The organism is Rhodococcus sp. 06-1460-1B (genome assembly GCF_002258475.1).
GTDB lineage: Bacteria > Actinomycetota > Actinomycetes > Mycobacteriales > Mycobacteriaceae > Rhodococcoides > Rhodococcoides fascians.
The window spans coordinates 55,946-113,616 of the sequence record NZ_NOYS01000019.1 but is presented as its reverse complement, the minus strand read 5'-3'; the positions used below and the strand labels follow the sequence as shown (position 1 = coordinate 113,616).

General features: G+C 66.2%; 43 protein-coding genes (2 of these 43 running past the window's edge). 19 read left to right on the top strand and 24 right to left on the bottom strand.

Annotation, left to right across the window (positions count from 1 at the left end; genetic code table 11):
• Nucleotides 1–331 carry the 5' portion of an arsenate reductase/protein-tyrosine-phosphatase family protein gene (locus CH268_RS08645; protein ID WP_027495619.1) on the bottom strand. It extends 179 nt beyond the left edge of the window, so only the first 331 of its 510 coding nucleotides appear in the window; its start codon is at nucleotides 329–331; the stop codon falls past the left edge of the window.
• A gap of 164 nt (nucleotides 332–495) precedes the next feature.
• Between CH268_RS08645 and CH268_RS08640 the strand changes: the two genes are divergently transcribed.
• Complete coding sequence (locus CH268_RS08640) at nucleotides 496–1,878, top strand: Hsp70 family protein (protein WP_094663360.1); 1,383 nt, start codon at nucleotides 496–498, stop codon at nucleotides 1,876–1,878.
• A 10-nt stretch (nucleotides 1,879–1,888) separates the two neighbouring features.
• On the opposite strand, the gene CH268_RS08635 is transcribed toward CH268_RS08640, so the two are convergent.
• Complete coding sequence (locus CH268_RS08635; protein ID WP_094663802.1) at nucleotides 1,889–2,827, bottom strand: endonuclease/exonuclease/phosphatase family protein; 939 nt, start codon at nucleotides 2,825–2,827, stop codon at nucleotides 1,889–1,891.
• A 358-nt stretch (nucleotides 2,828–3,185) separates the two neighbouring features.
• On the opposite strand from CH268_RS08635, the gene CH268_RS08630 reads away from it, so the two are divergent.
• Nucleotides 3,186–4,190 carry a DUF1839 family protein gene (locus CH268_RS08630; protein WP_094663358.1) on the top strand — a complete coding sequence of 335 codons (1,005 nt, stop codon included), beginning with the start codon at nucleotides 3,186–3,188 and terminating at the stop codon, nucleotides 4,188–4,190.
• Nucleotides 4,187–6,604, top strand: coding sequence for a glycosyl hydrolase 2 galactose-binding domain-containing protein (locus CH268_RS08625; RefSeq protein WP_094663356.1), 2,418 nt, complete (start codon nucleotides 4,187–4,189; stop codon nucleotides 6,602–6,604). The genes CH268_RS08630 and CH268_RS08625 overlap by 4 nt, the downstream gene beginning before the upstream one ends.
• Nucleotides 6,605–6,632: 28 nt before the next feature.
• On the opposite strand, the gene CH268_RS08620 is transcribed toward CH268_RS08625, so the two are convergent.
• From CH268_RS08620 to CH268_RS08590, 7 genes are all read right to left on the bottom strand, one after another.
• Complete coding sequence (locus tag CH268_RS08620) at nucleotides 6,633–7,595, bottom strand: glycosyltransferase family 2 protein (protein WP_094663354.1); 963 nt, start codon at nucleotides 7,593–7,595, stop codon at nucleotides 6,633–6,635.
• Nucleotides 7,592–8,443, bottom strand: a complete 852-nt coding sequence (locus CH268_RS08615; protein ID WP_032372043.1) for a glycosyltransferase family 2 protein — start codon at nucleotides 8,441–8,443, stop codon at nucleotides 7,592–7,594. The genes CH268_RS08620 and CH268_RS08615 overlap by 4 nt, the downstream gene beginning before the upstream one ends.
• Before the next feature lie 238 nt (nucleotides 8,444–8,681).
• Nucleotides 8,682–10,256, bottom strand: coding sequence for a lipopolysaccharide biosynthesis protein (locus CH268_RS08610; protein ID WP_052061501.1), 1,575 nt, complete (start codon nucleotides 10,254–10,256; stop codon nucleotides 8,682–8,684).
• The gene (locus CH268_RS08605; protein ID WP_094663352.1) at nucleotides 10,253–12,061 is read right to left on the bottom strand and encodes an alpha/beta hydrolase; all 1,809 of its coding nucleotides are present in this window, start codon (nucleotides 12,059–12,061) and stop codon (nucleotides 10,253–10,255) included. Before CH268_RS08605 ends, CH268_RS08610 begins: the two co-directional genes overlap by 4 nt.
• 46 nt (nucleotides 12,062–12,107) lie before the next feature.
• On the bottom strand, nucleotides 12,108–13,046 hold the full coding sequence (locus tag CH268_RS08600; RefSeq protein WP_094663350.1) for an amino acid--[acyl-carrier-protein] ligase: 939 nt from the start codon (nucleotides 13,044–13,046) through the stop codon (nucleotides 12,108–12,110).
• Nucleotides 13,043–14,200, bottom strand: a complete 1,158-nt coding sequence (locus CH268_RS08595; RefSeq protein ID WP_027495628.1) for an acyl-CoA dehydrogenase family protein — start codon at nucleotides 14,198–14,200, stop codon at nucleotides 13,043–13,045. Before CH268_RS08595 ends, CH268_RS08600 begins: the two co-directional genes overlap by 4 nt.
• 5 nt (nucleotides 14,201–14,205) lie before the next feature.
• Nucleotides 14,206–14,463 (bottom strand): acyl carrier protein, encoded by a 258-nt coding sequence (locus CH268_RS08590; protein WP_094663348.1) that lies wholly within the window; start codon nucleotides 14,461–14,463, stop codon nucleotides 14,206–14,208.
• A 277-nt stretch (nucleotides 14,464–14,740) separates the two neighbouring features.
• Between CH268_RS08590 and CH268_RS08585 the strand changes: the two genes are divergently transcribed.
• Nucleotides 14,741–16,081 carry a hypothetical protein gene (locus CH268_RS08585; protein WP_141215104.1) on the top strand — a complete coding sequence of 447 codons (1,341 nt, stop codon included), beginning with the start codon at nucleotides 14,741–14,743 and terminating at the stop codon, nucleotides 16,079–16,081.
• 99 nt (nucleotides 16,082–16,180) lie between these two features.
• A complete protein-coding gene (locus CH268_RS08580) occupies nucleotides 16,181–18,046 on the top strand; it encodes an Hsp70 family protein (RefSeq protein ID WP_094663800.1) in 1,866 nt (621 codons plus the stop codon).
• Nucleotides 18,047–18,052: 6 nt separating this feature from the next.
• Here CH268_RS08580 and CH268_RS08575 read toward each other — a convergent pair whose 3' ends face one another.
• The gene (locus CH268_RS08575) at nucleotides 18,053–18,577 is read right to left on the bottom strand and encodes an Lrp/AsnC family transcriptional regulator (protein ID WP_176457883.1); all 525 of its coding nucleotides are present in this window, start codon (nucleotides 18,575–18,577) and stop codon (nucleotides 18,053–18,055) included.
• Nucleotides 18,578–18,689: 112 nt separating this feature from the next.
• On the opposite strand from CH268_RS08575, the gene ald reads away from it, so the two are divergent.
• A complete protein-coding gene (ald, locus tag CH268_RS08570; RefSeq protein WP_094663344.1) occupies nucleotides 18,690–19,772 on the top strand; it encodes an alanine dehydrogenase in 1,083 nt (360 codons plus the stop codon).
• A 75-nt stretch (nucleotides 19,773–19,847) separates the two neighbouring features.
• Here ald and CH268_RS08565 read toward each other — a convergent pair whose 3' ends face one another.
• Together CH268_RS08565 and CH268_RS08560 are read right to left on the bottom strand one after the other, a co-directional pair.
• Nucleotides 19,848–21,137: a YibE/F family protein gene (locus CH268_RS08565; RefSeq protein WP_094663342.1), complete on the bottom strand. Its 1,290-nt coding sequence runs from the start codon at nucleotides 21,135–21,137 to the stop codon at nucleotides 19,848–19,850.
• Nucleotides 21,138–21,439: 302 nt separating this feature from the next.
• Nucleotides 21,440–22,690 carry a pyridoxal phosphate-dependent aminotransferase gene (locus CH268_RS08560; RefSeq protein WP_027495635.1) on the bottom strand — a complete coding sequence of 417 codons (1,251 nt, stop codon included), beginning with the start codon at nucleotides 22,688–22,690 and terminating at the stop codon, nucleotides 21,440–21,442.
• A 105-nt stretch (nucleotides 22,691–22,795) separates the two neighbouring features.
• Here CH268_RS08560 and CH268_RS08555 point away from each other — a divergent pair, with 105 nt between their 5' ends.
• Complete coding sequence (locus CH268_RS08555; protein WP_094663340.1) at nucleotides 22,796–23,500, top strand: SOS response-associated peptidase; 705 nt, start codon at nucleotides 22,796–22,798, stop codon at nucleotides 23,498–23,500.
• Here the strand turns inward: CH268_RS08555 and CH268_RS08550 are convergent.
• Nucleotides 23,497–23,733, bottom strand: coding sequence for a DUF3263 domain-containing protein (locus CH268_RS08550; RefSeq protein WP_094663338.1), 237 nt, complete (start codon nucleotides 23,731–23,733; stop codon nucleotides 23,497–23,499). The two genes, CH268_RS08555 and CH268_RS08550, sit on opposite strands and share 4 nt — an antisense overlap.
• Nucleotides 23,734–23,833: 100 nt before the next feature.
• Here CH268_RS08550 and CH268_RS08545 point away from each other — a divergent pair, with 100 nt between their 5' ends.
• On the top strand, nucleotides 23,834–25,747 hold the full coding sequence (locus tag CH268_RS08545; RefSeq protein ID WP_094663796.1) for a dipeptidyl-peptidase 5: 1,914 nt from the start codon (nucleotides 23,834–23,836) through the stop codon (nucleotides 25,745–25,747).
• On the opposite strand, the gene CH268_RS08540 is transcribed toward CH268_RS08545, so the two are convergent.
• Both CH268_RS08540 and CH268_RS08535 read right to left on the bottom strand, forming a co-directional pair.
• The gene (locus tag CH268_RS08540) at nucleotides 25,740–26,009 is read right to left on the bottom strand and encodes a hypothetical protein (RefSeq protein ID WP_027495639.1); all 270 of its coding nucleotides are present in this window, start codon (nucleotides 26,007–26,009) and stop codon (nucleotides 25,740–25,742) included. The genes CH268_RS08545 and CH268_RS08540 overlap by 8 nt on opposite strands.
• 167 nt (nucleotides 26,010–26,176) lie before the next feature.
• Nucleotides 26,177–29,581 (bottom strand): heterodisulfide reductase-related iron-sulfur binding cluster, encoded by a 3,405-nt coding sequence (locus CH268_RS08535; RefSeq protein WP_094663336.1) that lies wholly within the window; start codon nucleotides 29,579–29,581, stop codon nucleotides 26,177–26,179.
• Nucleotides 29,582–30,120: 539 nt separating this feature from the next.
• Between CH268_RS08535 and CH268_RS08530 the strand changes: the two genes are divergently transcribed.
• Nucleotides 30,121–30,777 carry a hypothetical protein gene (locus CH268_RS08530; protein WP_032375162.1) on the top strand — a complete coding sequence of 219 codons (657 nt, stop codon included), beginning with the start codon at nucleotides 30,121–30,123 and terminating at the stop codon, nucleotides 30,775–30,777.
• A 61-nt stretch (nucleotides 30,778–30,838) separates the two neighbouring features.
• On the opposite strand, the gene CH268_RS08525 is transcribed toward CH268_RS08530, so the two are convergent.
• Nucleotides 30,839–32,182 (bottom strand): hypothetical protein, encoded by a 1,344-nt coding sequence (locus CH268_RS08525; protein ID WP_094663334.1) that lies wholly within the window; start codon nucleotides 32,180–32,182, stop codon nucleotides 30,839–30,841.
• A gap of 159 nt (nucleotides 32,183–32,341) precedes the next feature.
• Between CH268_RS08525 and CH268_RS08520 the strand changes: the two genes are divergently transcribed.
• From CH268_RS08520 to CH268_RS08500, 6 genes are all read left to right on the top strand, one after another.
• Nucleotides 32,342–33,508, top strand: coding sequence for a glycosyltransferase family 4 protein (locus CH268_RS08520; RefSeq protein WP_176457882.1), 1,167 nt, complete (start codon nucleotides 32,342–32,344; stop codon nucleotides 33,506–33,508).
• A gap of 99 nt (nucleotides 33,509–33,607) precedes the next feature.
• Complete coding sequence (locus CH268_RS08515) at nucleotides 33,608–34,117, top strand: glycosyltransferase family 2 protein (protein WP_176457881.1); 510 nt, start codon at nucleotides 33,608–33,610, stop codon at nucleotides 34,115–34,117.
• Nucleotides 34,057–34,761, top strand: a complete 705-nt coding sequence (locus CH268_RS08510; RefSeq protein ID WP_141215102.1) for a glycosyltransferase family 2 protein — start codon at nucleotides 34,057–34,059, stop codon at nucleotides 34,759–34,761. The genes CH268_RS08515 and CH268_RS08510 overlap by 61 nt, the downstream gene beginning before the upstream one ends.
• The gene (locus CH268_RS08505) at nucleotides 34,758–36,983 is read left to right on the top strand and encodes a hypothetical protein (protein WP_057473580.1); all 2,226 of its coding nucleotides are present in this window, start codon (nucleotides 34,758–34,760) and stop codon (nucleotides 36,981–36,983) included. The genes CH268_RS08510 and CH268_RS08505 overlap by 4 nt, the downstream gene beginning before the upstream one ends.
• Entirely contained in the window at nucleotides 36,980–37,207 is a 228-nt protein-coding gene (locus CH268_RS27815) for a hypothetical protein (protein WP_027495644.1), read from the top strand. The genes CH268_RS08505 and CH268_RS27815 overlap by 4 nt, the downstream gene beginning before the upstream one ends.
• A complete protein-coding gene (locus CH268_RS08500; RefSeq protein ID WP_176457880.1) occupies nucleotides 37,204–38,097 on the top strand; it encodes a glycoside hydrolase family 16 protein in 894 nt (297 codons plus the stop codon). The genes CH268_RS27815 and CH268_RS08500 overlap by 4 nt, the downstream gene beginning before the upstream one ends.
• Before the next feature lie 12 nt (nucleotides 38,098–38,109).
• Here CH268_RS08500 and CH268_RS08495 read toward each other — a convergent pair whose 3' ends face one another.
• The 6 genes from CH268_RS08495 to CH268_RS08470 all read right to left on the bottom strand — a co-directional run bounded on the left by CH268_RS08495 (nucleotide 38,110) and on the right by CH268_RS08470 (nucleotide 47,836).
• Nucleotides 38,110–39,162 carry a S1 family peptidase gene (locus tag CH268_RS08495; protein WP_176457879.1) on the bottom strand — a complete coding sequence of 351 codons (1,053 nt, stop codon included), beginning with the start codon at nucleotides 39,160–39,162 and terminating at the stop codon, nucleotides 38,110–38,112.
• 139 nt (nucleotides 39,163–39,301) lie between these two features.
• Nucleotides 39,302–40,600 (bottom strand): S1 family peptidase, encoded by a 1,299-nt coding sequence (locus tag CH268_RS08490; protein ID WP_176457878.1) that lies wholly within the window; start codon nucleotides 40,598–40,600, stop codon nucleotides 39,302–39,304.
• 75 nt (nucleotides 40,601–40,675) lie between these two features.
• The gene (locus CH268_RS08485; RefSeq protein WP_094663322.1) at nucleotides 40,676–42,331 is read right to left on the bottom strand and encodes an Hsp70 family protein; all 1,656 of its coding nucleotides are present in this window, start codon (nucleotides 42,329–42,331) and stop codon (nucleotides 40,676–40,678) included.
• Nucleotides 42,328–43,491, bottom strand: a complete 1,164-nt coding sequence (locus CH268_RS08480; RefSeq protein ID WP_094663320.1) for a hypothetical protein — start codon at nucleotides 43,489–43,491, stop codon at nucleotides 42,328–42,330. Before CH268_RS08480 ends, CH268_RS08485 begins: the two co-directional genes overlap by 4 nt.
• 121 nt (nucleotides 43,492–43,612) lie before the next feature.
• Nucleotides 43,613–46,084, bottom strand: coding sequence for a helix-turn-helix transcriptional regulator (locus CH268_RS08475; protein ID WP_255182324.1), 2,472 nt, complete (start codon nucleotides 46,082–46,084; stop codon nucleotides 43,613–43,615).
• A gap of 6 nt (nucleotides 46,085–46,090) precedes the next feature.
• Nucleotides 46,091–47,836 carry an Hsp70 family protein gene (locus tag CH268_RS08470; protein WP_094663318.1) on the bottom strand — a complete coding sequence of 582 codons (1,746 nt, stop codon included), beginning with the start codon at nucleotides 47,834–47,836 and terminating at the stop codon, nucleotides 46,091–46,093.
• A 256-nt stretch (nucleotides 47,837–48,092) separates the two neighbouring features.
• Here CH268_RS08470 and CH268_RS08465 point away from each other — a divergent pair, with 256 nt between their 5' ends.
• The 3 genes from CH268_RS08465 to CH268_RS08455 all read left to right on the top strand — a co-directional run bounded on the left by CH268_RS08465 (nucleotide 48,093) and on the right by CH268_RS08455 (nucleotide 54,160).
• Nucleotides 48,093–50,681, top strand: a complete 2,589-nt coding sequence (locus tag CH268_RS08465) for an IniB N-terminal domain-containing protein (RefSeq protein WP_094663790.1) — start codon at nucleotides 48,093–48,095, stop codon at nucleotides 50,679–50,681.
• A 213-nt stretch (nucleotides 50,682–50,894) separates the two neighbouring features.
• The gene (locus CH268_RS08460; protein ID WP_255182323.1) at nucleotides 50,895–52,703 is read left to right on the top strand and encodes a dynamin family protein; all 1,809 of its coding nucleotides are present in this window, start codon (nucleotides 50,895–50,897) and stop codon (nucleotides 52,701–52,703) included.
• Entirely contained in the window at nucleotides 52,700–54,160 is a 1,461-nt protein-coding gene (locus tag CH268_RS08455; RefSeq protein ID WP_094663314.1) for a dynamin family protein, read from the top strand. Before CH268_RS08460 ends, CH268_RS08455 begins: the two co-directional genes overlap by 4 nt.
• On the opposite strand, the gene CH268_RS08450 is transcribed toward CH268_RS08455, so the two are convergent.
• On the bottom strand, nucleotides 54,149–54,709 hold the full coding sequence (locus tag CH268_RS08450; RefSeq protein ID WP_141215100.1) for a hypothetical protein: 561 nt from the start codon (nucleotides 54,707–54,709) through the stop codon (nucleotides 54,149–54,151). The two genes, CH268_RS08455 and CH268_RS08450, sit on opposite strands and share 12 nt — an antisense overlap.
• 40 nt (nucleotides 54,710–54,749) lie before the next feature.
• Nucleotides 54,750–56,930 (bottom strand): maltose alpha-D-glucosyltransferase, encoded by a 2,181-nt coding sequence (treS, locus tag CH268_RS08445; protein WP_094663310.1) that lies wholly within the window; start codon nucleotides 56,928–56,930, stop codon nucleotides 54,750–54,752.
• A gap of 297 nt (nucleotides 56,931–57,227) precedes the next feature.
• Between treS and CH268_RS08440 the strand changes: the two genes are divergently transcribed.
• On the top strand, nucleotides 57,228–57,671 hold the 5' portion of the coding sequence (locus CH268_RS08440) for a Pro-kumamolisin, activation domain family protein (RefSeq protein WP_094663308.1). Its footprint extends 57 nt past the window's final position; 444 of the gene's 501 nt are visible here — the first part of the coding sequence; its start codon is at nucleotides 57,228–57,230; its stop codon lies off the right edge, out of view.

Below are 57,671 nucleotides of genomic sequence, written 5' to 3'. Positions count from 1 at the left end.
TCGACGCCTCGAGCAAGGTGAAGGTGCGACGCATGTGCCTCGGCGACAGCGCGAGCACGGCGTCGCGATGCGACGCGGTCATCGTCAGAACGAGTTCGGCGTCGGCGGTGATCGCCGGAGTGAGGCGTCGAGCCACGAAGCCCTCGGGATCGCCGCCGAGTTGCGACAACACCAACGCGGCCGTCGGGTCCATCGCGTGCCCGGTCAGTCCCTGTGTCCCGGCGCTGCCGGCGGTCAGCTCGAATCCACCCTCACGGGCGAAGGCGACCGCAAGGCGCTCGGCAGTCGGAGATCGGCAGATGTTGCCGGTGCAGACGAACAGAACTCGCATGCCGCAACTGTAGTGGTGTGGATGGGTGCCCCAGGGGGCACCTGAACGCACCACTGCGGCGCAGCCGCACCGACGCGCTACAGTGATCAATTGGGGGGATCGAGACTGGTTCGTGACATGAAGTCTCGGCGTGTGTTGACGGGGAAATCGACAAGAGGCAGGTAATGACCGAAGTTCTCGGTGTGTCGGTGGGGGCCAGCGCGGTGCGCATGGCTCGACCCGACCTGCGCCCTCAGGATTCGGGACGCCTCGACTTCCACCACGACACCGTCGACGCCTACTGGGACCGGGCCGAGGAACTGGCCGCCGAGTCCATCGGCGTGGTGCTCTCGCAACCGGGCAACGGCGGCCCAGTGCAGGCAACTGGCGTGGCGTATCGCGACCAGCAGCAGTTCGGTGAGATCCAGCAAGCCATGGCCGGTCAGCGGCTGTACAACTATCGACTCGTTCCCGAAGCTCGGGCTGCGCTGCAGTACCTCGAAGCGTCGGGCGAGCTGGGGCATTTCGGCACCATCGCGTTGTACGACCTGGGCAGTTCGGGTCTGACGATCAGCGTGATCGACCGCGGTACAGGCCAAGTTCTGCTGGCAGAACGCACCATCGACATCAGCGGCGACGACTTCGATCGCCTGATCGCCGACAACCAGTTGGCCAAGCAGGGCGTCGACATTGCCGACAACCAAGAACTGAGCGCGTTCACCGCGCGGTGCCGGGTCGCCAAGGAACAATTGTCGACCAGCGGCGCTGTATGTCTTCCGGGCGACGGCGGTGTCATCCTGATCTCCCGCGAGGCATTCGAGTCACTGGTGACCGTCCCGATCGAGTACTCCGCTCGCCTGGTTCGAGACGTCATCGGGCGTTCTCCCAAACATGTCGACGCGCTGTTCCTGATCGGCGGCGGCGCCCGAATACCGCTGGTCGGAGCCATACTCGATGCTTGGGTCGGGTTACCCGTCGTCACTCCGGCAGACCCCGAATCGGTTGCGGCCCGAGGAGCGGCACTGCTCGCCACACCGGTCGTCGAGGCACCGCACCAGCCGGTTCCCCAGTCCAATCCCCACTCGAATCCGCAGTCGGGCGGGCGGCAGTCCGCGGCCGACCCGGCGTCGCTGACCGGTGCACCCGATTGGTTGACTCCGGAACCCCACTCCGACAAGCCTGCGGATTCGAAGCGCAAGGTGCGCGGTGCCGTGCTGGTCGCGGGTGGTCTCGTCGCGGTCGCCGCCCTCGGCCTGTCCCTCGGATACGGGGGTGGGTCGCCGGCCCCGACCAGTGCACCGGCAGATTCACCGGTGCCGATCACCGCAGGTCCCACGACGACCCGGGTCACCCCGACGCCGACGACGCCACCGCCGACCACAACACCGCCGCCTACGTCCGAGCCCGTTCAGGCTCCGGCTCAGACGTATTCCGAGCCCGAGTACGTGCCGCCCGCGGCACCGGCTCCTGCGCCTGCCCCGGCACCGCTGATTCCCGGTCTGCCGCAGATCCAGCTCCCACAGATTCAGCTGCCGCCGCCTCCGGTCATTCAGCTTCCGCGCTTCTAGCCGGGGACGGTCACGGCAACTGCACCGTTGCGAGCACCGCCAGATGATCGCTCTCCGGGATCGGTAACGGCTGCACCGACCGCGCGCGGACGCTGTCACTGGTCACGACGTGGTCCAACCGTGCCAACGGACGTTCGGACGGGAAGGTGCGGAACAGTCCTGCCCCCGCAGTGTCGGCCGCGTCGGAGAACGGAGCCGATGCCAACCTGCGGAATTGCCGGTGATCGTTGGTGGCATTGAAGTCGCCGGCGACGATGGCAGTGTTGTCGTAGGTATCCATGATGGCCCGCATCCTCGCCAGGTCTGCGTCCCACTGGGTGGTGTGGCGCGGCGTCGCGGGAGACATCGAGTGGAACGAGACGAGGGTCAGCGTCGTGCCGTCGACGACGGTGTTCGCCTGCACCGGAACGAAGCCGAAGTCGTTCAGCCGGGTGCCGTCGGTCAAGGGTGTTCGGCTCCACAATCCGGTGCCGTCGGCCACGGGCAGTGCGGCGGTGAAGGAGAACGGCAGCAGGTCGTCCAGACCGGCACCCCTCAGGTCGATCACTTCCTCGGGCGTGAGTTCCTGGACGGCGAGCACGTCGACGTCGTGATCACGGACCGCGTCGACGATTGCGCCGGCATCGGCGTCCCCGTGCGCCACGTTGACCGTCAACACGGACAGGTCCGGTCCGGAGTTGTCCGGTCCGTCGGCCAGGAACATCGGCACCTGGACGCCCACGACGGCGACGGTGACTACGGCTGCGACCGCCGATCCGATACGTGAGCGGGCGGCGGCGAAGATCAGGAGCACCGCGACGGTGGCGACTCCGAGGTACGGAGTTCCGACCACCAAAGCAACGAAAGTGATCTCGGTCACGCCGACCTGTCGGACGGCAAACATTCCGAGAGCTACGGCGACGAGACACCACCCCACGACCAGCGCTGCGCTGCGAACGAAACGGCGCATCGCGCTCGTGCCTCCTCGTGTCCGCCCGAGATGGGCATGAATGTTGCAGGTGTTGTCTACACTCGGCATGTGCCCAGCTCAGAGCGGATATGCAAGTGTCGACACGAACAAGCTGCGCATCAGCATTACCGCCGCGGAACCAACTGTTCGTTGTGTGATTGCCCGCGTTTTCGGGTTCCTGTCGTTCAGACGCTCAAACGGTGGATCAGTAAGTAGTAAGTGCGTCGAAAACAATCCTACCGCCGGATCGGAAGCGTAGAACAAACCGATTCGCTACGATGAGTGGCCTGGATGCAGGCAATATGGACAAATGCGGCTCGGGGACCGTCCGACATTGTTCCGGTAGGAGAGGCGCGTCATGTCGAACGATGCAGTGCTGGAGAGGCTCGGTACCGGCCTCCGGGTTCTCGAACTCGACCCCATCAGCTACCGACCTCATCCCATCCACAACCACGACCGCATCTGGACCGAGACCAATTGCTACGTCGATCTGTGGATCGAGGTACTGCACTCACTCGGTGCCGATCCCACCCCGGCGCTCGCGTTCGTGCTCAGCGCCGGCTGTGACGGACGGCAGTGGGACTTCGTGAAAATTCTGCCCGAGGATCTGCGCGCGCTCTACGGCATCGGCGTGGCCGAGATGAACGTATGGCGACCCGTTCTCGAGCACGTCGTCGAAGGGCTGCTCGACGGCACCCACGTCACGGTGGAGGTCGACGGCTTCTGGCTTCCCGACACCGCAGGCACCAGCTACCGGAATCAGCACACCAAGACCACCATCGTGCCGAATCTCGTCAACCGAGACGACAAGGTGATGGGCTACTTCCACAACCGGGGTTACTTCGAGCTGACCGGGGCGGACTTCGACGGGGTGTTCAATCTCGCGCCCGAGCCTCACGCCGAGGTGTTGCTGCCGTACGTCGAACAGGTTCGAGTCGACGCGGCAGTGCTCGACGCGGGGGTCGGTGACCGCGACCTCGACGTCGCCCGGGCACATCTGTCCAGAAGGGCACCGGGCAATCCCGTCGATGCCCTCGCTCGGCGCATCGTGGCCGACATCCCGCTCGTCCAGACGTCCGGGCCCGACGCCTTTCATCTGTGGTCGTTCGGATTGCTCCGGCAATTCGGTGCCACCGCGGAGCTTGCCGCCAACTACGTGCAGTACCTCGACAGCCGCGGGATACGTGGAGCCGGCGACGCGGCGCAGCATTTCCTCGACGCAGCGTCCGGCGCGAAGGCCGTGCAGTTCCGGATGGCGCGAGCAGCGCGTGGCCGCGCCGTGGTGCTCGACGAACCGCTGAACGACATGAGCAAGAACTGGGCGGCAGCGATGGATATCGTCGTGGGTGCATTGAGCGCGTGATCGATCTGCTCGACGGCGTGCCGTGGCGGCTGGCCCGAACCGACGCCGGATCCATCCTCGACCCCGCTCATCTGCCTGCCGACCTCGAGTGGCTCGACGCCGTCGTGCCCGGCACGGTGGCGAGCGCGCTCGGTGACACCGATTGTGCTCCGGACGAACACGATTGGTGGTACGCGACCACCGTCCCGACCGGCCAATACCCCGAGGTGCGGCTGACCTTCGACGGAATTGCGACTCGGGCCCAGATCTGGGTGGACGGTGTACATCGGCGAACGGTCACGTCCATGTTCGTGCCCGAGACTGTCGATCTGACCGGTTGCGGGCCGACCGTCACCATTGCAGTTCATATCGAATCCCTTGCCGCACATCTGAAGACCCGACGGCCACGTGGTCGGTGGCGGTCCTCGATGATCGCTGCGCAGGGTCTGCGGCACGAGCGTACGACGATGCTGGGCCGGGCACCGGTGTACGGGCCCGTGCCTGTTCCGGTGGGTCCGTGGCGGCCGGTGTCGATGGTGCCGATGTCGAGCCCCCGTGGCGTCGGTCTGTCGACGACGGTCCGCGGCACCGACGGTATCGTCGCGGTCCACGCCGAGCTGGATTCCCCGTCGTCGACACGAATCCTGATCGGGGACAGCGTGTTCGAGCTCGGAACGGTCGACCGTATCGATACGACTCTGACGCTGCCGGACGTCGAGCTGTGGTGGCCGCACACGCACGGACAGCCCAGGACCTACCGCGTGGCGTTGGATGTGAACGGGGTGGAATACCCGTTGGGCGACATCGGCTTTCGCTCCGTCGTACTCGATCGTTCCGGAGGCGGCGCGCAGTTGGTGGTCAACGGTAGCCCGATCTTCTGTCGCGGTGGTACGTGGACTCCACTCGATCCGGTGCGACTGTGGTCGTCGGAGCAGGACCTGCGTGCAGCGTTGGTGCAGCTGCAGTCGGCGGGCGTGAACATGGTGCGCGTGGTCGGCACGATGGTGTACGAGCAGGCCGAATTCTGGTCTCTGTGCGCGGAACTCGGCATCATGGGGTGGCAGGACGTCATGCTGGGAACCGTCGACCCGCCCACCGACGAGGTGTACACGGCGGCGGTCGCCCGAGAGCTGCACGCGTTCGCGGACATCGTCTGCGCCAATCCGGCACTGATGGTCGTCAGCGGCGGAAGCGAAACGCAGCAGCAACCGACGATGCTGGGTCTCGCGGCCGAGGATCAGCGAATGGACATGCTGGACACCATCGTTCCTGATTTCCTCGCCGATCGTCTGCCGGACGTCGCATACGTGACGTCGTCTCCGTCCAGTTCGACCGGCGAATTGCACACCCACGTGGGCGACGGTATCGCCCATTACTTCGGGGTGGGCGGCTACCTGCGGCCACTGTCCGATATTCGTACCGCGGGTGTGCGATTCGCTGCGGAATGCCTGGCCTTCTCCGTTCCTCCCGAACGTGCGCAGGTCGACAGGTTCTTCGGGTCTGCTGCGGTGGCAGGGCACCACCCCGAGTGGAAATCCGCGGTCCCCCGCGATCGCGGTTCGTCGTGGGATTTCGAGGACGTCCGCGATCACTACGTACGCACTGTCTTCGGTGTCGACCCGCACCTGATTCGGCGTGACGACGCCGAGCTCTACCTGGACTACGGCAGGGCGGTGATCGTCGAGGCTTTCGAGGAAGCGTTCGGTCGGTGGCGGCGGGCGTCTTCCGGATGTGCGGGAGCGCTCGTGTTGACGTTACGAGACACCGTGCCCGGTGCCGGGTGGGGCATCACCGACGCCACCGGTGCACCGAAGGCACCGTTCTACGCGCTCGCGAGGGCCGGCGCACCGACCGCAGTGCTGTTGTGCGACAACGGTCTCGACGGCTATTCGGTGGAGCTCGTCAACGACGGCCCGGCCAGATCGGGCACACTGCGCGTGGCACTGCACACCGCGCGCGGCGTGCAACAGTTCGAGCGGGCGGTATCGGTCGACTCGAACGGCTCGACCGAACTGACGGTGGACTCCATCGTGAGGTCGTTCACCGATGCAAACCACGCCTACCGTTTCGGGAGTCGGACGTACTCGGCGATCACAGTGGTGTTCGCGGGCGACGACGGAGTCGAGATAGCCCGGAACACCGTGCTCGTCGGCGCGCAGAGTCGGCAGAACACCGTGGGGCTGAGCGCGAGTGTCGTCGATACCGGAGCCGGGACGTGGGAGCTCACAGTGTCCTCGGAGTGGGCCGCGCAGTACGTCTGCGTCGATGTCGACGGCTTCGACGCGTCCGATTCGTGGTTCCATCTCGCGCCGAACGAACCGCGCACCATCACACTCGTCAACCGAGGCACCGGGAAGCCCAGGGGACACGTTCGTGCCCTGAATTCCGTCGAACGGGCGTCGGTGGCACCGAGGGTCGTGAGTGGAAGTTCGTAGTGGGCTACGAAGTTTCGTGCACGTGCCGCTAGCGGCTCACGCTGAATTTGCCTCGGACATAACCGACTCCCGCAGCACCGACGCTGGCCACCACAGCCATTGCGCCCCACGCCCGCGCGGGGTTGCCGCGAGCAGCCGCGCTCGTCTCACGGCCGACGGCACGCGGGAGAACCTTGGCGGTGTACGCACGCTCGGACGACAGTGCGTCGCCCGCACCGATCAGTCGGGCGATCGCTGCCTTGGACACGCCCTCGGCGTAGCTGCGGGTGATGAGGTAGCGGGGTCGCGTCCGATCGGCACTGACGGTGTGATCGACGACGATCGAGGGATCGAACACGATCTGCGCGTCGGGATGCGTCTGGCGCAGGCGAATACACAGTTCCGTCTCCTCGCACCCGAGCGGAACGCGTCCGATCCGGCCGATTCCGGAGACGAAGCCGCCGAGTTCGACGACCGGCGCGCGGCGGAAAGACATGTTCGCGCCCATGAGATTACGGACCTGAGCGGTTTCCGTCGGCTGCCCGCGGTAGGTGCACCCGACGACCCAATCGAGTTCGCCGGGTTCACCCACTACCTCGGCCGGTAAGAAGGCCGGACGCTTGTCCGGCCATACCGGGTATGCAGAGCCCCCAACGGCGTACACGGCATCATCCGAGTAATGGGACAGAATGGCGTCGAGCCATTCGGTCGTACGTGGGGACGCGTCGTCGTCCAAGAAGACGACGATGTCACCCGTGGCGAGGTCCAGAGAGGTGTTCCGTGCCCCCGACAGTCCTCGTGGGTGGCTGTTCTCGACCACGTTCACGGTGTCGCTCAGCGGCAGGAATTCCGCGCGAGCGCGCTCGGACAGCTGCTGATTGTGGTCGACGACGAGAATCAACTCGTCGGCAGCGACGCTCTGATCGAGAACGGCACGGACGGCAGTGCACAGTTCGGACCATCGAGCCAGCGTGTACGCGCAGATGACGACCGAGGAAGTCGGCAGACTCACGCCGTTCTCTCGCGGAGCTCGATGACCTCGCCGAACGACTCCATGACCTCGAACTCGAGGTCCATGTCGGTGCGGGCATCGATCGACTCACGCGACGGGCGAGCGATGTGCTTGCGGGAGATTCTGCGGGCACGCATGCGCTCGGTCATCAAGGTGCGCAGCACCCTGAAGCCGTCGGAGAAGGTGCGTAGGTTGCTCTGGCCGTAGATGCGCGCCAGCTCGACACTCGGCACTTCTTCGATCCGTACGGACGCCTCGGCGAAGCGGCAGTTGATGATGGTCTCGATCTCGAATCCGTCACCCCACAGCATCATTCCCTCGCTGCCCGGCTGATCGACCACGGGTAGATCCAGGACCGGCACCAGGTCTCGCCAGAAGGCGTTGTAGCCGTAGCACAGATCCGAGAAACGGGTGCCGAAGAGCGTGTTGGCCACCAGGTGCAGACCACCGTTGCCGGCGCGGCGCAGCGGCGTGATGTCGTGGCTGCCGCCGCCCTCGCAGAACCGGCTGCCCTTGGCGAAGTCGGCACCGGCGATCAGGGCATCGACGAACCGGGGGATCTCGGCCGCGTCGGCAGAGCCGTCCGCGTCGAACATGACGATGATGTCGCCGGTGGCAGCTTCGAAGCCGCAGGCGAGCGCGTTGCCCTTACCCTTGCGGGTCTGTTGAATGACGCGGATGTCGCTGCGAATCTCGCGTGCGGCTTCGATGGTTCCGTCGGTGGATCCGCCGTCGACCAGTACGAGCTCGAATTCGTGGGACAGCAAGGGGAGGACATGGCGAAGGTTCGCGGCCTCGTTGAGAGTCGGGATGACGACACTGACGCGGGGATTCTGACGATTCAACATATCCATTCCAGATGTTCGAGTTCGGTGGGCACTAGCTGATCGAGCTACTGCAGCTGTATCTGACCGATGCGACACGACCCCCGCCGAGTTCGCACGTAGGTTTCGGCGGGATTGATCTACCCGTCGAACCCACTGTCTTTTCCTGACTAGAAGCTTAAAAGAAGCCATGAGATTGTCAAGCTGCGTATAAACGTACTCGAAGAATGTTTGCGGTGCCAGCTAACGAGAGTGATGTCGGTTACGCTCGTACGCTGTGCTCACGACCCGTCGCCTGCGACGTGGATTCGTCGCGCGGATCGAGAGCCGGCGCGGCATGCTCGGCACCAGCGCCGCCGGACAGGTCCCCGATCCACCTGATCAGGGGCACCAACAGAACCACGGCACCGAAGGCTTCGGCCGCCAGATAAGACCAGCCGATGCCCGCGATGCCCAAGCTCGGTGACAACGTCAACGACCCGGTGACGATGATGATGGTGGCCGCGATCTGGACGAGCACCGCAAGCCGCATACGACGACGGACCCTCGCCAGACCGTCGTACAGGGCCCCGACGACAGACAGCGGGATGGTCACCGCAGCGAGATGGACGATGATGGTCCCGTTCTCGCGGTAGTCGGGGCCGACGATGCCCAGTCCGAACGGTGCGACGACCGCCAGAAAGAACGATCCGCCCACGGCGACGATGCACAGCAGCCCGATGAAGCGTTTGGCGAGCTTGGAGAACTGTTCGGGATGTGCAGCCGCCTCCGCCACGAAGGGGCCGACCAGTACCCCGATCAACACGTAGATGGCGCTCACGATGGACCAGGTGAGCGAGAAGTAGGCATTCTGTTCGGCACCGAGCGTGCTCACCACGATGATCGGGATCATCAGGGGTGCCAAGGTTCCCAAGGCAGTGATGCCGTACGCCGACCCGAAGTACGACCACAGCTCTTTACGGGGCGGCAGGTTCGGTGTGAGCTGGTATCGCGGATCGGTGCCGAGCTTCTTCCCGAACGCGCGGAACAGCACTATCGCCGCGATGGCCGCTGGTACCGCCCACGCCGCGATGATGGTGAAACTACGGCCGGTTTCGTACGTGACGGCCAGGACCGCCAACTTCACGACCGCGTGGAAGACGTTCTTGGCCGCCGCCCACCGCGCGAAGCCCAGCCCGGACGACGTCTGATCCTGCAGCGCGAACACGGCCAGTACGCCGACGAAAATCGGGAACGTCGCGATCTCGGTCGTGGTGGTGAACAACTCGTCCACCGGTGCCACGACCAAGAACGCGCATCCCAGGACCAGCGCCAGCGACAGCACGGCAGCGTAGCCGCGAAGCACATAGGACTTGGCCTTCACGCCCGCAGTCGGCAGGAACCGCTCGTACATCGAGCCGAGACTCAGGTTGGACAGCGTCGCGATCATCACCGCCGACGCGATCACCGCCGATGCACTGCCGACTTCTTCGACGGGGAACAGCCGGCCCGCCACGGCCCAGAAGGCCAGACCGAGCGCGCCGGTGGCAATGGTGGAGAACATCATCGCGAACGAGTTCAGTGCGAGATTGCGGCCGGCGGGTTTGGAGCCTGCAACGGCCGTGCCCGACGCCTCGGCCGCAGTGAACATCGGGTCCCCGTCGGGGATCGAATCGGCCGCAGACAGCTGTCCGGGGGGTTGCGACGCCGCGACCGCGAACTCGGGCGGCACCGCGTGAAAAGGCACGGTACGGCTGTTGAAGCCCATGTCCCATCGGACCTGCTCGACGGGGTAGTAGGTGATCCTGTCGAGTCGGCCGTGATCGGGCGGGGGTACCCGGCGAGCGCGATGTTTCACAACGGCGTCCAGTTCACCTTCACAGGTGGGTCCTGCGGTTCGATGTGGACTCCGAGCGCAGCACCGATCGTCTGCAGCATCTCGGCCCTGACCGTGTCGCGAACATCGCGTCCGAAGAGGGTGTGATCTCCGTCCGTGAACGCCTTCACCACGGGCGGGTGCTCGGGCTCGGCCCGGCGGCGCAACCGATGCAGGCTCTCGGGGCCGCGGTTGTCGAGGAACCACTGCTTGTCGTCCGGGACGAGCAGCACGGACGCGTCGACTCCCTTGCGCTGCAGTTCTCCCAACGAGATTTCGGGAACCTGGATCCAGCCACGACGGCCGAGCGCGAGCCACAGTCGGTACGGCATCCGGGGTTGCGACCAGTTCTTGAAGCGAACGGCGGCCGTGTGTGCGCGGTCGAGTGCGATCGCGGTCAATCCCTGCTTCTGGGCGATGGTGGATCTCTTGGTGAAATCGACACGCCGCGTCGTCCATTCGCGCATATTGATCAGAATCGCCGTGTTCAGGCCCTCGCGGTGGGCGGCGTAACCGGCATACCACGCACCCGAGCACAGACCTGCCGAGACGATCTTGTCGGGCGCTGTTCCCACGGATCGAACGGCGCACAGTGCGTCGTCGTCGCCCAGTTCGCTGTAGAGCGTGGGTGCGTCGTCGGCACCGACGTCTCCACTTTCTCCCGTACCGCGACGGTCGAAACGGACCGAGGTGATGCCCGCCGTCGCGAGGGTGCGGGCCAACTCGACCCACAGCCGTACCGGTCCGACCCGGTGCTCGTACGCGGTGCCGTACATGACCACAGCAGGACCGCCGGCCGTCGTGGCCACCGCGGTGGTGCGGATGGAGAACAGCTCGTCGTCACCGAGCCGCTCGATGGTTTCGACGACGTCGCCCCGGGGAGTCGAGACCACGGCGGAACGTCGAATCGGAACGGTGACCGGCGTGGTCGTCGACGCGAACGTGGCCTCTACCCAGCGCGCGATCACGTCGATGTCCGGACGCGGAATGACCACGTCCCAGGCGGGTGGCTCGAGGAATGCGTCGTGATTGCGGAGGGTGTGCTCGTCCGCCTGCTGCGCGGACACGAGTCTGCGAACAGGCGTGGCGTCGGCACGTTCGCTGCGCGTGGCAACCAGTACCGGGCAGTCGAGCCGTTCCAGCTTCGACGAATCCAGGGTCGAGAATTCTGCCGCCACTCCGGCATGCAGGACTGCGCCGACGATGGACACTCGCGGGTCCGACTCGTCGTCTCGCGCAACGGTCATCGAATACAGGGCGCGCTGTTCCCGAAGATACGAGCGGCCACTGACGACCGGATCCCAGAACACCATTCCCGTCAGAGGGCCGCACCGATCCGCCACGGATGCGGCGAGCAGCGAGCCGGCTCGCAGACCCACGACCGCAACATCGCGAACACCGCACTGCCGAACGAAATCGACCGCCGTGACGACGCTGCGTTGCCACTGCTCGACGATGCCGTCGTCGTCCTGTGCACCGGACGAGTCGCCCGTTCCCGGATAGTCGAAGCGCAGTACGAGCAGGCCTCGAGCGCAGAGGCGCTGAGCCAGGAGGACCAGACCGCGGTACGAGTCGACCTGCTCCTTGCCGAGCGGCGGTGCCAGTACGACGGCACCGCGGGCAACCGATCCCTCGGGAACGTGCACGGCACCGAGAAGCGGCGATGTTGCCGACCCGAACCAGGTGGACTGTCTGCCCGGTACGCCTGCCTCGGTGATCAGTAGCTGTTCCAGCTCGTCGGTACGGTTGTCGGCGGACTCGGATGTCGCCGTATTCGTGGTGTTCACAGCGCGCTCCGATCGCTGGTAGGGATATCGACGTCGGCTACCGACGTCACGAACGAAGCGACCTCGGCCACTTGTCGCGGTCGATACCGTGGGTCCGCAACAGCGCCAGCGCAATACGCTCCATGCCGAAGCCGACGCACGCACTGTGTGCAGGTTCGCCGTCGGCGGTGCTGATGTCGAAGGTGTGGCCGAAGTGATCGCGATGGCAGTTGCACGAGACCACGGCCGTGCCGTCGTCCAGGTCTCCGTACAGCCGCACGACCAACTCGGTCTTGAGGTTCTCGTTGCGTTGATTGGCCGCGAGCATGCGACCTGCCCGACCGAAGAACGGATCGTTGGCGATCACCGCTTCTGCCTCGAGACCCAGATCGGCCAGCACCTCCAGGCCGCGCTGCACCCACCTCTCCCGGTGGGCGACGGCGTCGTCCGGAGTGCCGACCCGCACGATCTCGTGCATGCGGAAGGCCTGCATGCGAGCAGGGTCGACGGCAGGCTCGTGCCGAAAGCAGTACCCGTAGATGTCGTACGTCGTCCCGCCGGACGGGAGTACGGACGGCAACATCGAGTACGACGGGTGACATGCCGCGGACACCAGCATCGTCCCGGCCGACTCGAGGTGGTGATCCCAGTCCTTGCCCTCGGACCGATCGGCGAGCAGCGCGGCATGTGCCTTGTTGTCGCCGTCGAACGTGTTGATGGCACCGGTGAGATTGGGGAACGACGCGATGTAGTCGGTCTTCTCGAACGCTTCCCGCGGGAAGACCGGCGGGAATCGGAACCTGGGCACAGCCGTTCCGTGTTCCGACGCGCTCGCGGCCACGACCCGACGGTCGATCGATTCGATGATGTCCTCGAACTCGCCGGACCGGCCGTACAGACCGAGCACCGACGACGGAATCAACAAGCCGGCGTCGACGAGCTCTTGCCTGAATTCGCTTCGTGCCGAATCCATTTCGGAGGTCTTGTCCTGTGTCTGGGTCATCATTTGCCTTTGTAGAGAAGCGCGAGTTGAGAGTTGTGCGCGAGGATGCGTTCGTTGCTGACCATGATCGCCGAGCCGTGCGCGTCGCGGAGGTGCCGTCCGATGCTGAAGTCGCCGTCTTCTCGATACCCGGAGATGCCGCAGATCTGCATCGCCTTGCCGACGATGTCGATGACGAGAGTCGACGCCGTCACCTTGACGTTGTTGATCTTGACGGCGAAACCGATGGAACCGAGCTCCTCGGGGGAATCTGCGATGGCCTCGAACTTCGCCGCTGCGCCGAACACGGTGTCGACGAGTTGTTCGTGGGCCACGAACAACTCGGCCAGCCGCAGGGCGGAGGGAGGAGTGACGCCGGGACTCTTGCTCGCCGCCTTGCGGACGAACTTGCGGGACTTGGACACGGCTGCGTCGGCGATACCGAGCCAGGCCGAGGCCCACAGCACATGGGCCACCGGAAGCATTGTCTGCGAGGAGATCTCGCCGTAGTTGTCGCGCAGAATGCTCGAGCGGTCGGCAACGGCGTCGAGCTGGAAGCCCGGGCTGCAGGTGCCACGAAACCCGAGAGTGTCCCAGTTGCTGGTGCGTTCGAGAGTGACGTCGGGCTTCTGGCACACCACCAGAACCTGATCGCTCGGCGGGCTGTCCACCGTGCGCCGCGCCGTCGCGAGAACGATCTCGGCGTATTCGCCGTACGAAATCACCGGTGCGGTCTTGGCCAGGTGGATGCGGTCTCCGTCGTACTCGACCGCGCAGCTGCTCGAACGCACGTCGCCGCCGATGTTGATCTCCGTCGTCGCCGACGCGACGAGCGGTTGGTCGGCTGCGATCCGGCGCAGCAACGCGTCGGATGTGGGGGTGCCGCCGTGCCTGACGATGCTCAGGATCTGAGACTGGTGCATGACGAAAATCATTGCCGTCGAGGCACATTCGGCACCGAGGTCGCGTGCGACCCGGGCGAGCTCGGTGAGGGACAGGCCACCGCCGCCGAGCGCTGTCGGTATCGCGGCGGCGAACAAATTTGCCGAGCGCAGAGCGTCGACGGACTCGGCGGGAAACCTGCCCTCGCGGTCGACCTCGGCCGCGAACGTGCGGAGGGTCTTGAGGACGTCGGTGAGGGGCAGTTGCGCGGGGCGACTGTCGGACGAGACCGTCATGGTCGTCAGCCTGCGAGTTGTGCGACAGCAGTTGCGATCGCGTCGATGCTCGCGAACGTGGACTTCTGCAGCATCGAGTCCGGGAACTCGATGTCGAACTCGTCCTCGAGGCCGATCATGACGTTGACACTCGCGTGCGAGGTCAAGCCACTGTCGTAGAGGTCGGAAGCAGAGTCGATGTCCGACGCGGCGACCGGCATCTTGCCGAGCCTGTCCAGCACGTCCCGAATGCGTGCGTCGAACTGCGTACTGAGTGTTTCCATCGTGACGGACCTCCACCGATCGCTTGGGTGCGAGACCGGGCGGCCTCGCAAGTCGTACGGGCCGACGGAAAATATTTCGACCCGCAGTCTCCCCAGACCCGGGTAAACAATATCTCAGATTGTTTGAAGCCGATACCGCATACCGAGTGCAAGTTTCGTGACCTACGTCCCGCATGTCGGTTTTTCGGCCCGTTTGCTCGTTTCGGCCACACCGAGCGTGCGTACGATAGGTTCCGATCGTCTGTTCATACGGCAAGCAATCGAAGGACAACACTCGATGGGACCAGTCTGCGGCGTGGCCGTGGAGTCGGACGCCCTGCGCATCGCCTACACCGATGGTGACCGCCGCGTCGTCGAGTCCGTCGATCTCGAACTCACCGATCCGGACCGTGCGATGCACGACCTGTCCGACCGAATCGGAGCGCGCGGCCCCTTCGACTCCGTCGTCATCACCGGGCGCGAGGCTCGCACCCTGCGCTACTCGGATTTCCCGACGTCGGCAGGCCTGGCTGCATCCGTCGAGACGGTCGACGAGCACTACGCGCTGCTCGCGTTCGTGCGTTCGCTCGACACCCTCGCCGACGCGACGACCGTGCTGGTGCTCGACCTCGGGAGACGCGGAACGTCGGCCTTGGTTCTGAACACCGCCGAAGAAACCGTCGAATGGCACGACCGAACGGAGTCGTTCGGCGGCGAACGCCTCGACGACGTGGTGCAGGGCCTGGTGATGACCAAGGGGATCCTGCCGGAACCGGAAGGGCCCGAGGGTGTCGCGTCCTATCGCACGTTCTTCCGAGAGCTTCGGGAGCTACTAACCACGTCGGCCGGTGTGCGCGCACCCAACAACGGCCCGATGATCCTCGAACGCGACGAGTTCGAGGCGGTCGCCACCCCACTGATCGACGACATGATCGAGTGGGTCGGTCCCCGGACCCCCGACGCGATCGTGTTGCTGGGAGGAGTGGCCAACAGCCCCCTCGTCCAGCGGCGAGTTCGCGCCACCTGGCCGGTGCCGCTCACCGTCCACGACTCGGTGTCGCCGGTTGCCGAGGGCGCGCTGATCAGGGCTGAAATCGGCTCGAAACAGGTCCCCGATCCGGTAGTGGAACCGTCGCCGGTAGTGGAGGTAGTGGAATCGGAGTCGCCGTCCGAGGTCGAGTCGACGACGCAACCCGAACCGGAACTCGCTCGGGAAGACCCATCGCCACACAGAGTCCGTGGTGTCGGCCGCCGCGGGGTCGCTGCGATTCCTATGTCTTACCTGTCGGACCGCCAGTGGACTCGGCAGGCGGTACTCAAGATCGGCGCCGTGGCGGTGTCGGTGGGAGTGGTGGTTGTCGCGCTGATGTTCGCGCTCTTCGCCGATTTCGACAATGCGCCCAGATCCGTGATCAATACCGACCCCGGTTTCGAGGCGACTCTCGCCGAGATCGCACCCCCGGTCACCGACACGCCTCCACCGGACCAACCGGCTGCGGCGGGACCGACCACTCTGACGTACGAGCAGCTCTACGTCGAGCAATATTCGTACACCGGTGAGATGTACCAGCCTCCCGGCGAGGCGTCCGACATCGGTTTCGGCTTCACCGACACCGAAGCCGAACAAGCAGGCCCGTAGGCACCCTTTAGTGCAGCTCGCCGCGAGACGGTACCGTGTGCGGGTGGACTCCCGATGGGGCGTTCACCGAAACCGCCGAACGAAGTGAGGCCGACGATCGTGACTGTGCTGCTTGGGGTGTCCATGGGGACCCGAGCCGTGCGCACGGCGCAGCCCAGAGCCGACCAGTTCGGAGCCTCCGGCGACACCTCGTCCGCCCTGGTCACCGACGTCGAGAGGCCACTGTTCTTTCGCAACGAACTGATCGACAGTGCCACCGGGGACCTCCCGCACCTGGCCGCCGAATCGATCGGTGCCGCTGCCGAGGTCGAACCCGAACTGTCCACCGGCATCGCCTACCGGGATCCGCGTCAGGCCGATGCGCTGCGCGCCGCCTTCGCCGGTGCTCACCTGAACAACTACCACCTGGTCCCCGAGGTCGAGGCCGTCATCGAATACCTCGCCGTCACCGGTGAGGCGCGAGGTGCCGGCTCTGTCGCCCTGTTCGACCTCGGTAGTTCCGGATTGACGGTCAGCGTCGTCGACCTGATAGCGCGCACGGTGACGGCATCCCAGCGCTCCGGCTCCTACAGCGGTGATCTGATCGACGCCTACGTGCGCAACAATCAGCTCCAGCGCCTCGGTAAGCCGGCGACCGACCCCGACATTGCGCTGTTCGAGAAGCGCTGCCGCATCGCCAAGGAACGCCTGTCCACCCAGGACGCCGTGTGCCTGCCCGACGCGAGCGGGATGATCCTGCTGTCTCGGGAGAATTTCGAACTGCTGATCACAGACCTGCTCGACGAGGCAATCGAGTTCGCCCGCGAGGTCATGATCGGTGCCAACGTGCCGATCGACGCGGTCGTGTTGATCGGTGGTGGTGCCCGCATGCCCATCGTCCAGCAGCGCGTGGGCCCACTGCTCGAACTGCCCTCGATTGTCCCGACCGAGCCCGAGACGGTGGCCGCACGCGGAGCAGCATTGGCCGCGCGGCCGAATTCGCGCACCAGAACCGCTCCGGACCGTACTGCGCGCGACGCGCAGGCAAGCGTGCCGAGACGTCGACACACGGACAGCGCCGCTGTTGTCCCGCCGGCTCCGGTGGCACCGCCTGTGCCTGTGGTGCCACCTGCGCCCGGGCCGATGATGCCCGCGCGTTCGGAGTCGCAGCATGCCGCACCGCCGGTGGCGACGCCGAGCTCGAGTCGTCCCGTGCCCGCACGTCCGTGGATCGCTGCCGCATCGATTACCGAATCGGCTTCTGCAGCAACCGGTTTCGAATCCTCGAAGTTCGCCGACGCGCCCGCCGATATTCCTGAGTCGTCCACCGTGGATGCTCAGCCTTCGCCGGAATCGACTGCGGTGCACGAGATTCCCGAGAACGGCGTGGCTGAAGTCTCTGCTGTCGCCGTGGAAGCGCCTGCAGTACAGCCGGTGTCGCATACGTCCGCCACCGATGCTGCCGCCGACACCGTCGAGGACGGTAAGCCCGTTCCGTTCCAGCTGAAGAACATTTACTGGCTCGACGCCGATTACGACGACGACGACGGTGAAGACGATCGCACTCGCGCACGGCGCAGGCTGCGGACCGGCGGAGTGCTCGCGTTCTGCGCGGCAGCGGTGGTCGCCGTGTCCGGCTTCATGTTCACCCACCAGAACTCTCCGCAGGTAGTGGACACCTCGGTCAGTCGCGACCAAACCGATACTCCGGTGGTCACGACGGTGCCGACGACGACGCCTGCTCCCGTTCTGTTGCCGCCACCGCCTGCGCCGGAACCGACCACCACTGTGGAGCCGACGACCGAGCAGCCGGAAACCACGTGGGAACAGCCGGTCACGACCACCGAGACCACGACGGTCGAGCCGCCGCCGGCACCGGTCGAGTCCGTTCCGCCCGTTACGACGCAGCAGCCGCCGCCGCTGATTCCGGGCTTCCCGGACTTCACGTTGCCGGGCTTCCCCCCGATCGTGCCGCCGGCACCCTGATCGATTCTATTTGTCCGCGTTCGTGTTTCGCGGCCTGATGTGCTCGAAGATCAAGATGGTCTCGGTCGCTGCGACGGCAGGGTCGGCACTGAGATTCTCGACGACGAAATCGCGCAGGGTGGCCGTGTCGACCGTCGCCACATGCACCAGGAAGTCGTCGGCCCCGGCAATGAAGTAGATGTTCAGCGTCTCCTGTCGGGACGCGATCTTCGAACCGAATTCGCTGATCCGCCGTCGAGCATCCGCTTGCAGCCGAACCGAGATCATGGCCTGAATGCCCTGCCCGAGGGCCTCGGGGTCGATGTCGGCGTGGAAGCCGCGGATGACGCCGCGTTCGACGAGCGCCCGAACTCGGGTGAGGGCAGTGGACGGCGCGATCCCTGCTGCGGCCGCCAGCGCATTGTTCGGTGTGCGTGCGTCTCGACGCAGTTGGTCGAGCAGAATGTGGTCGATTCGGTCCAGGGCGACGGACCGAACATCATTCGATCGAGCCCCCTCATCGACCGGCTGAAATGAACTATCTGCATCCATGGCCCGACGATACAGAATTTTGTTCACATCCATTGCAGCAATTCCGCACATAATTCATAGTTGGCGTACCCACGGAGCGTCGCTTCGGTCACCGCCACTGCAGGAGGACGTCATGAAAATCGGAATTCCACGCGAGATCAAGAACCACGAATACCGGGTGGCCATCACCCCGGCAGGCGTGCACGAACTTGTCTCGCGAGGACACGAAGTGATCATCGAAACCGAAGCCGGCGCCGGTTCGTCGTTCACCGATACCGATTACAAAGCCGCAGGCGCGCAAATTTTCACCGACGCGGTTGCCGTCTGGGACGCGGCCGATCTCCTGCTCAAGGTCAAAGAACCCATCGCCGAGGAGTATTCACGCCTGCGCAAGGGTCAGGTGCTGTTCACCTACCTGCATCTTGCGGCGTCAAAGGCCTGCACCGACGCGTTGCTGGCGTCGGGCACCACGTCCATTGCCTACGAAACCGTCACGGCCGCAAACGGATCGCTGCCCCTGCTCGCGCCGATGAGCGAAGTTGCCGGCCGTTTGGCACCGCAGGCCGGTGCCTACCACCTGATGTCGAGTGAAGGTGGCCGCGGCGTACTGATGGGTGGCGTACCGGGAGTGCGTCCCGCCAACGTCGTCGTGATCGGAGCCGGCGTCTCCGGAAAGAACGCCACCGCAATCGCTTTCGGCATGCACGCCGACGTCACCGTACTGGATCTCGATGTCCGAGCGCTGCGCGCGATCGACGATCAGTACCGCGGTGCCGTCAAGACAGTGGTGTCGAACGCATACGAACTCGAACAGGCCGTGCTGGCTGCCGATCTGGTCATCGGAGCCGTACTCGTCCCCGGAGCGAAAGCGCCGAAGCTCGTGTCGAACAGCCTGGTTCAGCGCATGAAGGCGGGATCGGTTCTGGTCGACATCGCCATCGATCAGGGCGGCTGCTTCGAGGACTCGGTGGCCACCACCCACGCCGATCCCACCTACAAGGTGCACGAATCCGTTTTCTACTGCGTGGCCAACATGCCCGGAGCCGTGCCCCGTACCTCGACGTACGCGCTCACCAACGCCACCCTGCCCTACGTGGTTGCCCTGGCCGACAAGGGTTGGGAAGCCGCCTGCGCCGCGGACCCCGGTCTGAAAGCGGGCCTGAGCACCCATGAGGGTGAGCTGCTGTCCGCCACCGTTGCGGCGGCGTTCGCCTGACCGAGCGGCTTCGCCGCACGTGCACGAAAGATCGGTGCCTGCTACGAGTTTCCACTCACGTGCGGCGAAGCCGCTCTACGCGCTGTGGCGGCCCGAGCCCCGCGATCGTGTGGGCTTGGCCGCCCGCGGCGAAGAGCTCGTCCGCGACGAGGTGATCGGCCGAGCCAGCAGGACGGCAATGGCAGTGGTGAGCGGTACCGACAGGGCCAGCGCGACGCCACCGACGGACGACCGCACGATTTCGATCGCCACCGCGTCGCCGGTCAACACGTCTTGGATCGACCGGTCGGCGACGCTGAAGAGCAGAAGCAGCGGCAGCGCACCACCGGCGTACGCGAGTACCAGGGTGTAGACGGTACTGGCGATGTGATCGCGCCCCACCCGCATCGCGGCGGTGAAGATCTCGCGCCGCGACGCCGTCTCGTCCACCGATGCCAACTCGAAGGCCGCCGAGGCCTGGGTGATCGTCACGTCGTTGAGCACACCGAGCGAGCCGATGATGAAGCCGGCCAACAGCAGACCGGTGACGCTGACATTGCCGATGTACGTCTGCACCGCGGTGTTCTGTTCCTCCGACAACCCGGTGAGGTGCGTCATCCGAATCGCGACGTAGGACAGGACTGCGGCCACGCCCATCGAGGTCAGTGTGCCCAGTAGCGCCGAGCTGGTGCGCAGATTCACGCCGTGCGCCAGATACAGCACGGCGTAGAGAATGATCGCGCCGGCGACCAGCGCGACCGGAATGGCCGGAGCGCCGTCGAGCAGCGCGGGCAGCATGAACACCACGAGGACGGCGAACGCGATGAGCAGGCCCACCAGCGCGCGGAAGCCCCGCCAGCGGGCCACGACGCAGATGACCACGGCGAACACGCCGACGATCAACCCGAGCGGAAGCCCGCGGGAATAGTCGTTGAAGGAGTATCGGACTCCACCGGAGGGGTCTGTCTGCAGAACCAGCCGGATGTCCTCACCGGCGCTCAGAGTCGGTTGGCCGGGACCCGGCGCGATCTCGAGTACCGTCCTTTTGCCTGCGTCCTCACCGGTGGTGATGTCGACGATGCTGCGCTGACATTCGTACGAGTCGTTGACCGCAGGGGTCGGGTTGCCGGTGAATGCTCGACCTGCGTCGGGACTCCCGCAGGGCCCGATGCTCTGCGAGGTGATGGTGCCCGCCTCGGTGGACACTGCACCGCCACCCGAGGTCTGGAACGGCAGCGGGATGTCGATGCTCTGTTTGCTGGGCCAGAGCGCGAAGGCCCCGGCGATGACGGCTATGGCAATAGCGATCAGCAATCCGACGACGACCTTGGCTGCCACCGGTCCCAACGGCACGGGGGAGTCGCTGTGGCCGTGACCGTGACCCACATGAGAAGTGGAGCCCGGCGAGATGCCGTCCGAGGGTTGCGTGCCGTGTGGTTCCACGGTGCAAGGCTAGTACGGGGCCGGATCGGTACCGGCCGGGTACTCGGCCGTGGCGAGGAGCTCGGTGGCGGGGAGCAGGGGGGGCGTCCCCCGCCACCACCTGATCGACCCGGGGGGGATGGGTACGAACAGGGCTCGCGGGCACCGAAGTGCCGTCCGCCAATGTACAGATGATTCGCGGCGGAGGCGGGATCACCCCGGTGTTTTGTCCATCACTTTCAACTACTTGTGGGTAACTTCGAGCCTCACTGTTTGTACGAGGACAGGAAGTTGCCGAACCTCTCGATCGCGACGGCCAGATCGCGGGCCCACGGCAGCGTCACGATCCGCACGTGATCGTGCCCGGGCCAGTTGAATCCGGTTCCCTGCACAACCAGGATCTTCTCCTGCAGCAGCAGGTCCTGTACGAGCTTCTCGTCGTCGTAGATCTCGTGCACCTCGGGATCGAGTCGCGGGAATGCGTACAGCGCACCGCGCGGCTTGACGCACGAGACCCCGTGAATGGCGTTGAGCTTCTCCCACGCGACATCTCGCTGCTCGAGCAGCCGCCCGCCGGGCAGGATCAGATCTTCGATGCTCTGATACCCACCCAGAGCAACCTGAATGGCGTGTTGGGCAGGCACATTGGGACACAGACGCGTCGACGCGAGCAGGTCGATACCCTCGATGAACCCCGCGGCGTGCTTCTTCGGGCCGGTGATCGCGAGCCATCCGGCACGGTAGCCGGCCACGCGATACGCCTTGGACAGACCGTTGTACGTCAGGCACAGCAGATCCGGAGCCAGGCTCGCCAGCGAGGTGTGCTCGGCGTCGTCGTAGAGAATCCGGTCGTAGATCTCGTCGGCGAGCAACAGCAGCTGATGCTTGCGCGCCAGATCGACGATGCCCTGCAGGACCTCCTTGGAGTACACCGCACCCGTCGGATTGTTGGGATTGATCACCAGCAGCGCGACGGTCTTCGGAGTGATCTTCGACTCGATGTCGGCGAGATCGGGATTCCACCCGTTCTCCTCGTCGCACATGTAGTGCACCGCCTTGCCGCCGGACAGCGTCGTCATCGCCGTCCACAACGGGTAGTCCGGGGCCGGAATCAAGACCTCGTCGCCGTCGTCCAGCAGCGCCTGCATCGTCATCGTGATGAGCTCGGAGACGCCGTTACCGAGGTAGATGTCGTCGACGTCGAGATCGGGGAAGCCCGGTTCGAGCTCGTAGCGCGTCACGATGGCACGTCGAGCCGACAGGATTCCCTTCGACTCCGAGTAGCCCTGAGCCACCGGGAGCGCCGCGATCATGTCTCGCACGATCACGTCCGGAGCCTCGAACCCGAACGGGGCCGGATTACCGATGTTCAGCTTCAGGATGCGATGGCCCTCGGCCTCGAGCCTGGCCGCATGCGCGTGTACCGGTCCGCGGATCTCGTACAGCACGTTCTGCAGCTTGGTCGACTGCTGCAACGTGCGATAACGCGGCTGTGGGTGGATCTGCGGAGTGCTCACCCGTCACATCGTGCCAGGTGAGTGCCGTGGGAATCCACGAGGTTGTCGTTCGGGCACCGCCGTTTCACTGGGCCGTGTCGGTGGCAGGTGGAACAATCTCGTTCCATGTGCGGACGGTATGCCAGTACCCGGAGTGACAGCGACCTGCAGGCGGTCTTCGACATCGCCGAGACAGTGGGCGACGAAGTGCCGCCGTCGTACAACGTCGCCCCGACCCAGACCATCAGAACGGTGCTCGAACGCGCGCCCAAGGACGAACCCGAGTCCGACGCCGTGCGCCAATTGCGTTCGGTGCGATGGGGATTGATTCCGTCGTGGGCGAAGGACGCGAAGATCGGGTCCCGGCTCATCAACGCCAGGTCCGAAACGATCACCGAGAAGCCGTCGTTCAAGAAGGCCGCAAGTCGTCGGCGCTGCATCATTCCGGCCGACGGGTACTACGAGTGGGAGAAGCGCGACGGTGCCAAAGTGCCGTACTTCCTGCACGAGCAGGGCGTGCTGGCGATGGCGGGTCTGTACGAACTGTGGCGAGACCCCACCAAGGCCGACGACGACGAGGACCGCTGGGTCTGGTCGGCCACCGTGCTCACCTCAACTGCTGCGGACGCCCTCGGGCACATCCACGATCGATCACCGGTTGTGCTGCCCCCGGAGCTGCGGGCGAGTTGGCTGGATCCGACGCTGACGGACCTGGGCGAGGTGTCCGAGCTGCTGGCCGCGATACCGGAGCCGCGGCTCGAGCCCTACGAGGTGAGTACCGCGGTGAACAGTGTGAAGAACAACAGCCCCGAGCTGCTGACTCCGGTCTAGCCCTGACCGTCGGTGCGGTGCCGGCAGATGTCGAGCATCGCGGCTCGCTCGCTCGCAGTCAGGTCGTCGGCCACCGGGGAATCGAGGATGCGCTCGAGTCGCCGGAAGTAGGTGGACGCATCTACCCCGAACGCCACATAGATGTCCTCGGCACTGCCGCCGCCGTACCCGTGCCAGGTACGACCGAACGTCAGGATCTCGTGGTCGACGGAGTGGGTGGTGGTCCGGCGCATGATCTCTCCCTCGTGCTGCGTCCCACCATCATCTGTGCCGCGGTTGAAGGCGCGATGAACACCGCGTTACGTGCGTGTGGAGTTCACTAGGGTGGAGCAGGTGACCGCTCTCGCGTACGGATCCTGGCCCTCGCCCATCACCGCAGCCGACCTGTCGTCGGCCGGCCACCCCGTCGAGGGTGGACGATTCGTCGGACACGAAATCTGGTGGTCCGAGGTGCGGCCCACCGAACAGGGCCGAACCGCGATCTGCCGCCACGTCGACGGACAGGTCGAGGCGATCCTGCCGGCACCGTTCAATGCCCGCACCCGCGTTCACGAATACGGCGGCGGCGCATGGACGGCAACGCCGAACGGCGATCTGGTGTTCGCGGAATTCTCCGATCAACGCATCTACCGGCTCACCCCCGGCGACGCACCACTACCGCTCACCCCGGCCCCGGCTGTGGCGTCGAGCATTCGGTACGGGGAGCTGTCGGTGGTCGGTACCGACGTGATCGCCGTCCGCGAGACCCACGACGCCGGAGCCGTCACCCGAGACATCGTCGCGATCGACCTCGGCGGCGGCGGAGTGCGCTCACTGGTCTCGGGATCGAATTTCCTTGCCTACCCCAGGCTTTCACCCGACGGCAGCCGCATCGCGTGGATCGCCTGGAACCATCCGCAGATGCCCTGGGACGGAACAGAACTGCGGGTCGCATCGCTGGCGGATCCGTCGTCGTGGACTGTGTTGGCGGGTTCGACCGAGGAATCGGTGTTGCAGCCGGAATGGATCGACGACGAGTCGCTGTACGTCATCAGCGACCGAAGTGGTTGGTGGAACCTGTATTCGGTCACGCTGGACGGCGCAGCGACGCCGGTGTCGACCCTCGATGCAGACTTCGGTGCCCCGCTCTGGCAACTCGGAGCCCGCTGGTACGACGTTCTCGACGACGGCAGGCTGCTGACCGTTCGCACCGTCGGGACCGATACGCTCGCCGTTCTCGACCCCGCCACCGGCACCCTCGACGACATCGAACTCGACGGAGTGACTTCGGTGGGGCTCGGGGGACGGCTCGGATCAACAGTTCTGCTCCGGGGCGGCGGCGCTCAGGTGCCGTCGGGACTGTTCGCAGTCGACCTGGCCACCCGCGAACTACGCAGTGTGCGTTCGAGTTTCGAGTCGATACCGGATGTCGAATACCTGCCCGCGGGGCGTCAGGTCACCTTCCAGGGACCGGATCGCGAAGTGCATGCCATCGAGTACGCACCACGTAACCCGTCCTACGAGGGTTTGGACGGCGAACTACCGCCGTACGTCGCGTTCGTGCACGGCGGTCCGACGGCTCATGTGGCACCGGCGTTGAACCCGGTGTTCGCGTACTTCACCAGCCGCGGCATCGGCGTCGTCGATGTGAACTACGGCGGGTCCAGTGGTTACGGGCGCGAATACCGTAACCGGTTGCGTGGGCAGTGGGGCGTGGTCGACGTCGAAGACACCATCGCCGCGGTCCGTGGCTTGGCCGATGCCGGTCTCGCCGACCCGAACCGGCTGGCCATCGAAGGTGGTTCGGCAGGTGGCTGGACGGTGTTGGCCGCGCTCACCTCGTCCGACGTATTCGCCTGCGGTGCCTCGTACTTCGGCGTCGCCGAACTGGAGATGTTCGTCGCCGAGACGCACGATTTCGAGTCCCGCTACATCGACGGGCTCATCGGGCCGCTGCCCGAGGCCATCGACCTGTATCGCACTCGCGCGCCGGTGAACAACGTCGACGGACTCTCGTGCCCGGTACTGCTGCTGCAGGGTCTCGACGATCCCATCGTGCCGCCCTCGCAGGCCGAACGATTCCGAGACGCCATGGTGGAGAAGGGAATACCGCACGCCTACCTCACGTACGCCGGTGAGTCGCACGGATTCCGCAAACTCGAAACACAGGTGAACGCCCGAGAATCGGAACTGTCGTTCTACGGTCAGGTCATGGGATTCACCCCACCCGGAATCCCCGAACTGGAGCTGTGGCGACCGTCTAGCTGAGTGGTGGGTGTGCGCGCTTCGCCTCGAGAAATTCGAGCAGCGCGCTGGGGATCGCGCAGTACTTGCTGTTGCCGACGGACAGTTTGCTGCCCGCCTCGAACGCCGCCTTCGACGGGCCGTTGTGCTCGATCACCAATGCACAGAGGCGCTCGTCGGTGCGGCCGGACTCGCAGCACTTCTCGACATGCGCTCGATCGTCGGGCGAGAGCGCCGTCCACCACTCGTCGTAGCGGCGAAAGAGCTTGTCCGCGTCGTCGGTCATGCCTGCTCCTACTTCTTCGGGTATGCAGTTCGGTTCCGACCATACTCACGATGTCCGATTCGTCCACCGCCGCGGGGGTCCAGCGGGGACTTCACACCCCTGCTGACGACTGCGCGCCCCTGCTCTGAAGTGAGCGGGGGCGCGCAGTCGGTAACAAGGGTGTGAGGTTACTTCCGGCGACCCGGAACCTTTGCACCCGGGGCGAATCCGAGTCCACCGGCCTTCGGCTTGGGCGGAGTGCGATCATCCGAACCGTTGGATGTGGTCTCGGCCGCAGTGTCCGACGCTTCTGCCTTCGGTGCCTCTGTTTCCGGTACCTCGGCCTCTGGCGCTTCGGTGACCGGTGCTTCGGTGACCGGCGCCTCTGCTTCCGGTGTCGGCTCGGCCTTTTCGGGCTCTGCTGCAGCCGGCTCTGCTGCAGCCGGCTCGGCTGGTGTCGCCGCAGGTGCAGCGGCGGCCGCACCCGGTGTCCGCGCGCCCGGCTTCTTGAATCCGGACTTCACGGCCAGACCCTTGGGCTGGACGGTCGGCTTGGACTCTGCTGCTACGGATTCGGATGCAGCAGCTTCGGTGGCGGGTGCCTCGGACGCCGTTGCCTCGGCAGCCGGTGCTTCAGCAGTAGGTGCCTCAGCAGTAGGAGCCTCGGACGCAGGTGCTTCGGCAGCAGGCTTGCCCGGTGCCTTGGCTCCCGGCTTCTTGAATCCGGACTTCACGGCCAGACCCTTGGGCTGGACGGTCGGCTTGGATTCTGTGGCTATGGATTCAGTTGCAGTAGAAGGTGATTCCGCTGCATCATCGGCCGCTTCCGGGGCGGGTGTCGACGCCGCAGGAGCAGCATCGGCGGGCTTGCCGGGTGCCTTCGCGCCGGGCTTCTTGAATCCGGACTTGACGGCCAGACCCTTGGGCTTGACGGTCGGAGTCGACTCGGAGGCCTCTGCGGGAGCAGGTGCTTCGGTTGCCGCGGGAGCGTCGGCAGGTGCCGGGGCAGCCGCCTTCGCGCCGGGTGCCTTGCCCTTCATCTGCAGACCCTTGCCGCCGGGTGCCTTGCCGCCGGCCAAACCGAGGCCCTTGGGCTTCGATGCGTCCGCGGCAGTATCGGCCGAGTGCCCCGACGTCTTGTCGGCTTCGGCGTTGGCGGGCGCAGAACCGGGTGCTTTGGCTCCGGGAGCTTTCGCAAGTCCCTTCATCTTCAGGCCACCAGCAGCCTTGGCCGGCTGCGCCTTCTTCGTCTCGGCTTCGGGATCGCCGCCTTCGGCTGCGACCTCGATCTCCTCGACGCGCCCCTTCTCCTCGACGGCTGCGACCTTTTCGGTGGCCAGCTTCTCTTCGGGAGTCTGCTCGCGGGGGATGACCTTGATGTTCTCGGCCAATACCGAGGACTCGACGCGGGTGATCGATTCGAGCATCAGCTGCGCGACGTCGACAACCTCGACGCCCTCGTGTGCGCCGCCTTCCTGCCGTGCGGTGACACCGTCGGTGAGCATGACGCGGCAGAACGGGCAGCCCGTGGCGATCTTCTTCGGGTTGGTCGCAAGCGCTTCGTCGACCCGGTCGATGTTGATGCGCTTGCCGATGTTCTCTTCCATCCACATACGAGCGCCACCGGCACCACAGCACATGGACCGCTCACCGTGACGCGGCATCTCCTTGAGGTTGGAGCCCGACGCGGCCATCAGCTCACGCGGGGCGTCGTACACCTTGTTGTGACGGCCGAGGTAGCACGGATCGTGGTAGGTGATGTCCTGGCTGACCGAGGCCACCGGGATCAGCTTCTTCTGCCGCACGAGACGGTTGAGCAGCTGCGTGTGGTGGACCACCTCGTAGTCACCGCCGACCTGCGGGTACTCGTTGCCGAGTGCGTTGAAGCAGTGGGCGCAGGTGACGACGATCTTGCGCTTGCTCTGCTCGACGCCGTCGAACACGTTGTTCAGTGTTTCGATGTTCTGCATCGCGAGCTGCTGGAACAGGAACTCGTTGCCTGCGCGGCGGGCGGAGTCGCCGGTGCAGGTCTCGTCCGCGCCCAGCACCATGAACTTCACGCCTGCGGTGGCGAGCAGTTCGGCGACGGCCTTGGTGGTCTTCTTGGCGCGGTCCTCGTAGGCTCCGGCGCAGCCGACCCAGAAGAGATACTCGTAGTCCTGGAACGAATCGGCGTCCTGGCCGAAGACCGGGATGTCGAAGTCCATCTCGTTGATCCAGTTGAGGCGGTCCTTGGAGTTCTGGCCCCACGGGTTGCCCTTGTTCTCCAGGTTCTTGAACAAGCCGGCGAGCTCGGACGGGAACTCGGACTCGATCAGCACCTGGTAGCGACGCATGTCGATGATGTGGTCGACGTGTTCGATGTCCACCGGGCACTGCTCGACGCACGCACCGCAGGTGGTGCAGCTCCACAGCACCTCGGGGTCGATGATGCCGCCCTCGATGGCGTCGGCGACGAGCTTGCGATCGGCTTCGTCGCGAGCATTCTGCGGAATGGCGTCGAGCGCCTTCTGGTCGACGTTGCCCTCGGCATCGACGAGTCCGACCTCGTCGCCCGCCATGTCCTTCTTGCCGCCGGCCAGCAGGTACGGGGCCTTGGCGTGGCTGTGATCGCGCAGCGACATGATCAGCAGCTTGGGGGAGAGGGGCTTGCCGGTGTTCCAGGCGGGGCACTGCGACTGGCAGCGGCCGCACTCGGTGCAGGTGGTGAAGTCGAGCCAGCCCTTCCAGCTGAAGTCTTCAATTTTGCCTGCGCCGAACGCGTCGACGTCGGGGTCGGCCTCTTCCATCTCGAGGACCTTGCCGCCGGACATCATCGGCTTGGCGGCACCGAGGGCGACGGTGCCGTCGTCCATACGCTTGAAGTAGATGTTGGGGAAGGCCGTGAAGCGGTGCCACGCGACGCCCCAGTTGATGCGGGTGCCCACGATGTAGAGCCAGATCATGCCGGACATCAGCTTGATCAGAGCAAAGATCGACACCATGTTGGAGTTGGCCGGCAACAGCTCGGCGAGGCGCATCGTGAAGAAGTCGGTGTAGGGGTTCGCGTGTCCGTAGGTGGCGATCTTGCCCGCCTTGACGAACACCATGCCCAGGCCCTCGATGAGGACAACGGCCTCGACGAAGTAGGCGGCCTTGAACCCGGAGCCGGCGAAGCGTGACTGACGCTCGGGCTTACGCGGGTGGTTGAGCTGGCGAATGATGATCAGCGTGGTGATGCCGATGACGGTGCCGAGCCCGAGAATCTCGTCCATCAGGTGGTAGACGGCGGTGTCGCCGACGATGGGCCAGTGGAACTCGGGGTTGAACGTCTGTCCGTAGGCCTCGAACCAGAACACGGACCCGACCATGAAGCCGATCATCACCAGCCAGTGCGCCCAGCCGACGGTGCGGAACTTGACCATCTTGGTGTGCGCGGCGAACTCGATGATCATCTGCTTGAAGCGGGGGACGATCGGTCGCCAACGGTCGGGTGCCGGCTGACCCAGCCTCACGATGTTGAACATGCGCAGGGCGCCACGAATGAAGGCGTACCAACACACGAGGCTGAGCAGAGCACCGACTGTGCCCAACGTGATCGTCAGGGCGTTCATGTCGCGGCCTTTCGTTCAGTGGCAGCTGGAGCAGCTACCGCGGGTCCAGCCCGTCGAGAGGAATACAGCGATGTTACCTGCCAGTAGATCGCGAAATCTACCGACGGGTAACTTAGGTCAGAATCGCCTGGAGCGACGCTGGTGGTTGTGCGCACGAGACCGTCCGACGGGTGGGCTGAACTCGTCAGTAGGTTGTCGCCCGCATCACGTTAGGCGTACGGGCTTGTGACTCCTGCGAGAAGGCAGACCTAACCCGGCCGAATCGGCCCGATGTCCGAGGTTTGCCGCCGGCTGCGCCGTGGAAGACAAGTCCTGCGAAACCGAACAAAAGTGCGGTCTTTCTGTCCGATTTGGGCGTTGTGATTGTTCATAACTTTTCGGACACGGTAAAGGGTCGGTAGCACAACGACCGGTCTGATTGATGGTTTACACTGCCTGTGGACCAGAGGTGCGAGGACGTCATTCGGGGTGATGTCGCGTTCGACGGTTTGCCGCCAAAAGCACTGCAGCACATGCACAGAAACGGAACACAACACCACATGAAACTCAGCAAACTGGTCGTCACCTCGGCTCTCGTAGCAGTTGCTACGGGTCTGGCCAGCGGAACCGCCTACGCGCAGCCCGACACCAGCGCCACGACCCCCGACACGAACTACTCCGTCGAGCTCGAAGACCGCACCATCGTCACCACCATCGATGCGGGCGTCTTCAAGGTTGCCGACGACGGCAAGACCGTCGACGTGCTCGACGCCGCCGACAACACACTCGTCACCCTCCCGCTGTCGTTCAACCTCGGCGGACTGAACTTCCCGTACGAGCAGAACGTCGACGACAACGGCAAGACCCTGCGTCTGGTGCCGCAGCTCGACTTGACGAAGGCCTCGGCCAACTCGCGCAGCATCGGCGCGACGACTGTCGCCTCGCCCGAGGAAAACCTCAAGGCGCAGCAGAACTTCTCGTCGCAGCTCGGAATTGCCACCGCAATCGGCGGATTCACAGGAACCGCTATCGGTGCCCTCGCTGGTGGACTCGGATTCCTGGGTGGACCGGTTGGCTTCGCTTCGGTCCCGCTGGGCGCGACCGTCGGCGGGATCGTCGGTACCGTCATCGCAGGTGGCCCGACCCTGGTCGTTGCCGGCATCGACCTTCTCAACACTCTGAATGCGGCCCCCGGAACTTCGGCCTGGGCCAAGTAGTCACAGCGCATTCTTCGAAAGAACCCACGATCTCGTCGAGGTCGTGGGTTCTTTTGTGTTGTCAGGCAGCAGGATTCGTGGCGACGGCTGCGGTCGATGCGTCGGCTTCGAGGAATGCGATGGGCGTCGAGCAGGCGGCGCGTAGTGCCCGTCGGATGGTGTCGGCATCGACGACGTGCGAGTGGAACGACGCGGCGACGCGAATGGAGTCGCGTAGCCGTGCGGTCGTCAGGGTGATGTGTCCGTGGCTCGCGGGTGCCACCATGACTCGGTACGAACCCTGTGTCTCGCCGACGAAGGCGATGTCGTTCAATCGCCCATGCCGACCCATGTCGGACAAGGCCAGACGAATGGTGTCGGGTGCGGTGGGAGGCGGGGTGTCGGTCGCGCGGGCGGAGCGCAACCTGGCCAGTTTCGAGCGAAGTGCGACCAGCGTCAGGTTTGCGATCGGGTGCCCGCAGTCGATGATTCGTCGCCATTGGCGGGACAGGAGAACGGTGTCGGTCGTGTCGGGGAGGTAGACGTCGATACCGGCCGACAGGTTCGCAAGGGTTGTCAGCTCGGGTGGTAGGTACCGGCGGACGTCGAACAGCACTTTGGCGACATCGTCGACGGCCAGTCCTTCGGCGCGCAGTGCGGCATCGAGGGCGGCGAAGAAAAGGATCGAGATCGACTGTCCGGGTCGGTGGTCGTCTCGCCACCTCGCCAGTTCTCGGGTGCACTCGATCGTGGCGGCCGCGGCCACCACCTCGACGGGTGAGCCTGCGGCGGTCGACGCCGCCTGTGTAGATGCCGTCTGTGTGGACCCGTGACCGGCCGACCCGCCACCTGCATGCTTACGTCCGCACACTCCGATACTCGGGTGAATGCGTGAGCGCAGCAGCCGGGGAAGCCGCCTGGGATCGGTTCCGAAACAGCGCATCGCTGCTACGGCGAGCGGGTGACGCGTCTGCGCTGATGTCGCCCAGCGGGGCACGATGCCGTTGCGAGCGTCGGCATCAGCGAGTGTGTGGGAGAGGTTGATGATCATCTGACCGTCGCCGAGCCCGTGATCCATGTAGAACACCACGTGGTCGCCGCGCACCGTGATGGACAGTGGCTCGGCGGGGTCGTGCGTGGCCAGTAGCTGCGACATCGCGGTGTCGTAGTCGTCCTCGGTGATCGCGGAGTCTTCCCGGACGGCGTTCAGCGGGGCGTCGGGATCGTATCGCCAGCGACGGGTGCCGGAATCTGGACGTAGGCCCACTCGCGCGGCCGGGCCGATGCTCATCGTCGTGCGTAGCGCCCGGCGGATCCCGTCGACGCCACCATGATCGACAGGACCGAAAGCCACCACGGTCCAGTTACCCGCAAGCGCGACATCGGTCTCGTGAACCGTGACGTGCGAGGGAAAGACCACGTTCATCGCGTAGGTCCCTTCCGATAGACGGCTTTACTTCTTGTTTATGAAAGCCTCAGGAGCAGTATGAACTCAAATGGGTATTCCAGCCAACTCTGAGTACGATGTAATGGAGTCAAACAAACTATTGGACGGGAAACCGGAGTTGTGGACGGAGTCAGCGAAGTGCAAGTACTCGCGGTCTCGCTGTCGACATCGGTGGGCGGAACCGATCACAGTCTGCGAAACGTGGCGCTGGCACTACAGCCTCTGGGCGTGACCGTCACTCTGGGTGCGCCCGGTGGCAGCGACACCGAACAGTGGTGGCGTGCCGCCGGCCTGTCGTTCCTGCCACTCGACCTGCCGCAACGCATCGGAATCCATCGTCAGGGCGAGAATTCTCTGCATCCCCTCGGAGGGCTCGCGGCGCAGGTGCCGAAGAGCGCACGCACGGTGTCGATACTTCGGCGAGCTGCCCGCGACTTCGACGTCGTGCATTCCAACCATCTGCTGCTGCACCCCGACGCGGTGCTCGCGTCCCGACTCGCACGCACCCCGGTCGTCGTCGAATTTCACGACATCGTCCCCGTCGGACCTGGGCGCGCACTGCTCGCCGCGATCGCGGCGACGGCAACCCACACGGTGGCCGTCAGCACTGCCGCAGCACAGCAACTCCCGTCGCTCACTCGTGGACGGGTGAGCGTGGTGCACCAGGGAATCGACACCACGGCCTTCGCACCGGGTGCCGGTGACCCGGCTCTGCGGGCCGACATGACCGCCGACCCCGATGCTCCACTGATCGCAGCCGTCGGCCGGATCGATCGCGAGAAGAAGCTCGACGTGCTGATCGACGCCGTGGCACGGGTGCGTCGGTCCGGAGTCGACGCGCATCTGGCGATCGTCGGCGCGCCCAGTGAGGACGACGGTGGCTACCTCGTCGAGTTGCAGCAGGCCGCGGAACGGTTGCTGCCCGGCGCGCATCGTTTTCTGGGCCGCACAGACGCGGTGGCGTCGACATTGCGTGCCGTGGATGTGTTGGCCTGCCCGTCACAGGACGAGCCCTTCGGGCTCATTGCCCTCGAGGCACAGGCCTGTGCGGTGCCGGTCGTGGTGAGCGACACCGGGGGCCTGGTCGATTTCGTCTCGCACGAGCGCACCGGCCTCGTTGCCCGAACCGGCGACGTCGACTCGCTGGCCACGCAATTGTGCAGGATGCTGACCGATCGCGGCCTGGCCGCCACCCTCGCCGAAGCCGCGCGAGGGCAAGCCGTCGGACAGTTCGATTCCCGACATCGCGCGAAGCGTTTCGCCGACATCTACAGTTCAGCAATCGGGAAGAAGCGCATCACATGACGTGACGCATCGGCTCTGCAGCGGAGCCGACGACGCAACCCAGCCGTGCGGATGTCGGGGCATCCGCACGCACACGCTCGTACCGAATCGGAGTTCTTGATGCTCGACCACTTGGCCCCCGGCGTCCGGCGCCGCCGCACCCCGCATCGGGCCGGCGTTGCCGTTCTTGCCGCGACTGCGACCGCGACCCTGGCCGGGGCCGGCTGGGTCCTCGCACCCAGACGGTCGCCGGAACCCCTGCGCGCGGCAGAGAAATTCGTCGACGGTGACCTCATCACCGTCGTCGTGGGAACCGTGGGCAGGCCGTCGCTGCATGGCACGGTCGAGGCCGTGCTCGCGCAGTCCTACCCGGCCGTGGAGATCGTGGTGGTGGACAACGCACCCACGTCGGGACGAGTGGACGACGCGTTGAGGTCGATCGACGATCCCCGCTGCATCGTCGTCCGTGAGCCGCGCCGCGGGGTCTCGCGAGCCAGAAACACAGGTGCCCGGCACGCGTCGGGCCGCGTGATCGCCTTCACCGACGACGACGCCGAACCGGATTCGCAGTGGCTGCTTCCGTGGCGCAGGTGTACGCGGCAGATCGAGACGGTGTGGTGGCCGGGGTGACCGGACGGGTCGTCGGATTGGCGGTCGAGACCGATCAGCAGCGGTGGTTCGAGGAATCGGGGCTGTTCGAGAAGGGATCGACGCGCACGGTCTGGACCCTCGCGCCGACCGGATCGATCGACGAAGAACTGGGTGCACGCGGCACCGCAGCACTGTTCCCCTACACGGCCGGGGAGATGGGCAGCGGCAACAACATGTCGTTCCGAAAGACTGCCTTCGACTCGCTCGCGGGATTCGACGAGAGGATCGGACCGGGCACGCCCACCAAAGGCGGTGAGGACCTCGAGCTGTTCCGACGTGCAGTGCTGCGCGGGGGAACGATCGTCTACGACCCGACGGCCGTCGTCGGCCATCATCATCGAGCCGATCACGAAGCGTTGCGCGAGCAGATGTTCGGGTACGGAAGCGGAATGGCCGCCATCGTCACCAAACTCTTCCTCGACGGCGGAGCTCCGGCCCGCGCACTGCTCGGCCGGCTCCCGACCGCATTCCGCATGCTTCTCGCACCCGAGGAGAACCGCTTCGCGGACGGGGCTCCGCCGATGCCTCGCGACCTCAAGCTCACCGAGCTCTACGGCTACCTGTGCGGGCCGTTCCTGTACGTCAAGGCCATCACGGTTCGCGGCACCGGGATCAATTCGTGACGATCACCGACACCACCGACGCACCCGAGGATGCGGTAGGTCGAGCCGATCCGACGCGTCCCGACTCGAGCTACCGCGGGGCGCAGGCGCTGCTCTTCGCTGCGGCAGCGGTCGCCATCGCGTCGACGCTGCTGGCCATCCTCGCCGGATCCGATCACGCGGGTGCGGTACCCAACGGGCTGCGGGTCGCCGTGGTCGTCGCCGCCGTGACGCTGTTGCCCGGGGCACCCATCGCGGTGCTGCTGCGCCTCCGACAGCCGGCACTGGTCGGTTCGGTGACGGTCTCGATCTCGTTCGCGACGATGCTGATCATCGCGCAGGCCGAGGTCGTCACCGGGAATCTGCGTCCGGTGACGGTGCAGCTCTACATCTGTGCGGTGTCCGCCGCGCTCATTCTGTGGGCGTCGCGAACGTTGGTGCCTGCGGTGCCTCGACCGCGCCCGGACCGGACTGCGGTGGTGACCCGGTACGCACTGCTCGGCGCGGTGGCCGTCGCCGTCGTGCTGTTCGCTCACGCGACGAAGGTGCTCAGGCCGCAGGCGTCCGGGGCGTTGGGCGTCATCACCCACATCGGCTTCAGCTACCTCGTCGCGCTGGCGATCGTGGCGGCCGTGATCGCCGTGGCGCTCTCGCGGGCCCGACTCGACCCGGTGGTACTCGGCGCGGCCGGTCTCGCTCTGATCATGTTCACCACGATGTACGTGTCGTTGGCCGACGGCGTCACGTCGATCCCGACGGCGTACACCCATCGCGGGCTGATCGACATCATCGCGTCTCTGCAGGGTCTGCCGCCGCCGTCGGACGCGCGATTCAGTTGGGCCGGATTCTTCTCTGCCGGAGCTCATATGTCGGGTGCCGGCGCGCTGTCGGACCTGTCGCCGATGCTGCTGTGGGCTCCGCTCTTCTACGGCGGCGTGACCATGTTGCCGCTGTACTCGATCGCGTTGTCGCTGACCGGGCGCAGGCGCGTGGCGTGGATCGCGGTGATCCTCTACCTGTCGTTCAACTGGTACCAGCAGGACTACTTCGCGCCGCAGCCGACGGCGACCATGCTGTACCTGACCATCTGCGCCTTGCTGCTGTGGCAGTTACGCAGTGCGCCCCTGCCGTCGGCCCCGCGGTCGTGGCGTCGGTGGATCGTCACGGTGCCGCGGCGAACTCTGGGCACGGTCCCCGGTGTCGGTGCCGGCCGCACCCTTGCGATCGAGGCGCTGATGATCGTCCTGATCGCGGCGATCGTCATCACTCACCAGCTCACGCCCATCGTGTTGATCGCGGCGCTGTTCCTGTTCTCGCTCACCGGAACCACGCGGTACCGACTGCTGTGGCTGTTCGCGGTCGCGCTGTTCGTGGCCTGGTTCAGTTACGGAGCCGTCGACTACTGGAAGGGCCACCTCGCGTACGTGCTCGGCGATGTGGGACAGGTGTCGGGCGCGGTACAGGGCGGCGTCAGCGACCGGATCGGTGCCGATCCGCTCTACCAGAAGATGCAGTATCTGCGGTTGGCGGCGTCGGGCGCGCTGCTGATGTTCGCGTTCGCCGGTTGGCTGACCTACCGCCGACGCAAGACGTGGCTCATCGGCGGATTGCTCTGCATGGTGCCCTTCGGTCTGGTGCTGGTGCAGAGCTACGGCGGTGAGGTGGTGATCCGGTGCTTCGTGCTGGCGTCGCCGTTCATCGCGCCCTACGCCGCGGACGCGTTGGTGCGCACCTTCGCGATCATTCGACGGTTCACGGGTCGATCGGCCCAGCCTCGGCACTGGTCGCGCACCGTCGCCGCGACCGCGGCAATCCTCGGAATTGCCTTGATACTGACGGCAACTCGTGGGTTGAACACCTCGTTCGAGCACACCGACGAGGATCAGATCCGATACGGAGACGCATTGATGCGGTCGGTTCCGCAGGGCTCGGAAATCATGGTCATCGGAACGGCGGCCGGGCTGGTGTCCGCACGCTACTTCGACGACGTCAGAGTGGCGACCATGGAATCGTTCGAGTGCCTCGACGATCTCAGCGGGTGCGTCCGAAAGGAGAACCCCGACTTCGTGTTCACCACTCGACAATCGTCGGCGCAGATCTACCTGCAGTACGGATATTCGCAATCGGTCGTCGACCAACAGCTGGGCATGTTGGTCGGATCCGACGAGTATCGCGTGGTTGTCGAAACCGCCGACCTGACCATTCTGCAGAATGCGTCCACGCCACCGGTGGTGCTCAAATGACCGATCTGTGGCTCGGCTTCCTCGCATTCGGTGCCCTGTTCGCGGCGCTGATCGTCTCGTCGGTCCTGCGCGAACGCGAGGTGCCCTCCGACGGTGCGATCGGGCGCGGCGGCAGCGGTCGCATCAACCGGGCGGTGGTGCTCTCCGCGACACTGATCGTGTTGTTGCTCCTGGCCGCAGTCGTCGTGATCGTGCGGTTCCAACAGATCGCGATCTGGGAGTGAGAATCGGACGCGGCCTGTCGGTGGCCCTGCTGGTCGTGGCGACCACGGTGTGCTGTGCGCAGGCGACCGGACCCCAACCCGAGTTGGTCAGCAGCGAACGGTGCGACCCCATGGCGGACGACGTCATGTCGGGTGAAGCCGTGCCCCGGGAGGACCTACCGGGGTGGCGGCAGACCTTCGTCGACGATTTCGACCGGTGCGATCTCGGTGACGACTGGGGTGCGTACTACGGCCAACCCGGAGGCGACCCGGCCAGTTGGTGGGAGTACGAACAGGCCTCGGTCACCGGTGGCGCACTGCGGCTGCGCGCCGAGCAGAAGGACGGCCGCTGGGTGACCGGCGGCGTCTCGAATTCGCCTGTGTCACAGACGTACGGTAAGTGGGACGTGCGGCTGCGTGCGGACCGATCCGACGAGATCAGCTACCACATTCTGTTGTGGCCCGCCGACGAGGTGTGGCCGCCGGAGATCGACATCGCCGAGAGCGCCGACGGGACCAGGCAGACGATGTCGTCGTTCCTGCACTGGAGCGGCGCAGAAGGAGACCGTCACTTCTCACAGGCGAATCTGCAGTTGGACACCAACGACTGGCAGACCGTCGGAGTGGAATGGGACCCCGAGCAGATCAGGTATCTGGTCAACGGAAAGGTCTGGGCGCGAACACCACTGGGAGCATCCATCCCGGACAAGCCGATGTGGTTGGGCCTCCAGGCCCAGGCGGGTGCCTGCACCAAGCTCGAATCCTGGGGTGTCGGAGAATGCGGCCGGGCGGGAACACCCGACGTCGCGAACGTGGACGTGGACTGGGTGGCGGTGTACGAATCGGACGGGACACCGTCCGTCGTGGAGGACACGCCGTCGGGATCGGTTCTGCTGGAACAACAGAACTGACCCGAAGCCGACCTATGACGTACGAACCGTCAGGCCCGGGTTCTCGGCGAGAATGTCGTTGATCGGCGTCGCGAACAGTTCCGGGCGCTGACCCTGCAGCATGCTGACGACGGTCGCGATCTCGCACGAGGGTTGATCGCCCACGTTCGACGCGTTCGCGATGCCCACGGCGAGCGTGCCACTGACGATGGGGCCACCGCTGTCGCCGCGCAGCGCGCAGATCGACGTGGAGAAGCTGCGGTCCAGGACATTGCCGCCCATGGTCACGTGCTGGCCCGTCGACAGGATTGTGCCGCAACTGAATCCGGTGGTGGCTCCGGATTTGCAGACCGGCGCGCCGACGACCGGATCCACCGTGCCGGTGATCAGCAGTGGGCCGGATCCGGGAACTCGCATCGCGTTGCTCTCGAATTCCCCGGTGTTGCCGTCGTCGATGTCGATGAGCGCATAGTCGTTGTGCGCCCGGCTGGTTCGATAGAACGATCCGAACTTGGAGCCGACGAGGCTGCCGTACATGGGGTACGCGCCCGTCGTGACGGCGGACCCGGTGCTGGACTCGCCCGGATCACAGTGTCCTGCAGTGATGTTGACGGCACCACGCATCGGATCGACGGCATTGAAGCCCAACGAGCAACGCAGACCGGCCCCGGCCGGGGTGCCGGCGAGAAAGCTGTCGCCGCCGAGGTACGAACTGGCGCGAATGGGCCCTGCGGTGAGCGAGGGATCGAACGGCACCCGGTCGAGGAGCGGACCGAAGGCATCGAGGACGGGGGCCGGGAGGTCGAATGCAGCCGGGTCGATTACGAATCCGGCCGCCGCCGCCGCGTCGACCACATCCGCGTGGGACGGTCCGTCGGCGACCGCGACGACCGGCAGCCCGGCCGCGTCGAGATGGCCACGGACCGCCGGGCCGACGGCGGTTGTGAACTCGGCCAACCGGCGCGCTGCGTCGGCGCGGTCGAGAAACTGCTGAGGGCTGAGCCCGAGATCGCGTGCCACAGCGTCGGCCAGTGACGCCGGTTCGGGCGGTGCCGCAACGGCAGTGGGAGTGGATACCACCGTCATGAAGAGCAACGAGACAGCAGTGACCGATAGTGCACACGCACGGCGACGCATAACGACCTTCCCCCCGGGCATCGAACGATGTGATGCCGTTCACTTCGCACACGAACTATAGGGGGTCGGCGGCCTCGGGCGTACCGGTTTACCCGGTTCGGACAGTAGCTCCGGTCGCGCTCGTGACCTGATCGATGGGAATGCCCAGGCTGGCGGTGCCGCCGAACTGCGCCAGCGCGAGGTTCGCCTCGGTGCAATCGGGTGCTCCGCCGCTGTTGGATCCGCTGGTGATGCCGAGTGCCAGCGTGCCGGTGACGATGGCCCCGCCGCTGTCTCCGGCCAATGTGCATGCGGTGCTGGCGAAGCCGCGCACGGTGCGCGACGTGCCGTCCTCCATAAAGAGCTGCGTCTCGACGCGGTCGGCGGCCACCACTCCGCACGTGAACGACGACGACTGCCCGGATTTGCAGACGGGTGCGCCGATGACGGGGGATGCCGTTCCGGTGACGGTGACGGTGCTGCCGTTGGCCCCGCGAACGGTGGGACGGTCCAGCCCGGCCTTCTGTCCGGCGGCGTCGAGGCCGATGACCGACCAGTCGAGGCCGTCCGGTGCTCCCAGGCTCGAGCGATCGAACGAGCCGATCTGGGAGCTGCGCGCGATGTCGGCCGGATCGGGCAGGTACACCGGTGCTCCGCCGGACCCGGTGGCCTTGTTCGGATTACAGTGTCCCGCAGTCAGATTGACGGCACTACCGTCGGCGTCGACGGCATTGAAGCCGAACGAGCAGATGCTGATCTCGGTCGGCGGTGCGTCGGCGATCGGCCCGGCGGTGGTGACGTACGTGTCGCCGCCCATCGGTGCCGGGTCGGCCGGCTTGTTGCCACCGGGGGAGAGCATCACCTTGATGTTGGCCAGCAGGGTCGGCAGGTTCAGGGCCTTGCCGATCGGACTGTTCGCCACATTCAGCACGATCTGGTTGTCGATGAAGTCGATGGCTGTGCCGTTGATCTGCTCCGAGATCTCACGAGGGAGGCCGGCGATCCACGAGTTCAGATCTGCCAGCGACTTCTCCAGCCCGTCCGCGGACACCGGCGACTGCGCGGTGGCATAGCCGTCCTTGGCGACGGCCTGCGCGGCTGCGGGAGAGGTGACGGCGACGACGGCATTACCGTCGGGCCCGATCCAGGCACCGGCGAAATCGGCGGGTCGACTCGCCCGGAAGTCCGAGGCGTAGGCCGACAGCTCCTGCGCACGCGCCGCACGATCGAGGTATTCCTGCGGGGAGATCTTCAGATCTCGCTGCACGGCTTCGACGAGCTCTCGTGGAAGCTGATCGGCGGGCGACTGAACCACAGGTTCGGCTGCCGCTGTTCCGGAGAACGAAGCAAGAAGTACGAAAGCCGTCGAACACAGCACTGCAGTACGCAGAGCCCCGGTGTTACGCATGAAATCCCTTCATCGGGTGCTTGGCATCAGCGCCCCACCCTAGGCCATGCGCTACCGGACCAATGTTTCCCCTGCTCAGGGCTCCGGGTTCGTTGCTGAGGTGGTCGTCGTGGTCGTCGTAGTGACCGGAGTCGTCGTTTCCGCCGGCGTCGTGGTTTCCGGAGGGGTGGTCACCGCAACGGGCGGTGTCGTGACCACCGGAGCCGGAGCCGGAGCAGGGGCCGGTACCGGAGCGGGCGGCGGCGCAGGCAGGGGCGCGGGCTGAGGCGGGGTGTACTCCTCGGCCGTCGGCTCCTGCACCACCTCGGGAGCAGCCGCGGGCACCGTCGTCGTGGTCGGTGCGGTAGACGGCACCCGCGCGGAGGTGGTGACCGGTGATCCGGCGTCGGTGACGGTGGGCGGTGTCGTGGCGGGTCCGCTGCTGAACACCCCACTCAGGGCTGCGATGACGAGAACGATGACCACGCCCGCACCGGCACCGGCGATGATCGTGGTGACGGTGCGCGAGCGCTCGCTGCGTTCCTTCTTGTTCTCGGTCGCCGCACCGGCGAACGCGGTTGCGGCGTACTGCTGGGTCGCGGTGTCGGAACCGTCGGGATCTCCGGCCGGAACGATGGGCTCCGAGCGCAGCTGGGACGGGCCGAACACCGGTGCCACCGCCGGTATCGCCTCGGAGAACGCGAGGGGCGGCGGCGGAGCGACCACCGGGATCGCGTCGGTGTCGAGCGAGTCCGTGCCGTCGTTGCGAGTGACCACCGGCGCTGCGCCGGTCACCAACGAGTTGCCGTCGACGTCCTCGATCTCGGCGATGTTCAGTGCGCCGCGAGCCGCAGCGAGCGGCTCGACGAGCAGCGCGCCTGCGGTGCGCTCGCCGATGTCGGCGACCACCGAAGGTAGGGCAGCACTGCCGCCGGTGAGCACGACCGTGCCGGTCGACGGTACGTCGAGCAGGCCCAACGTCGGCGCGATCAGGTCTGCGAACTCGGCGCGGGTGACCGTCGTGGTATCCGAGACGCCGGGCAGCTCCACCGCGATCGTAGCCAGGTCCGCGGTGCTCAACGTGTGTTTCGCCTGCTCGCAGGACGCGACGACACCGGTGAGAGAAGCCAGAACTGCGGCGTCGGACAGGTCGAGGTGTTCGCGATCGGTCACCACGTGATCGAACAGGGCATCGGTGAACACGTCGCCGCCGACAGCGGTGGTGCGCTCGGTGCCGCCGCCCGGATACGTCGAGATGTCGGTGCCGGTGGCACCGATGTCGATCACCGTGACGGCTGCCCCCGGGCTCGGTTGCGCGAACGCGCTCGCAGCCTTGGCCTCGGGAACCAGCGCGACGTCGGTGAGACCGGTGTGGTCGAGGGCGTCGCGCAGTAGAGCGATGTTCTCGCGGGGCCATCGCGTCGGATACGTCATCGTCGTGACGGGCGTGGACGCCGATTCGGACGTCTCGGAGAACATGCTCACGAGGCAGTTCGCGGCGTTGGCCATCAGATCCTCGGCGCGATACGCGTCGGCATCGGGTTCGAGATCTTCTTGCTTGCCGACCAGATCGACGAAACGAGTGAACGGCGCGGTGTCGACGGACTCTCCGAGGTGAGCGCGGCCGTCGTCGTCGAACCTCAGTGTCGTCGGCAGTACGACGACGGTGGGTTCGAACGCGGTCGAGTCGCGATACACCGCAACGGACCTGGTGTTGCCGATTGTGATTCCGAGATGCCCGGCACCGCTCATGGAGTGCCGCCCGTCGTGGCTCCGGCCGGAGCTCGGTCCTGCGGAGCGAGACGTCCGGCCTGGGTGTTGTCATCGGCGTTCTCGTCGGGGCTGGGCTTCGGCGGGTCCTCGGCGGTGTCGTCTTCGGGCAGCTCGGGTCCGACCGGTTCGTCGTCGGTCGGCGGCGTCGTGGTGGGGTCCTCGGTCTCGGTGGCCTCCGGAAGGTCGACGGCGGGTCGCGTGTCGACCTCGGCCGCGTCGCGTTCGGAGCGTCGCTCTCGGGTCGGATCCGTAGCCGTGGTGGTGGTCTCCGGCGTGATGATCGGTGCAGGCGAGACGGCGGGCACGAGTTCGGCTGCCGGTTCGACGACGGCAGTGGGGAAGTCGATCGGCCCACCCGGCCGGATTCCCGACGTCGTCGTCGGGGGCGCGACCTGAGCGTTCTCGATGGTGGGCACCGGGGTGTCGGCGGATGTGCCGAGCTGCAATGCGATCACCCCGGCACCGACCGTCAGCGCCGCTGCGAACGCCGCGGCGAACAGTGGGGCGGTGAACAGGGGACGACGGTCGACGCGGGTCGGTGCGCCGACGACGGCGAGGCGTTCGGTGACGGCGTCGACCGGGTACCGGGCAGCCAGAAGCGCTGCACCACGAGCCGCGGCGACGGCAGTGTCCTTCTTCTCCATGGTTGCTCGCATCGACGAGTTCCAGGCGTCCAGCGCCTCCTCTTCCGATACGAGCGCAACGTGCGCCAACCCGTGCCCGTTCATGGCCGCACGCAGGGCGAACACCTGCTCGGCGGTCCAGCGGGCCGGGTAGGTGGCGGCCGCAGCGAGATCGCCGGGGCGCAGATCGATCGACGACGCCACCTCGGTGAGCAGGCACAGCAGCGCCATCGACGTCAGCTGTTCGGCGGGGAAGACGGTGCCCCGGCTCCCGGTGACGCCGTCGCCGAGCGCGTCGAGGAAGTGCGTGTACGCCTCGGAGTCGTTGTCGGTGGCGTCACCGAGTGAGACGGTGCCGTCGGGGTGAGTGTTGAGCACGGTCGAGTGCAGGGACGCCAGATGCAGGGAGGGGCCGGGCGCGATGGGGTGCGACACGGCCGCAACGGCCTGGTCGTCGTCCAGATAGAGGCCGACGTCCGGTGCGCCGATACTCGCCCCGCCGGGCTGCTCGGTCATGCGGGCTGCTCGGTCATGGGGATATCTACCTGTCCTGGGCTCGGAGTCGATGTTCGGTCGTTATGTCGCTTCGGATCCTCACACAGTTACACCCGCAGTAGGGGGCATCAGCGTGCCGAGGTCAGGTGGTCGATGTTCCGTAGCCCATCGCCCGCAGCATCGAGATCAGTTCCGAGCGCGACCCGGCTCCGAGCCTGCGGCGAATGCGAGCCACATGATGTTCGACGGTTTTCGGGGAGATGTAGAGCCGGCTGCCCACCTCGCGGTACGTGACGCCGAGAACCAGTAGTTCGGCCACCTCGGCCTCGCGTTCGCTCAGAGATCCCGACGGCTGCGGCGTCGTCCCGTCGGTCTCCCGTTGATGCGAGCTGGGCTGACGCAACGACCGGGCGATGTGCAGTAACGAGGTGGCCGTAGCGGTGTCGGCGACGGTCAGTGCGGCTTCGCTCGCCAATCGGGCACCGTCCCACGGCAAGCCGAACGCGGTGAGGGTGCGCGCCGAGAGTTCCACCTCGGCGGCGTCGGGCCTGCCCTGCAGAACGCCGAGCCACGCCCGCCCCGCCGCGGCGAGTGCGGAGCTGTACGGGTGCGTCGGAGCGGCGGACGCGAGGGCCTTCGCGTGCGGCACCAGGGCTTCGGGCGTTTGCGCCACGATGGCGGCCTGCACCTGATACCAATGCAGCGCCGATGCCCAGACCGGCGGATCGCCCAACGCGGCGAGCAGCGTCGTGGCCTGCGACACGAGGTGCTCGACGCGATCGAACTGGCCCACTCGTGTTGCGGCCAGCACCAATTCGCCGAGGGGCAAGAGAGAGAACAGATCGATCGAGTACGCGGCGACGACGTTCTGCGCCTGGGTCCACGCCGTGACGAGAGATCCGGCGTCCCCGGACCTGCGTGCCAACCCCACTCGAATGCCGTGCAGGAACAGGTGATTGCGCACGTGCGAGTCGGGGATCTCGAGCGGGTCGACCAGGTGGCAGGCCTGCGCGGCGTCTCCTCGCAGCATGGCCGCCCAGCCGCCGATGAGAACGAGCCGCGTGTGGGCCTCGGATCCCGGCCGCAGCTCGGGTAGGGCACGAGCGATGACGGAGTCGACGCGGGCGAGATCACCGCAGTGCACCGCATGCAGAGCGGCCACCGCGGCTGCCGAATCCGGAGCGCACCAACGATCGGACGGCGCGGCCGTCAACGTGACCGCGCGCATCAGCGCGTTCGTCGCCGCACTCGACGCCGCAGCGCTGCGTGAGTCGATCGAACCGAGGACCCCGTCGACGAGCAACGCGCCCGACGCCGTGCTCGACGTCGGTGCCAGCGATGCCACGACACTCAGTGCGCGGTCGGCAGCAGGGCGGTCGCCGGCTGCAGCGGCCGACAAGGCAGCCCACACCGCATCGGTTCCGAGTCGATCCGTCCCGAGCCAGGCGAACAATTGCGCACTGCGCGAGACCATTCCGCGCTGCGCGGCGATCGACGCCGAGACCCTGACCGCGGTGCGTAGATCGACCTGCGTGTGATCGGTGGCCGCATCGAGGATCTCGTCGGCGCGACGGCCTGCCTCGTCGAGGTGTCCGGTCGCGGCGGCCACCTCTGCCCGGCGGGCCGCGAGTGCCGACGGGTCGAATCCCGCCGCTGTTGCCGCGTCGTACAGCTGGCCAGCGGACTCTACGGAAGTCGAATCGCCTTGTCCAGCAAGGAAATCAGCAAGGTCGGCGCGTACGACCCCGTGCGTCGCCAACGCTCGCGCGGCCGAGGCGTCGAGCAGACCGGATTCCGCCGCAACCTCGGTGATGCGGTCGAGCAGTACCCGGCATCGACGCTCCCCGATCATCTCGGTCAGGGGGCCTTCGGCAGACGGAATCAACGCGCCCGTGGCGTCGAGAAGACCGGAGCTGCAGGCGATATCGACGACCGTCTCCGCGTCGGCCGGCCGCGTCACGAGCTGTGCCGCCATGACCGGGTCTGGGACGACGCCGAAGCGAGCCGCGAGCAGCACGGCGCGGGTGTCGTCGGTGGTGTCGACAAGTATCCGGCGATGCTGCTCGGCAACGGATTCGGTGACCGCACGTAGCGGAGTCGGGTCGGACCGTTCGCCCCCGAGCGCGGCCAGTGCCGCGTCGACGGCGACGAGCAGCCCTCCGGTGGACTTTGCGATCGCGCTCGCCAGCGAAGCCGAGATCGGCCGAGCGACGGCGGCTGCCCGCGTTGCGATCGACGTCTTGTCCAGCGGCACCAGCGTCAGGCGAGCGGCACCGGCGGACGCGACGAGCTTCTCGATCCGGGAATCGTATCGGCGCGGGGCCGTGGCGAGAACCAGCGTGATGTCCGAACGGGTTGCCGCAGCGGCGATCTCGTCCACGCGGTGATCCGGCAACAGATGGGCGTCGTCGACCAGAACCGTCGCACCCGACGGCGCGTCGGTGACACTGCCCGCATGCACCGTCGTCGCGGCGGCCGCGACCGCACCGAGCACCGCGGATCGACCGGAGCCGTTCACCCCGACGACAACGTGCACACCGGTACTCGACGACGCGTCACGAACGAATCGATCGGCGCGCTCGACGCCGACGAGAGCGGATGGGCTGTTGGCCACGGCGGCCTACTGACCCGTCAAGCCGCCGACGACCCCACCGAGTCCGTCACCCAAGCCCTGACCCACACCTCCGACGACACCGCCGAGGCCCTGCCCGACGCCCTGCCCGACGTCGCCGAGGGTCGGGCCCTGGTACGTCGGTAGCGGTTGTGGCGTGAACTGCGGTGCCTGCGGGACCTGCACGGCCGGAGGCTGGTAGTTGGGCACCGTCGGTGCGGCGATCGACGGGATGGTCGGCACGGTGGCGGCCCCGTTCTGGCCGGGGACCGCGGCCGACGCTCCGGCGACGGGTGCCCCGGCAACAGGAGCCCCGGTGGCCGGATCGATCTGGGTGACACTGCCGTCGGCGTTGACCACCGTGGTGGGTGCACCCGTGGAGCCGACTGCTGCAGAACCGGTCGGCCCGGTCGTGGACCCGACTTCTGCCACCGCGGCCGTGCTGCCGGGAGTCTCGGTGCTCGAGATCTCGGCGTTGGATTCGGCCGGAGTGGTGTTGTCCGAGGTGAGGGCCGTTCCGACCGACAGTCCGCCGCCCGCGAGAAGGGCAAGCACGACGACGGATCCGGCGACCAGGCCTGCCTTCTTCCGTCCGGACATTCCCGATTCCGACGCCACTGCAGTCGGGGTCGGGGCGGGACGCGGGGTAGGACGGGGCATCGGCGCGGCAACGGCGGTCGCGGCGGGAACCGCAGCCAATGCTGCTGCGTCGTCCGCGGCGGTGGCGTCGGCGATGTCGCTGCCGAGGATCGCGGCTCCGATGGCGACGGTCAGTTCGGGGCGCGGCCCGGCCACGACCGGTACTCGCAGTTCGCTCGAGACGAGCTCGGCGACGAGCGGGATGGCCGAGCTGCCGCCGGTCAGCACCACCTGATCGATGTCGGTGACCTCGAGGCCTGCGGCCGCGACTGCGTCACGCACGACTCCGATGGAGGCCAGCAGCGATGCGCGAACGAGGTCTTCGATCTCCGAGCGGACCAGTCGTACCTCGGTGTGCAGCCCCGGTAGGTCCACGGTGAGCGACGTGGAGGTGTCGTAGGACAGCTGTTCCTTGGCCTCGCCGCAGCGGGCGCGCAGTTCGACCAATGCACCGACGGTGTCGGGATCGAAGGGATCGAACTCGAACGACTGACTGCCCGAGACGGTGTCGAGTACGTACTGCATGATCTCGTGGTCGAACTGAGCGCCACCGAACTCCTGCGAATGAACGCCGGTTCCGACGACGCCTGCGTCGGACCCGGTCCGCATCAACGTGACGTCGAGAGCCGTCGCGCCGAGGTCGTAGACGACCGCGAGACCGTCGGACTGGGTTCCACGGGTGACTTCGAGCCAGCGCATCGTGGCGACCGACTCGGGAACGAGCGTGACGTCGGTCAGGCCTGCGCGATCGAGCGCGTCGCCGAGCACCTCGACGGTGTAGGCGGTCCAGCGTGTGGGGTGGGTGACCACCACGGAGGGGGAGGAGTCGACACCGGCGGAGACGTCGGCGACTAGGGCACGAGTGGCGGTGGCGTACAGGTCTTCGGCGCGGTGACTGCGGCCGTCGTCGTCGATCAGTTCGACGGGGTCACCGACGCGATCGGCGAATCCACTGATGAGATGGCGCGTCGAGCGGTCCCACAGGTCGGCGAGACTGGGGGCCGCACCGGGACGAAGATCGAGGGCCGAACGCTTGACCACCGAGGTCACCGGGTCGGTATCCAGGGCGGCAACAGCCGTCACAGTTCCGATCCGTATGCCGAGCCCTGCGTTCATCTGCCGCCACCTTCTTGTCGCACTGCCCTGGTTCCCACCGCCGTTACCCGCACTGTCGGCTCGGTGCCCCGATTCGTTACGTCTCACAGCAGGTTAGAGCGTGCAACGAGGTAAATCCCCTAAAGCGCTCAGATCCCCTAATGCAAGTCCCCTGGCGACCCCCGGGGGAGTAGGGGGATCGTCCCCGTTGGGCGGGGGCTCTGCGGACCATAGCTTTGTGATCAACCACGAAGCATCACTCGTCAAGGAGACTCACATGGCTACCAACGCCGTACTCGATTTCATTCTCGGCCTGCTGCGCGACGACAACGCCGCTGCTGCCTACTGCGCCAACCCCGAGACGACGTTGGCCGCTGCCGGCCTCGGCGGCGTCACCCACGCGGACATCGTCGCGGTGGCCCCGTTGGTCGCCGAGTCGGGACTGTTCGCCGGTGCGGGCAGCCAGCTCTCCGCCATCCTGGGTGCAGGCGGATCTGCAGGCCTCGACGGCGCACTCGCCGGAGGCGCGAGCCTCGGCGGCGGATTGTCGGCCGGACTCGGCATTGCCGCAGGAGCGGTAGCCGGCGGCGGGCTCGCCGCAGGTGGCGCGCTGACCGGTGGAATCGACGTGGCGGGCGAGATCGAAGCGTCGCTCCAGGCAGCTCTCGCTGCAGCTCTGGCCGTCGGTGGCCAGATCGGCCTCGAACTCGGCACCGCATTCGGTGGTGCTCTCGACGCACTCATCGGTGCCGGTGCGGGCATCGGCGGCGGACTCGGTGGCGGAATCGATCTGGACCTCGACGGCCTTCTCGGCGGCACGGTCGGACTCGGCGCTGCGCTCACCGGACTCATCGGAGCAGGCGCAGGCATCGGCGGCGAGATCAGCGCCGACCTGGCAGCGCAGCTGCAGGCAGCCCTCGACGCCGCGATCGGCGCCACCGGCGCAGTCGACCTCGCCGCGCTGGCCGACATCCAGGGCGGACTGTCCGGCGCACTCGGTGCCCTCTTCGCAGTCGGCGGAACCGTCGGAGCCGAACTGGGCGCTGCCGTCGGTGGCGTCTTCGAATCCGTGCTCGACGCCGGAGCCGGCCTGGACATCGTCGGCGGCCTCGGGACTGCGCTGACCGCAGGCATCGGCGGCGCTCTCGCCGGGCTCGGAACGGTCGGCGCGGACCTCACCGCAGACATCGCAGCAGCCCTCAGCGGATCCGCCGAAGCCGGAGCCGCGCTCGTCGGCGACATCGCCGGTGGCATCGGTGGCAGCCTCGGCGGACTCTTCGCCGTCGACGGCGCCATCGCAGGATCCATCGGAACCGCACTCGGTGCAGTACTCGACGCGGGTGCCCTCGCTGACATCGACGTCGACGCACTCCTCGCAGCCGGAGGCAACATCGGCACGGTCGTCAGCGGCGCCCTGGGCGGCGTCCTCGATCTCGACGCCGGAGTCGTCGGAAACCTGGCCACGGCCATCGACACCGCGATCGAGGGAACCCTCGGTGCCGGGCTGGGCATCGGTGGCAGCATCACCGGCGAACTGGCGGGTGAGCTGACGGGTGAGCTGACCGGCGGAATCACCGGCGCGCTGACCGGCGGAGTCACGGGCAGCCTCGAAGGAATTCTCGGAACCGCGTTCGGTGTGGGCGGCGCTGCAGGCGCACAGCTCGGCACGGCCGTCGAAGCAATCGTCGACGCCGGAGCCACACTCGACCTCGGAGCAGCACTCGGCGCGAGTGCAGATCTCAGTGCTCAGCTGGCCGGTGCGGTCGACACGGCCGTGTCCGCAGGTGCCGATCTCACCGGCACCGTGGAAGGCACCCTCTCCGGACTCGGTGGCCTCGGCGGCGGCTTGACCGGCGGCCTCGCCGGACTCGGCAACGTCGGCGGAGACCTCACCGGCGGCCTGGCCGGACTCGGTGGCCTCGGCGGCGGCCTGACGGGTGGCCTCGCCGGAGTCGGCAGCGTCGGCGCAGGCATCACCGGTGGCCTCGCGGCCGTCGGCAGCGCAGGAGCAGATGTGACCGGCGGCCTCGCGGCGGTCGGCAACGTCGGCGGCGACGTGGCCGGTGGACTGAACGGGCTCGTCGACGCGGGCACCAGCCTGACCGGCGGACTGGCCGGGCTCGGCAGCCTCGGCGGCGGAATCGCAGGCGGTGTTGCAGGTGGAGTCGAAGGCGGTGTCTCGACCGGTATCGACGCGGCAGCGCAGGCCGGCGCAGGACTGGAAGGCACCCTCACCGGCGCTGTGAACGGCGGAATCGACGCCGGTACGCAGGTCGGTGCGGGTCTGGAAGGCACTCTGACCGGCGCTGTGAACGGCGGAATCGACGCCGGTACGCAGGTCGGTGCAGGACTCGAATCGGCAGGTGACCTCGCCGGTTCCGCCGCGGGTGACCTGGCCGGAAACGTCACCGGAGGACTCGAGGGCACCGTGGGCGGCGTCGTCGACGCGGGAACCTCGGTGGGCGGCGAGATCGCGTCGAACATCGGCGGCGGACTGGATGCCGGCGGCTCGATCGGCGGCGGACTGGCCTCCACGGTGAGCGGGGGTTTGGATGCTGGTGCGGACGCTGCGGGTTCCGTGGCCGGCGGGTTTGACTCCGCCGCGCAGCTCGGTGGCCAGGTCACCGGTGCAGTGCAGTCCGGAGCCGAGGGATCTTTCGAGTCCGCGAGCTCCTTCGATTCCAGCGCGAACGCATCGGGCACGGGCTGGTCGAGCGTCGACTCCGACGTCTTCGGACAGAGCGAGAGCAGCACGGACCTGTTCGGCGAGACCGGCAGCAACCTGCACGGATCGGTCGATTCGGCAGCAGATTCGCTGGGCCACTCGCTGACCGTCGACCACGACATCGACCCGCTGAACCCCTGATCGCGTTGCCTGTGATCAGGTGACGAAGTGACGAGTCGGCCCCGAGTGTTCAACGACACTCGGGGCCGAGTCGTCGCTAGAGTTGCTGGAGTGGAGCCTGCGGAATGACCATTCGTGCGGGTGGAGCCTGCGGAATGACCATTCGTGCGGGTGCGGCCTGCGGGACGAGTTGGGTTCGCGGGAGTCGACGAGATGGGTTGTGGAGACACAGGTATGGACGGGCAATCTACGGAACTGGCCGAGCTGCTCGATCGCACCGCGGAGGTAGCGACATCGGCGGGACGATCCGATCTGGTCGATCGAGTCGAGGCAGCGAAGTCGCGTGTGCTCGACCCTCGTCGTCGCATCATCGTGGTCGGACCCCTCAAACAGGGCAAGAGCCAGTTCGTGAATTCGCTGCTGAATTTGACGGTGTGCTCGGTGGGCGACGACGAGACAACCGCGATTCCGACGGTGGTGTCCAACGCGGACAGCTTCTCCGCGCAGCTCGTGCTCGCGAATCCCGGTGACGAACCGATTCGCGTGGACGTACCGCTCGAAGAGATCACCACGGTGACTCCGGCGAGTCCCCGGGCTCAGGGCCGGGAGGTGCTGCGGCTGGACATTGCGGTACCGAGCCCACTGCTCGCCGACGGCCTGGTGCTGGTCGACACGCCGGGAGTCGGTGGCCACGGAAACCCGCATGCGGCAGGGACATTGGGTCTGATTCCGTCGGCCGATGCCGTGCTCGTCGTGTCCGATGCCTCCCGTGAATTCACCGAGCCGGAATTGGCGTTCCTGCGGCAGGTGCAGGGTCTGTGCCCGGCTGTGGCGGTGCTGATCACCAAGATCGATCTGTATCCCCATTGGCGGCAGATCGTCGAGGCCAACCGTGGACATCTGGACCGTGCAGGCATCACCGTGCAGATGCTGCCGGTGTCGTCGTTGTTGCGATCGCACGCAGTGCGTTTGAACGACGAGGAACTCAATGCCGAATCCGGCTTCCAGCAGCTGTACGCATTTCTGCGCGACGACGTGGTGGCACGAGCCGACGTGCTGGCTCGCGCATCGGTATCCCTCGATGTCCGCTCGGTGACCGAGCACCTGACACTGTCGTTCGGCAGTGAGCTTGCGGCGCTGAAGGATCCGGAGCGCGCGGCCGCCGCAGTCGCCGGACTCCAGCGGGCCAAGTCCGCCGCCGAGGAACTGCACAAGAGGTCCTCGCAGTGGCAACAGACGCTCGGTGACGGAATCGCCGATCTCGCGTCGGACATCGATCACGACCTGCGCGACCGACTGCGACGCGTCACCCGGGAGGCCGAGGAAACCGTCGACGAGGGGGATCCGGGGAAGGACTGGCCGCAACTGGGCGAATGGCTCGAAGAGCAGATCGCTGCGTCGGTGGGCGACAATTTCGTGTGGGCGCACGAGCGGGCTCTGTGGTTGTCGGAGTTGGTGGCCGAGCACTTCGCGTCGTCCGGCGCGGCGGCCCTGCCCGATCTCGATCTCGGCGATCTCGACAATGTGCTCGAGCCCGTGACGTCACTGGCCGATCTGGAGTCGGGTCGGGTGGGTATCACGCAGAAAGTGCTCGTCGGAATGCGTGGATCCTACGGCGGCGTACTGATGTTCGGTCTGATCACCACGTTCGTCGGGCTGAGTCTGCTCAATCCGATCTCGATCGGAGCAGGCGTACTGCTCGGCACCAAGGCGTACAAGGAAGACAAGGAGAATCGCGTCAAGGCGCGTCGTTCCGAGGCCAAGATGGCGATTCGCCGCTTCACCGACGACGTCAGCTTCCAGGTGGGCAAGGAGTCGAAGGATCGGCTGCGTCAGATTCAGCGGGTGCTGCGAGATCACTTCACCTCGATCGCCGAGCAGACATTGCGTTCGCTCAACGAGTCGTTGCGCTCGGCGCAAGAAGCCGCTGCCGCCGACAACACCGATCGCACCGCCCGGATCGCGAAGCTGGAGAACGACATGCGACTTGTCTCGGAATTGAATGCTCGCGCAACGCGTCTGGTGAAGGACGTCGCAGTATGAGCGTGACGGCACTGGCCCGAGCGCGCGATCTGATCTCGGCAGCGCGGTCGACGTACGCCGGCGACGCCGAGGCGTCCTGGATGCTCGACGAATGCCTGTATCGCCTGGACGAGCCGCTGCGGGTGGCTCTCGCGGGATCACTGAAGGCCGGCAAGTCCACGCTGCTCAATTCTCTTGTGGGGCAGGACATTGCCCCTACCGACGCGACCGAGTGCACCAAGGTCGTCACGTGGTACCGCAACGGCGTCACTCCTGCCGTCACGGCCTGGTACGACGGCGATCGAGCCGCGAACGTCCCGGTCCAGCGACGGGAAGGCCGATTGACGTTCGACCTCGGGTCCCTGACGGCCGCGCAGGTCGACCGACTCGATGTCGAATGGCCGGCGAGCGCGTTGGCGCAGACGACGATCATCGACACCCCCGGTACCTCCTCACTGTCGCGAGACGTCTCGGCGCGCACGTTGGCGATGCTCACTCCCGAGAACTCGTCCTCGGGTGCCGACGCCGTCGTCTATCTGCTGCGCACCCTCAATGCGACGGACGTGTCGTTTCTCGGGCAGATCGGCGCGCATGTGGGCGGTGACTCGGGCCCACTCGGGGTGATCGGCGTCGTCTCGCGGGCCGACGAGGTGGGCTCGGGCCGGATGGACGCGATGATGTCGGCCAAAGAGGTCGCCGCGCGTTTCGCCTCCGAACTCGAGGCCACCGGCCTGTGTCAGGCGGTGGTTCCGGTCGCAGGGCTGCTGGCACTCGGTGCGGAAACGTTGCGGCAGAACGAGTTCGCGGCGTTCGAGACGCTGGCTACCGTGCCGACCGAGGACCTGCAGTTGGCGATGCTCTCGGCCGACCGCTTCGTGCGACCGGAGAGCTCGCTGCCGGTCGATGCATCGCTGCGGGCAAGCATCGTCGACCGTTTCGGGTTGTTCGGTATTCGGATGGCAGTGACGTTGATTCGGCTGGGTGTACGCGATTCGCCCACGCTGGCTGCCGATCTGGTCGAGCGCAGTGGCTTGAGCGAACTTCGCTCGGTGATCGACGTGCAGTTCGGTCAACGTGCCGATCAGTTGAAGTTGCACTCGGCACTGGTTGCGCTGCAACGAATCCTGGAGTTCAGACCGGAATCGCACGCCCTGCGCACCGAGGCCGGGCGGATGCTGGCCGACGTGCACGGATTCGCCGAACTACGTTTGTTGGGCCGATTGCGTTCCACCATACCGAAACTCCCCGACGGCGGACTGCTCGAGCTGCAGCGCATCATCGGCGGTTTCGGCATCGCCGCCACCGAGCGCCTCGATCTGCCGCCCGACGCCGGGCGCGCGCAGCAGCGCGATACCGCCCTGGCAGCCGTGCACAAGTGGCGAGCACTGTCCGAGCATCCACTGCTGGATCGGTTCACCTCGACCTCGTGCGCCCTGGCTGCCCGCAGCGCCGAAGGGATACTCGCCTCACTGGCCTGAGGATGCCCGGGGCAGGAGAGCGACGATCGTCGCGGCGGCCGCGGTGCCCGCCACGACGAAGGGTCCCCACTGAAGGACGCCGCCGAGCAGTGCGGAGGCGTCGGACACGAAGGTCGAGAACGTCACTGCCGCTCCGATGGTGAGGATTCCGACCGCGCCCATCAGAACCTTCGACGACATCGCTGCATTGCGCAACAGATTCAGTGCGACGAAGCCGAGCAACACGAGGACCGCCGCTGCGGCCCCGCTGGACAGTAACGTGGCCGACGCGGTGTTGCGGACATCGGCGGCACTGGCCGTCGAATCCTGCTGTGACACTGCGGTTTCGACACCGGAAAGCACGGACTCCCAATTCAGTGCGACGATGCCGGCCAATGCGAGCACCAACACCGCCGTCAGAACCCACAGAGCGCTCGCGACCTTCGGCCGGACCGAGCGGGTTGGCTCCTGACGTGGCCGAAGAGGCTCGACGGAAACATCCGGCCGCGGGGGTTGCGGACGCGGCGGGACGGGCCTCCGCGGTGTCGGGTCGTTCTGTTCTTCGGCCACGATGCAGGAGTCTATCGGGCGGTGATGGTCGACTGCGGTGTCAGCGCAGCACCACCGCCACACCCTCGTACGGCTGCAGGGTCATCGGGAAGCTGTTCAGTTCGTCCACGGTGGCGATCTCGTTGTCGTCGAACACGTCGATGGCGCACGTGCCGGGCACCAGGTGCTTGGACTGAATGGTCGCGCTGATCTCCTCGGACGAGAAGTTCAGCACCGTCGCCTGAATGGTTCCCTGGCTGAGTTCGTGCACCATCACCAACAGTCCCTTGTGCGAGACCGTCGGAATGTCGATCTGCTGTGCGGTGGCGATGCCGAACTTGTTGCGCAGCTCGATGATTCGCGCCAACTGTCGAGCGAACGACTGGGGATCCGCCAGTTGCTCGGGGAGTGAGCCGTAGAGGCTGCGCCCGCGGGGGATGCCGGACTCCGAGCGGACGGCCTCGGGGAAGTACCCCATCAGATCGTGTGCGCCGCGGTTGAGCCACCGAGTGTCACCTTCGCGGATGAGATCCTCGACCTCGTCGGCGTCGATGGGCAGGATGCCCAGCAGATCCCAGCCGGACAGCGCGAACACGCCGGGCTGCAACGCGTTGTACATCGCGAGCAGCAAGTGGGCTCGCTTGACCGTCTCGATGTCGCGGTCGTCCATTCGATCGAGATCGCGAATACCGAGGGATGCAGTGATGACACTTGCTGTGGTGCAGGCGATTCCGTTGGTCGTGAAGGTTCGGTTGTACGGTGCCCAGCGCCCGGTGAGGCGATCGGTCAGTTCGCCGCGGATGCGGTCGCCCAGGTCGCAGCCCTTGACGGCCTCGCCGCCGTAGGTGAACTCGTCCTCGGCGTGCAGGGTGGCGAAGTGGATGAGCTCGAACGTCATCTCGTCGTGATTCTGCAGTGCGTGCACCAGAGACGCCGTGTCGACGCCGTGATCGCGCGCCAGAGTCATGGTGAGCCTGAGGAACTCGGTGTTGCCCATGACGAGCGCATGCTGATAGGCCGGACGGTTGATGAAGTCGTACGAGAGGTCGGCACCGTTTTCGCCCATGGCCTTGATGTCGTCGATCGTCAGGTTCAATTCCTGGAAGGTGAACCCACCCATCTTTCGTACCACGCTGGCGATCAGGTGGTTCGCGGCCTCGGACAAGGGGTGGCCCTCGGACCAGCCCGGTCCCTCGGCTCGACGTTCGACGCCGAGAAATCCGTTGGCGTCCAATCGCAGAGCGCCTGCACCCAGATCGGCGATGGAGTGGCACGCGTCGCCGATCACCAAACGCATGCCGGCGAAAGAGGGATCGAGCCAGTTGATCGACGGCTGACCGGCCTTGAAGTAGTGCAGGTACACCCAGCGACGTTCGACGCCGTCGATGCCGACGACGGGAGGTGTTGCGCTCCAGTTGGTTTCCTTCACGCCGAGCTCGTAGAAGATCACTCGTTGCAACTGGCCGATGATGTAGCCGGCGCGGGCGAGATTGGCCTCGGCCTCGGCGTCGATGTTCTGCGAATCGGCACCGGCGCGCACACGTGGCAGCAGATGCCAGTCCTGCGGTTCGATCTCGACCATGTGATAGATGCCGGGATAGTCGGCCACGGCCATCTCGGCGAGGCGGAAGTCTGCACCCTTGCCGGTGTGGCCGGGCACGATGTCGTCGATGACGATCCCGTCGTACGCCGACGCCACCACGCAGAGGCGTCGGAACTCCTCTTCGGATCCGAACGCGGGGTCGATCTGCATGCCGATGCGGTCGAAGTGCCCGTCGACCGAGGGGGTCGGTCGCCAGCCGTGGATGCCGCCTGCGACCTTCACCGGGCCGGTATGCACTGCGGTGACACCGATTTCGGAGAATGCCTGCCACAGTTTCTCGTCGCCCAAAGTGCTCAGGAAGCTCGTCTGTGGGGCGTTGATCACCGAGATGGGGTACGCGGTGAACCACACCGGAGCTCGCTCCACGGCGGCGCGAGGGTCGGGGTCCGCGTACGGGTTCTGCCACATGCTGCCCTTGCCCGAGAGTTGCTCGGCAATGAGCTTGGCGTCCCGCAGCATCGACTGTTCGGTGAGCCAATCCACGTAGTCGGGATTGGAGGCAACCGGCTCGCTGTCGGGCGTGGGGCTGTTGCTGCGGTTGGCGCGACGCACCGAAGGTCGAAGTGGTTTCGGCCGAGCCGGGTAGAACTTCTCGTCGTAGGTGATCTCGCTCGGTTCGTGCTGCACTTCGGGATCCATGTGCCTCCGTAGCCTCGCTTTTTCTCAACCCTACGTAGGGCGCGGCCGATCCGCAGGGTTGTGGTTCCCCTGATCGTCGAGCGGTGAAACCTCACTCGCCGACCGGTGAAACCTACGCCGAACTACACGGATGTGATTCGCCGGCGCCGTTTTCCTTCGATATGCGAACGTCATCGAATCGAGACCGCCTGGTGTGGAATGTCTGATTCGGATAGACCATAGTGAGTCAGGTACCAACTGCCCCTTCAGTCACATCAGACTCATGGGTCACATCCCCCTCAGCTACAGGAGTTGTTCATGCGACGTCTTGCCCGCACATCGATCCTGGCCTCGACGGCCGCTCTGGCCGCCGCCATCGGTGCGGTTGCCATCGCACCCATCGCTTCCGCCGAGCCCGAGGCCGAGCCCGCGATGCCACTCGGCTCCGCGGTCCTCGAAAGCCCCGACCTGGTGGTCACCATGTCCACCGTCTGCGACACCGATGTCGAGGACGCGCCCGAGGGCGGCGTCGTGGCACTGCAGGTCAAGGTCGACAACATCGGCGCGGACGACGCGTCGAACGTCAACGTCAACTACGGCGCGCTGCCGGGCGTCCAGGGTCAGAACACCGAGACGACCATCAAGGCAGGCGAGGCAGCGACGTACACCGTGCCCTCCGTCGACCGTGAATGGGTCGCTCGGCCGGCTGGTGCCGCAGCCTTCGCCAGCGCACTCGACGCCGATTTCATGAACAACATCACC

What these genes read in the sequence shown, in the direction of transcription:
- CH268_RS08575 (WP_176457883.1), bottom strand. Translation starts at nt 18,577, where the DNA reads ATGGATGCAGATAGTTCATTTCAGCCGGTCGATGAGGGGGCTCGATCG.
- CH268_RS08490 (WP_176457878.1), bottom strand. Translation starts at nt 40,600, where the DNA reads ATGCGTAACACCGGGGCTCTGCGTACTGCAGTGCTGTGTTCGACGGCT.
- CH268_RS08525 (WP_094663334.1), bottom strand. Translation starts at nt 32,182, where the DNA reads ATGAACGTGGTCTTTCCCTCGCACGTCACGGTTCACGAGACCGATGTC.
- CH268_RS08540 (WP_027495639.1), bottom strand. Translation starts at nt 26,009, where the DNA reads ATGACCGACGACGCGGACAAGCTCTTTCGCCGCTACGACGAGTGGTGG.
- CH268_RS27815 (WP_027495644.1), top strand. Translation starts at nt 36,980, where the DNA reads ATGACCGATCTGTGGCTCGGCTTCCTCGCATTCGGTGCCCTGTTCGCG.
- CH268_RS08590 (WP_094663348.1), bottom strand. Translation starts at nt 14,463, where the DNA reads ATGGAAACACTCAGTACGCAGTTCGACGCACGCATTCGGGACGTGCTG.
- CH268_RS08465 (WP_094663790.1), top strand. Translation starts at nt 48,093, where the DNA reads ATGGCTACCAACGCCGTACTCGATTTCATTCTCGGCCTGCTGCGCGAC.
- ald (WP_094663344.1), top strand. Translation starts at nt 18,690, where the DNA reads ATGAAAATCGGAATTCCACGCGAGATCAAGAACCACGAATACCGGGTG.
- CH268_RS08600 (WP_094663350.1), bottom strand. Translation starts at nt 13,046, where the DNA reads ATGATGACCCAGACACAGGACAAGACCTCCGAAATGGATTCGGCACGA.
- CH268_RS08595 (WP_027495628.1), bottom strand. Translation starts at nt 14,200, where the DNA reads ATGACGGTCTCGTCCGACAGTCGCCCCGCGCAACTGCCCCTCACCGAC.
- CH268_RS08535 (WP_094663336.1), bottom strand. Translation starts at nt 29,581, where the DNA reads ATGAACGCCCTGACGATCACGTTGGGCACAGTCGGTGCTCTGCTCAGC.
- treS (WP_094663310.1), bottom strand. Translation starts at nt 56,930, where the DNA reads ATGGATCCCGAAGTGCAGCACGAACCGAGCGAGATCACCTACGACGAG.
- CH268_RS08470 (WP_094663318.1), bottom strand. Translation starts at nt 47,836, where the DNA reads ATGAACGCAGGGCTCGGCATACGGATCGGAACTGTGACGGCTGTTGCC.
- CH268_RS08635 (WP_094663802.1), bottom strand. Translation starts at nt 2,827, where the DNA reads ATGCGCCGTTTCGTTCGCAGCGCAGCGCTGGTCGTGGGGTGGTGTCTC.
- CH268_RS08455 (WP_094663314.1), top strand. Translation starts at nt 52,700, where the DNA reads ATGAGCGTGACGGCACTGGCCCGAGCGCGCGATCTGATCTCGGCAGCG.
- CH268_RS08485 (WP_094663322.1), bottom strand. Translation starts at nt 42,331, where the DNA reads ATGAGCGGTGCCGGGCATCTCGGAATCACAATCGGCAACACCAGGTCC.
- CH268_RS08615 (WP_032372043.1), bottom strand. Translation starts at nt 8,443, where the DNA reads ATGTTGAATCGTCAGAATCCCCGCGTCAGTGTCGTCATCCCGACTCTC.
- CH268_RS08550 (WP_094663338.1), bottom strand. Translation starts at nt 23,733, where the DNA reads ATGCGCCGGACCACCACCCACTCCGTCGACCACGAGATCCTGACGTTC.
- CH268_RS08640 (WP_094663360.1), top strand. Translation starts at nt 496, where the DNA reads ATGACCGAAGTTCTCGGTGTGTCGGTGGGGGCCAGCGCGGTGCGCATG.
- CH268_RS08460 (WP_255182323.1), top strand. Translation starts at nt 50,895, where the DNA reads ATGGACGGGCAATCTACGGAACTGGCCGAGCTGCTCGATCGCACCGCG.
- CH268_RS08495 (WP_176457879.1), bottom strand. Translation starts at nt 39,162, where the DNA reads ATGACGGTGGTATCCACTCCCACTGCCGTTGCGGCACCGCCCGAACCG.
- CH268_RS08480 (WP_094663320.1), bottom strand. Translation starts at nt 43,491, where the DNA reads ATGACCGAGCAGCCCGGCGGGGCGAGTATCGGCGCACCGGACGTCGGC.
- CH268_RS08585 (WP_141215104.1), top strand. Translation starts at nt 14,741, where the DNA reads ATGGGACCAGTCTGCGGCGTGGCCGTGGAGTCGGACGCCCTGCGCATC.
- CH268_RS08515 (WP_176457881.1), top strand. Translation starts at nt 33,608, where the DNA reads ATGCTCGACCACTTGGCCCCCGGCGTCCGGCGCCGCCGCACCCCGCAT.
- CH268_RS08530 (WP_032375162.1), top strand. Translation starts at nt 30,121, where the DNA reads ATGAAACTCAGCAAACTGGTCGTCACCTCGGCTCTCGTAGCAGTTGCT.
- CH268_RS08555 (WP_094663340.1), top strand. Translation starts at nt 22,796, where the DNA reads ATGTGCGGACGGTATGCCAGTACCCGGAGTGACAGCGACCTGCAGGCG.
- CH268_RS08630 (WP_094663358.1), top strand. Translation starts at nt 3,186, where the DNA reads ATGTCGAACGATGCAGTGCTGGAGAGGCTCGGTACCGGCCTCCGGGTT.